Source organism: Gordonibacter sp. 28C (assembly GCF_003339845.1).
In the GTDB taxonomy this organism is placed as follows: domain Bacteria; phylum Actinomycetota; class Coriobacteriia; order Coriobacteriales; family Eggerthellaceae; genus Gordonibacter.
The window spans coordinates 57672-115342 of record NZ_PPTR01000009.1; the positions used below are offsets into that span (position 1 = coordinate 57672).

General features: G+C 65.7%; 51 protein-coding genes (2 of these 51 cut by a window edge). 41 read left to right on the top strand and 10 right to left on the bottom strand.

Annotation, left to right across the window (positions count from 1 at the left end):
* From lysA to C1878_RS11675, 9 genes are all read left to right on the top strand, one after another.
* A protein-coding gene (lysA, locus tag C1878_RS11635; RefSeq protein ID WP_114601791.1) for a diaminopimelate decarboxylase crosses the window boundary here: on the top strand, nucleotides 1-553 show its 3' end. The gene continues 803 nt to the left of window position 1, outside the view; 553 of the gene's 1356 nt are visible here — the last part of the coding sequence; its start codon lies off the left edge, out of view; the stop codon is at nucleotides 551-553.
* 181 nt (nucleotides 554-734) lie between these two features.
* Nucleotides 735-2018, top strand: a complete 1284-nt coding sequence (locus C1878_RS11640; protein WP_114601792.1) for a homoserine dehydrogenase — start codon at nucleotides 735-737, stop codon at nucleotides 2016-2018.
* Between the two features lie 113 nt (nucleotides 2019-2131).
* A complete protein-coding gene (locus C1878_RS11645; RefSeq protein WP_114601793.1) occupies nucleotides 2132-2359 on the top strand; it encodes a hypothetical protein in 228 nt (75 codons plus the stop codon).
* A 495-nt stretch (nucleotides 2360-2854) separates the two neighbouring features.
* Complete coding sequence (locus C1878_RS11650) at nucleotides 2855-3271, top strand: zinc ribbon domain-containing protein (RefSeq protein ID WP_114601794.1); 417 nt, start codon at nucleotides 2855-2857, stop codon at nucleotides 3269-3271.
* 8 nt (nucleotides 3272-3279) lie between these two features.
* On the top strand, nucleotides 3280-3720 hold the full coding sequence (locus C1878_RS11655) for a MarR family winged helix-turn-helix transcriptional regulator (protein ID WP_114601795.1): 441 nt from the start codon (nucleotides 3280-3282) through the stop codon (nucleotides 3718-3720).
* A gap of 1 nt (nucleotide 3721) precedes the next feature.
* Nucleotides 3722-4594, top strand: coding sequence for a DUF5685 family protein (locus tag C1878_RS11660; RefSeq protein ID WP_114601796.1), 873 nt, complete (start codon nucleotides 3722-3724; stop codon nucleotides 4592-4594).
* Nucleotides 4587-5408: a J domain-containing protein gene (locus C1878_RS11665; protein WP_114601797.1), complete on the top strand. Its 822-nt coding sequence runs from the start codon at nucleotides 4587-4589 to the stop codon at nucleotides 5406-5408. Before C1878_RS11660 ends, C1878_RS11665 begins: the two co-directional genes overlap by 8 nt.
* A 36-nt stretch (nucleotides 5409-5444) precedes the next feature.
* A complete protein-coding gene (dnaK, locus tag C1878_RS11670; protein ID WP_114601798.1) occupies nucleotides 5445-7217 on the top strand; it encodes a molecular chaperone DnaK in 1773 nt (590 codons plus the stop codon).
* A gap of 221 nt (nucleotides 7218-7438) precedes the next feature.
* The gene (locus tag C1878_RS11675; protein ID WP_114601799.1) at nucleotides 7439-9541 is read left to right on the top strand and encodes a sensor domain-containing phosphodiesterase; all 2103 of its coding nucleotides are present in this window, start codon (nucleotides 7439-7441) and stop codon (nucleotides 9539-9541) included.
* Nucleotides 9542-9550: 9 nt separating this feature from the next.
* On the opposite strand, the gene C1878_RS11680 is transcribed toward C1878_RS11675, so the two are convergent.
* Nucleotides 9551-10876: an aspartate aminotransferase family protein gene (locus C1878_RS11680; RefSeq protein ID WP_114601800.1), complete on the bottom strand. Its 1326-nt coding sequence runs from the start codon at nucleotides 10874-10876 to the stop codon at nucleotides 9551-9553.
* 254 nt (nucleotides 10877-11130) lie between these two features.
* Here C1878_RS11680 and C1878_RS11685 point away from each other — a divergent pair, with 254 nt between their 5' ends.
* The 3 genes from C1878_RS11685 (at nucleotide 11131) to C1878_RS11695 (ending at nucleotide 14757) form a co-directional block, all read left to right on the top strand.
* Nucleotides 11131-12402 (top strand): phosphotransferase enzyme family protein, encoded by a 1272-nt coding sequence (locus C1878_RS11685; protein ID WP_199519339.1) that lies wholly within the window; start codon nucleotides 11131-11133, stop codon nucleotides 12400-12402.
* Nucleotides 12403-12475: 73 nt separating this feature from the next.
* Nucleotides 12476-13930 (top strand): ethanolamine permease, encoded by a 1455-nt coding sequence (gene eat, locus C1878_RS11690; protein WP_114601801.1) that lies wholly within the window; start codon nucleotides 12476-12478, stop codon nucleotides 13928-13930.
* 146 nt (nucleotides 13931-14076) lie between these two features.
* Nucleotides 14077-14757, top strand: coding sequence for an HAD family phosphatase (locus C1878_RS11695; RefSeq protein WP_114601802.1), 681 nt, complete (start codon nucleotides 14077-14079; stop codon nucleotides 14755-14757).
* Here C1878_RS11695 and C1878_RS11700 read toward each other — a convergent pair.
* The 4 genes from C1878_RS11700 to metA form a co-directional block, all read right to left on the bottom strand.
* Complete coding sequence (locus tag C1878_RS11700) at nucleotides 14754-15146, bottom strand: type II toxin-antitoxin system death-on-curing family toxin (RefSeq protein WP_114601803.1); 393 nt, start codon at nucleotides 15144-15146, stop codon at nucleotides 14754-14756. The genes C1878_RS11695 and C1878_RS11700 overlap by 4 nt on opposite strands.
* Nucleotides 15143-15370 (bottom strand): type II toxin-antitoxin system Phd/YefM family antitoxin, encoded by a 228-nt coding sequence (locus tag C1878_RS11705; protein WP_114601804.1) that lies wholly within the window; start codon nucleotides 15368-15370, stop codon nucleotides 15143-15145. Before C1878_RS11705 ends, C1878_RS11700 begins: the two co-directional genes overlap by 4 nt.
* Nucleotides 15371-15505: 135 nt before the next feature.
* A complete protein-coding gene (locus C1878_RS11710) occupies nucleotides 15506-15715 on the bottom strand; it encodes a hypothetical protein (protein ID WP_114601805.1) in 210 nt (69 codons plus the stop codon).
* Nucleotides 15708-16673: a homoserine O-succinyltransferase gene (metA, locus tag C1878_RS11715; RefSeq protein ID WP_114601806.1), complete on the bottom strand. Its 966-nt coding sequence runs from the start codon at nucleotides 16671-16673 to the stop codon at nucleotides 15708-15710. Before metA ends, C1878_RS11710 begins: the two co-directional genes overlap by 8 nt.
* Before the next feature lie 223 nt (nucleotides 16674-16896).
* Between metA and C1878_RS11720 the strand changes: the two genes are divergently transcribed.
* Together C1878_RS11720 and C1878_RS11725 are read left to right on the top strand one after the other, a co-directional pair.
* Nucleotides 16897-18177 (top strand): O-acetylhomoserine aminocarboxypropyltransferase/cysteine synthase family protein, encoded by a 1281-nt coding sequence (locus C1878_RS11720; protein WP_114601807.1) that lies wholly within the window; start codon nucleotides 16897-16899, stop codon nucleotides 18175-18177.
* A gap of 104 nt (nucleotides 18178-18281) precedes the next feature.
* Nucleotides 18282-18578 carry a hypothetical protein gene (locus tag C1878_RS11725; protein ID WP_114601808.1) on the top strand — a complete coding sequence of 99 codons (297 nt, stop codon included), beginning with the start codon at nucleotides 18282-18284 and terminating at the stop codon, nucleotides 18576-18578.
* A gap of 117 nt (nucleotides 18579-18695) precedes the next feature.
* On the opposite strand, the gene C1878_RS11730 is transcribed toward C1878_RS11725, so the two are convergent.
* Nucleotides 18696-19871: a hypothetical protein gene (locus tag C1878_RS11730; RefSeq protein WP_158539798.1), complete on the bottom strand. Its 1176-nt coding sequence runs from the start codon at nucleotides 19869-19871 to the stop codon at nucleotides 18696-18698.
* Nucleotides 19872-20011: 140 nt separating this feature from the next.
* Here C1878_RS11730 and C1878_RS11740 point away from each other — a divergent pair, with 140 nt between their 5' ends.
* The 11 genes from C1878_RS11740 to C1878_RS11790 all read left to right on the top strand — a co-directional run bounded on the left by C1878_RS11740 (nucleotide 20012) and on the right by C1878_RS11790 (nucleotide 33169).
* A complete protein-coding gene (locus tag C1878_RS11740) occupies nucleotides 20012-20290 on the top strand; it encodes a homocitrate synthase (protein WP_114601810.1) in 279 nt (92 codons plus the stop codon).
* A gap of 145 nt (nucleotides 20291-20435) precedes the next feature.
* Nucleotides 20436-22172, top strand: coding sequence for an ATP-binding protein (locus tag C1878_RS11745; protein ID WP_158539799.1), 1737 nt, complete (start codon nucleotides 20436-20438; stop codon nucleotides 22170-22172).
* Nucleotides 22150-22866 (top strand): response regulator transcription factor, encoded by a 717-nt coding sequence (locus C1878_RS11750; RefSeq protein ID WP_114601812.1) that lies wholly within the window; start codon nucleotides 22150-22152, stop codon nucleotides 22864-22866. Before C1878_RS11745 ends, C1878_RS11750 begins: the two co-directional genes overlap by 23 nt.
* Before the next feature lie 168 nt (nucleotides 22867-23034).
* Nucleotides 23035-25413, top strand: a complete 2379-nt coding sequence (locus tag C1878_RS11755; protein WP_114601813.1) for a DMSO/selenate family reductase complex A subunit — start codon at nucleotides 23035-23037, stop codon at nucleotides 25411-25413.
* A gap of 13 nt (nucleotides 25414-25426) precedes the next feature.
* The gene (locus C1878_RS11760) at nucleotides 25427-26008 is read left to right on the top strand and encodes a DMSO/selenate family reductase complex B subunit (RefSeq protein ID WP_114601814.1); all 582 of its coding nucleotides are present in this window, start codon (nucleotides 25427-25429) and stop codon (nucleotides 26006-26008) included.
* Nucleotides 26009-26441: 433 nt separating this feature from the next.
* A complete protein-coding gene (gene rplM, locus C1878_RS11765) occupies nucleotides 26442-26876 on the top strand; it encodes a 50S ribosomal protein L13 (protein ID WP_114601815.1) in 435 nt (144 codons plus the stop codon).
* A gap of 3 nt (nucleotides 26877-26879) precedes the next feature.
* Nucleotides 26880-27272, top strand: coding sequence for a 30S ribosomal protein S9 (gene rpsI, locus C1878_RS11770; protein ID WP_080144307.1), 393 nt, complete (start codon nucleotides 26880-26882; stop codon nucleotides 27270-27272).
* 306 nt (nucleotides 27273-27578) lie between these two features.
* Complete coding sequence (locus C1878_RS11775) at nucleotides 27579-29390, top strand: sensor histidine kinase (protein WP_147272940.1); 1812 nt, start codon at nucleotides 27579-27581, stop codon at nucleotides 29388-29390.
* A gap of 119 nt (nucleotides 29391-29509) precedes the next feature.
* Nucleotides 29510-30514: a PASTA domain-containing protein gene (locus C1878_RS11780; RefSeq protein WP_114601817.1), complete on the top strand. Its 1005-nt coding sequence runs from the start codon at nucleotides 29510-29512 to the stop codon at nucleotides 30512-30514.
* Nucleotides 30515-30755: 241 nt separating this feature from the next.
* Entirely contained in the window at nucleotides 30756-31751 is a 996-nt protein-coding gene (locus C1878_RS11785; protein ID WP_114601818.1) for a radical SAM protein, read from the top strand.
* Nucleotides 31752-31960: 209 nt separating this feature from the next.
* On the top strand, nucleotides 31961-33169 hold the full coding sequence (locus C1878_RS11790) for an MFS transporter (protein WP_158539800.1): 1209 nt from the start codon (nucleotides 31961-31963) through the stop codon (nucleotides 33167-33169).
* A 23-nt stretch (nucleotides 33170-33192) separates the two neighbouring features.
* Here the strand turns inward: C1878_RS11790 and C1878_RS11795 are convergent, their stop codons facing one another.
* Complete coding sequence (locus C1878_RS11795) at nucleotides 33193-33633, bottom strand: DUF4418 family protein (RefSeq protein WP_114601820.1); 441 nt, start codon at nucleotides 33631-33633, stop codon at nucleotides 33193-33195.
* A gap of 431 nt (nucleotides 33634-34064) precedes the next feature.
* Here C1878_RS11795 and C1878_RS11800 point away from each other — a divergent pair, with 431 nt between their 5' ends.
* The 3 genes from C1878_RS11800 to C1878_RS11810 all read left to right on the top strand — a co-directional run bounded on the left by C1878_RS11800 (nucleotide 34065) and on the right by C1878_RS11810 (nucleotide 38916).
* A complete protein-coding gene (locus C1878_RS11800; protein ID WP_114601821.1) occupies nucleotides 34065-36155 on the top strand; it encodes a glutamine synthetase III in 2091 nt (696 codons plus the stop codon).
* Nucleotides 36156-36467: 312 nt separating this feature from the next.
* Entirely contained in the window at nucleotides 36468-37673 is a 1206-nt protein-coding gene (locus tag C1878_RS11805) for a DNA-binding protein (RefSeq protein ID WP_114601822.1), read from the top strand.
* Nucleotides 37666-38916 carry a hypothetical protein gene (locus tag C1878_RS11810; protein ID WP_114601823.1) on the top strand — a complete coding sequence of 417 codons (1251 nt, stop codon included), beginning with the start codon at nucleotides 37666-37668 and terminating at the stop codon, nucleotides 38914-38916. Before C1878_RS11805 ends, C1878_RS11810 begins: the two co-directional genes overlap by 8 nt.
* A 5-nt stretch (nucleotides 38917-38921) precedes the next feature.
* Here C1878_RS11810 and C1878_RS11815 read toward each other — a convergent pair whose 3' ends face one another.
* The 3 genes from C1878_RS11815 to C1878_RS11825 form a co-directional block, all read right to left on the bottom strand.
* Nucleotides 38922-40265, bottom strand: coding sequence for a cell wall metabolism sensor histidine kinase WalK (locus tag C1878_RS11815; RefSeq protein WP_114601824.1), 1344 nt, complete (start codon nucleotides 40263-40265; stop codon nucleotides 38922-38924).
* Nucleotides 40259-41095, bottom strand: coding sequence for a response regulator transcription factor (locus C1878_RS11820; RefSeq protein ID WP_114601825.1), 837 nt, complete (start codon nucleotides 41093-41095; stop codon nucleotides 40259-40261). Before C1878_RS11820 ends, C1878_RS11815 begins: the two co-directional genes overlap by 7 nt.
* A 208-nt stretch (nucleotides 41096-41303) precedes the next feature.
* Nucleotides 41304-42758: a helix-turn-helix transcriptional regulator gene (locus C1878_RS11825; RefSeq protein ID WP_114601826.1), complete on the bottom strand. Its 1455-nt coding sequence runs from the start codon at nucleotides 42756-42758 to the stop codon at nucleotides 41304-41306.
* Nucleotides 42759-42950: 192 nt separating this feature from the next.
* Between C1878_RS11825 and C1878_RS11830 the strand changes: the two genes are divergently transcribed.
* The 13 genes from C1878_RS11830 to cimA form a co-directional block, all read left to right on the top strand.
* Nucleotides 42951-43619 carry a hypothetical protein gene (locus C1878_RS11830; protein ID WP_114601827.1) on the top strand — a complete coding sequence of 223 codons (669 nt, stop codon included), beginning with the start codon at nucleotides 42951-42953 and terminating at the stop codon, nucleotides 43617-43619.
* Between the two features lie 43 nt (nucleotides 43620-43662).
* Nucleotides 43663-46413, top strand: a complete 2751-nt coding sequence (locus tag C1878_RS11835; RefSeq protein ID WP_114601828.1) for a molybdopterin-dependent oxidoreductase — start codon at nucleotides 43663-43665, stop codon at nucleotides 46411-46413.
* Nucleotides 46406-46993, top strand: a complete 588-nt coding sequence (locus C1878_RS11840) for a 4Fe-4S dicluster domain-containing protein (RefSeq protein WP_114601829.1) — start codon at nucleotides 46406-46408, stop codon at nucleotides 46991-46993. The genes C1878_RS11835 and C1878_RS11840 overlap by 8 nt, the downstream gene beginning before the upstream one ends.
* Nucleotides 46993-47814, top strand: coding sequence for a DmsC/YnfH family molybdoenzyme membrane anchor subunit (locus C1878_RS11845; protein WP_114601830.1), 822 nt, complete (start codon nucleotides 46993-46995; stop codon nucleotides 47812-47814). Before C1878_RS11840 ends, C1878_RS11845 begins: the two co-directional genes overlap by 1 nt.
* Before the next feature lie 129 nt (nucleotides 47815-47943).
* Nucleotides 47944-48519: a 4Fe-4S dicluster domain-containing protein gene (locus C1878_RS11850; protein ID WP_114601831.1), complete on the top strand. Its 576-nt coding sequence runs from the start codon at nucleotides 47944-47946 to the stop codon at nucleotides 48517-48519.
* Nucleotides 48516-49520, top strand: coding sequence for a 4Fe-4S binding protein (locus C1878_RS11855; protein WP_158539801.1), 1005 nt, complete (start codon nucleotides 48516-48518; stop codon nucleotides 49518-49520). Before C1878_RS11850 ends, C1878_RS11855 begins: the two co-directional genes overlap by 4 nt.
* Before the next feature lie 54 nt (nucleotides 49521-49574).
* Complete coding sequence (locus C1878_RS11860; protein WP_158539802.1) at nucleotides 49575-50270, top strand: molecular chaperone; 696 nt, start codon at nucleotides 49575-49577, stop codon at nucleotides 50268-50270.
* A gap of 300 nt (nucleotides 50271-50570) precedes the next feature.
* Nucleotides 50571-51617 carry a polyphosphate polymerase domain-containing protein gene (locus C1878_RS11865; RefSeq protein WP_199519341.1) on the top strand — a complete coding sequence of 349 codons (1047 nt, stop codon included), beginning with the start codon at nucleotides 50571-50573 and terminating at the stop codon, nucleotides 51615-51617.
* The gene (locus C1878_RS11870) at nucleotides 51610-52305 is read left to right on the top strand and encodes a DUF4956 domain-containing protein (protein WP_114601834.1); all 696 of its coding nucleotides are present in this window, start codon (nucleotides 51610-51612) and stop codon (nucleotides 52303-52305) included. The genes C1878_RS11865 and C1878_RS11870 overlap by 8 nt, the downstream gene beginning before the upstream one ends.
* A gap of 334 nt (nucleotides 52306-52639) precedes the next feature.
* Nucleotides 52640-54805, top strand: a complete 2166-nt coding sequence (locus C1878_RS11875; protein WP_241963722.1) for a carbohydrate-binding domain-containing protein — start codon at nucleotides 52640-52642, stop codon at nucleotides 54803-54805.
* A 384-nt stretch (nucleotides 54806-55189) separates the two neighbouring features.
* The gene (locus C1878_RS11880) at nucleotides 55190-56122 is read left to right on the top strand and encodes a magnesium transporter CorA family protein (RefSeq protein WP_114601835.1); all 933 of its coding nucleotides are present in this window, start codon (nucleotides 55190-55192) and stop codon (nucleotides 56120-56122) included.
* A gap of 162 nt (nucleotides 56123-56284) precedes the next feature.
* Nucleotides 56285-57208 carry a branched-chain amino acid transaminase gene (locus tag C1878_RS11885; protein WP_114601836.1) on the top strand — a complete coding sequence of 308 codons (924 nt, stop codon included), beginning with the start codon at nucleotides 56285-56287 and terminating at the stop codon, nucleotides 57206-57208.
* Between the two features lie 136 nt (nucleotides 57209-57344).
* Nucleotides 57345-57671, top strand: partial view of a citramalate synthase gene (gene cimA, locus C1878_RS11890; protein WP_114601837.1) — the beginning only. Its footprint extends 1257 nt past the window's final position; only the first 327 of its 1584 coding nucleotides appear in the window; the start codon lies at nucleotides 57345-57347; its stop codon lies beyond the right edge, outside the window.

The window sequence follows — 57671 nt, forward strand, 5'->3', positions numbered from 1 at the left end:
CGTGGGCATCGCCTATGCGGCCGAAGACGAACCGGCCTCTATCGACCAGTTCGCCGAGATCGTCACCTCATCGGTGCGCGAGGCGTGCGCGAAGCACGGCGTGAAGGAGCCGCGCCTGCTCACCGAGCCCGGTCGCAGCATCGTGGCCACCGCCGGCTTGACGCTCTACACCGTGGGCATTCTGAAAACGCTGCCCGGCATCCGCAAGTACGTGGCCGTGGACGGCGGCATGTCCGACAACATCCGCACGGCGCTCTACCACGCGAACTACGAGCCCGTCGTCGCCAACAAGGCCGGCCAGCCGCGCACGGAGATCGTGACCATCGCCGGCAAGCACTGCGAGAGCGGCGACGCCGTGGTCATCGACATGCCGCTGCAGCATCCCGACCTGGGCGACATCGTGGCCGTGTTCGGCACGGGCGCGTACTGCTACACTATGGCCAGCAACTACAACGGCCAACCGCGCCCCGCCATCGTGTTCGTGAAGGACGGCGAAGCGCGCGTGACCACGCGTCGGGAGACGTACGCGGACCTGATGGCACGAGACGTGTAGTTCCGCCGTTCTGCCGAACGGCGGAACGGCTCGACGCTGCGAAGCGCCGATGCACCCGATCTCGCCCCTTTTTCGCTTGCCCTCACGTGCGAAAGTACGCTCGGCCGCGAAACGGGCGATCTCGGGCACCTCGGCGCTTCTCGCTGACTTTGACTGACCTACGAGATGAGGAGAAACGAACATGGCGGTAAAACTGGGGCTCGTCGGCACGGGGACGGTCGGCGGCGGATGCATCGACATCCTGAAGAACCATCGTGAGGAGTTCAAGCGCCATTACGGCATCGACGTGGAGCTGGTGCGCGTGTGCTCGCGCAACCCCGAGCAAGCCCTCGAGCACGGCGTTGAGGACATCTTCACGCAGGATTACCAGGACATTCTGAACGACCCGGACGTCGACATCGTCATCGAGCTCATAGGCGGCACCACCGTGGCGCGCGACGTGGTGCTGGGTGCCCTGCGCGCCGGCAAGAACGTGGTCACGGCCAACAAGGCGCTCATGGCCACGTACGGCGAAGAGGTCATGGGCGCGGCGGCCGAGGCGGGCAAGGAGATCGCGTTCGAGGCCAGCGTGGGCGGCGGCATCCCCATCATCGACCCGATGAAGCACTCGCTCATCGCGAACCGCATCGATTCGGTCATGGGCATCGTGAACGGCACGACGAACTACATGCTCACCCGCATGGCCGAGGACGACATGCCCTACGCCGACGTGCTGGCCGAGGCGCAGGCGCGCGGGTTCGCCGAGGCCGACCCCACCGCCGACGTGGACGGCTTGGACGCGGCGGCCAAGATCGCCATCCTGGCCTCCATCGCCTTCAACTCGCGTGTGACTTTGGGCGACGTTCATGCCGAGGGCATCCGCAACATCACGCCGCTCGACTTGGAGATTGCGAAGGACATGGGCTACTGCGTGAAGCTGCTGGCCCACGCCCACCGCACCGAAGAGGGCATCGATGTGCGCGTGCATCCCACCATGCTGCCGCTGAACCACCAGCTGGCCACCGTGAACGGCGTGTACAACGCCATCTACGTGGTGGGCGACGCCGTGGGCGAGACCATGTTCTTCGGCGAGGGCGCGGGCTCGGGCCCGGCCGCCAGCGCCGTCATGGGCGACGTACTGGAAGTGGCGCGCCACCTGCAGGCGGGCATAGCGCCGTTCGTGGGCTGCACCTGCACCGACGAGCTGCCGCTCGTGCCCATGGAGGAGCTGAAGACGAAGTACTACATCCGTTTCGCCGTGGCCGACCGTTCCGGCGTGCTGGCGGCCATGGCCGGCGTGTTCGCCGACCACAACGTCAGCGTGCACTCGGTCATCCAGCGCGGCAAGAAGGACGGCAACACGGTCGACATCACGTACGTCACCCACACCGCACGCGAGAAGAGCGTGCGCGCCGTGCTTGCCGACATCGCGAAGCTCGACGACGTGCTGCGCGAGGAGCCCAGCGTCATCCGCGTGGAAGACTAGCACCCTCGGCGCCCTTTCCGCCGCGAGACTCGCTCGCCGAGACGAGCCTCGGCGCGGGAAGGGCGCTGCGTTATACTGGCGCATGGTAAGTTCGCATTGGCAGAGAGGTTTCCATGGTTGAGATCAAAAGCATACCGAAAGCGGCACGCGGCTTGCGCGTCTTGACCGACGAGGTTCTCGACGGCTTCGCCATCGAAGATATCAAGTGTCGTTCATGCAGCGGTTACGGAAATTGCGGCTACAAGAGCATGTACCTGAATCCCGCCGGCGGCGTGGTGTCCATCTGCATGAACCGCCGCGAGCAGCTGCAGAAGAAGCGCGACGGCGTCGCTGCGGAATAACGGCCGTCACCGGGGGGGGGGTCGCGGGTCGCGTTGTGTCGCGGGTTTCCCTTTTCGTGGTCAAAAACGCCGGAATTACGTCGTTCTATCGACCCTTACAACGCTTTTCGATTTCTGATAATCTCGCGACCAGGGAAAACTCTGATCAAGGTGCCGCCGAGTGTCCTTGCGATGCCGTGCGGCGACGAATAACTGTCAAGAACGGCCACAAAAGCCGGATCTCCATGTTAAACCGCCGGGCACATATCCACGGTGGTTTAACATGGAGATCCGGATTCCGCAACACGGTCCGGTGGGAGGCGTCGGCGCATGCGATCGTATCGCGCGCTTCGTGTGCTCGGCGTCGAGAAGCTGTGGCCGTCTTGTGGCGGTAAGGTCTTGATTGGGTGGCGACGTCGGAAAACCATCACGATAGTCTTATTTTATAACTAAATACATTTTTTCGCCTTTCGTCGCCCGAAAACCGGGCGGGGCGGGGAAACGGAAAGGTTCGTCGTGAGAGGTTTTCTTGAGCGTTTGCAGTGGAAGATGGCCGCGTGGATGCAAGGGCGCAACGGCGTCGACGGGTTGTCGAACTTCCTCATGGGCGTGGGCATCATCCTCATCCTCGCTTCCATCATTCCCGGACTCGATTTGCTGTCGTGGCTGGCGCTGGTGTTTTTGCTGGTGGCGGTGATTCGCAGCTTTTCGAAGAACATTTCGGCGCGTTCGAAAGAGAACGAAGCCTTCGAGCATGCCGTCGAGAAGCCCAAGCGCTGGTTCGCGCTGAAACGCAAAGCGTGGACGAACCGCAGCACCACGCGCTACTTCAAGTGCAAGGGCTGCGGCACCGTGCTGTCCGTGCCGCGCGGCAAAGGCACGCTGCGCGTGGTGTGTCCGAAGTGCAAGGCCGAGACCACGAAGAAATCGTAAGGGTGCCTGTGGACATCGACGACTTCAGGCGCGAGTTCTTCGTCGTGACCTGCAACATGCAGAAGCTGATGCACGACACGGTTGCTCCTGTGTGCCAGCAACACGGCGTGACGCTGCAGCAGATGCACGTGCTGCTGGAGCTGGTGGGCATGCCGGGGCAGACGTCGACCCAGCTGAGCGAACGCGCCGGCATCTTGCGCACGAATTTCTCCAGCGTGTTCCGCAAACTTGAGGAACGGGGGCTGGTGGAGCGGCGGCGCAGCCCGCACGACCGCCGCGCCTACGAGCTGCGCGCCACCGACGAGGGCCGCGCCTTGCTCGAACGCATCGACGCGGACGTCAGGCGCCGCTACGGCGATGCGTTCGAGCAGGAGCCGCCGGAAACGTTCGAGACCATCCTTGCCGGAATGCGCGCCCTCAGCGCCTTTTCCTCGAAATTGGGGCGCTAGCATGTTCGGCTACGTGATGCCCCGCATGGAGGATCTGTCGCAGGAGGAGCGCGAGCGCTACCATGCCGCGTACTGCGGGGTGTGCCGTGCGTTGGGCGAGCGCTGCGGGCAGCGCTGCCGGGTGGCGCTCACCTACGACATGACGTTTCTGGCGCTGCTGCTGGGCTCGCTGTACGAGCCGGACGAGCGGCAGGGATGCAAGCGCTGCGCTCCGCATCCGCTGCGTCCCCACGGATACCTTTGCTCGGAGTGCGTCGACTACGCGGCCGACATGACGGTGGCGCTGGTGTACCACAAGTGCCTCGACGATTGGCGCGACGACCGCAGCGGGTGGGCGCGCGCTTACGCCGGGTTGCTGGGGAAGTCGTACCGCGCCGTGCGAGAGCGTCATCCGCACGCTTGCGCGGCAATCGAGGAGGGCTTGGCCGACATCGGTCGGCTCGAGCAGGCGGCCGCTGCGGCGGAAAGCGCGGACGAAGCGCCTCCCCCCGATGCGGCGGCCAACCGGTTCGGCGCGTTGCTGGGCGAGGTGTTCGCCTACCGCGACGACTTCTGGGCCGACGGTTTGCGCAGTTTGGGTGCGAAGCTGGGCAAGCTCGTGTACGTGATGGACGCGGCGCTGGACATGGACGACGACCGCGCGTCGGGCAACTACAACCCGCTCGTCGCCTTGGACGCGCAGCCGCAGGACGTGCGCGAGGATTTGGAGCTGCTGGCGGCCGACGCCGCTGCGGCGTTCGAGAGGTTGCCGCTCGAACGGGATGCGCGCGTGCTGCGCAGCGTGCTGTACGCCGGCGTGTGGCAGAAGTACCGCGCGAAGGAAGAGAAGCTGGCAAAGCAAACGAAGGAAGACAAGGAGGCGCGCCGTGGTTGAGAACCCTTACGACGTGTTGGGCGTGAGCCGCGACGCCTCGCTCGACGAGGTAAAGAAGGCGTACCGCAAGAAGGCGCGCGAGAACCATCCCGATCTGAACCCGAACGATCCGGCTGCGGCCGATCGCATGAACAAGATCAACGAGGCGTACGACCGCATCGTGAATCCGGAGAAGTACGAGGCGCGCGACCGTCGCGCCGCAGCGGCCAACGGCGGCGGGCCCGCTGCGGGTTACGGCGGACCGGGCGGCGCTGCCGGCGGATCCGGTTACGGCGGCGCGGGGCCGAACTACGGCGGCCCCGGCGGAGGCGGTCAGGGCGGCTACGGTTCCGAGGGCCCTTACGGTTGGACGGGCGGCTTCGGCTTCGACTTCGACGACCTGTTCGGCTTCGGCGGGGCGGGACCCGGCACGCGCGAACCCATCCACCCCGAGGCGTCGACGGCCGACGGTCCCATCATTCGCAGCGTGATCGACGCCATCAACGCCGGTTTGTTCCAGCAGGCCATCGACCAGCTGAACACCGTGACGAGCGACGGCCGCAACGCGCGCTGGTACTACCTGAGCGCGCTTGCCAACGACGGCGCGGGCAACGCGCTCATGGCGCTGGAGCAGATACGCCGCGCCGTGCGCCTCGACCCGAACAACCCCGACTACCAACGCGCGCAGCGGCAGTTCCAGCAGGCGGGGCAAACCTACCAGCAGGAAGGCCAGGCGCGCGGCTTCAGCATGGGCATCGACCCCATGACCATCTGCTGCGGCATCTGGTGCTGCGGCCCGGCGATCTGCCGCATGTGCGTCCCCTTTGGGTTTTAACAACGAGCGGAAACACGCATCACGAAAGGACGAACCATGACAGCGACGATAGGCATCGATCTTGGCACCACGAACAGCTGCGCGGCCACGGTGGAGGGCGGCCGGCCCGTCATCATCCCGAACGCGGAGGGCGAGCGCACCACGCCGAGCGTGGTGGCGTTCTCGAAGGACGGCGAGCGCCTGGTAGGCACCGTCGCGTGCCGCCAGGCGGCGGTCAACCCCGACCGCACCATCGCATCGGTCAAGCGCCGCATGGGCAGCGACTGGCGCGTCGACATCGACGGCAAGGCGTTCACGGCGCAGGAGATATCGGCCATGATCCTGCGCAAACTGCGCCGCGACGCCGAGGCGTTCCTCGGGCAGGACGTCACCCAGGCCGTCATCACGGTGCCCGCGTACTTCGACGACGCCCAGCGCCAGGCCACGAAGGACGCCGGCAAGATCGCGGGCCTCGACGTGCTGCGCATCATCAACGAGCCCACGAGCGCCGCGCTGGCCTACGGCCTGGACAACGGCACGCCGCAGAAGGTGATGGTGTACGACCTGGGTGGCGGCACCTTCGACGTGTCCATCATCGAGATAGGCGACGGCGTGATCGAGGTGCTGGCCACGTCGGGCGACAACCACCTGGGCGGCGACGACTTCGACGAGCGCGTGGCGAACTACCTGCTCGATCAGTTCAAGCGCGAGCATGGCGAGGACCTGCGCGGCAACAAGGCGGCCCTGCAGCGCGTGCGCGAGGCGGCGGAGCAGGCGAAGAAGGAGCTCTCCTCGCTCGATTCCGCGCACGTGAACCTGCCGTTCCTCGCTCAGAACGCAGGCGGCCCTTTGCACCTGGACGCCACCATCACGCGCGCCGCGTTCGATGACATGACGCGCGACCTGGTCGAGCGCACGACCGCTCCCGTGCAGACGGCGCTCAACGACGCCGGCATCGCCGCCTCCGAGCTGGGCTGCGTGCTGCTGGTGGGCGGCTCCACGCGCACGCCCGCCGTGCAGGCGCACGTGCGCAAGCTCACCGGGCAGGAGCCGTCGGCCTCCATCAACCCCGACGAATGCGTGGCCACCGGAGCGGCCATCCAGGCCGCCACGCTCTCCGGCGCGTCGACCGGCCTCGTGCGGGCGAACAGCCTGCTTCTGCTGGACGTGACCCCCTTGAGCCTGTCCATCGAGACGGTGGGCGGCGTGGCCACGCGCCTCGTGGAGCGCAACACCACGCTGCCCGTGCACTACTCGCAGGTGTTCTCCACGGCGGCGGCGTTCCAGACGAGCGTGGAGGTGAAGGTGCTGCAGGGCGAGCGCCCCATGGCCGCCGACAACAAGGCCATCGGCACGTTCCGCCTCAAGGGCATCAAGCGCGCCCCGGCCGGCGTGCCGCAGATCGAGGTGACGTTCGACATCGACGCGAACGGCATTCTCACCGTGTCGGCGAAGGACCTGGACACCGGCAAGCAGCAGTCCATCACCATCGACGATTCCGACCGCATGTCCGACGACGAGGTGAACCAGGCGATCCGCGACGCGGAGCTCTACGCGTCTCAGGACGAGGCGCGCCGCGACGCCATGGTGGCCCGCGAGGAGGCGCAGCGGCTGGCGAACGAGGCCGACCAGGCGCTCGCCCAGGTGGGAAAGCAGTTGGAGAAGGACGAGAAGAAGCAGATCAAGGCCGATGTGGCCGCCGTCCGCAAGCTGCTGGGCAAGAAGGTGGACAAGGTGGACGACGCCGACGTCACGGCCCTGCGCACGGCGGCCGAGCAGCTTGAGCGCTCGAGCGCCCGCGCCCGCGACCTGGTGGCGCAGAAGGGCTAACGACGACGGGCGGCTGGAACGGTTAATAAGAAGCGATCCGCTAGCTTTTTTAGCACACCCCACTTGAAAGGTATGCGAAAGCATTGGATAATCTTCTCATCTGGTCGTATAAGTTGATTCGATGAGGCGATCCCGCTCCTTCGATTCCCCTCTCCTTCCTTCGGGGGGGGGGGGTCTTTCAACGAGGTCGCACGCAACGTGCGGGAGCGAGGGAAGCTTTAATGGAAGACGCTGCCAATTCGATACTTTCGGGTTTGTCCGAATTGGTTTACATGTGCGACGTCGAAACGTACGAACTCGTGTTTCTCAACGAGTCAGGCAAAAAGGCCTTCCAGGTAAGCGAGACGAAGGGCGAGCCTTGCTACCGCATCCTGCAAGGCAGGGACGCGCCGTGCCCGTTCTGCACGAACGACAAGCTGGGCTTCGATACGTTCTACGAATGGGACACGACCAACGAGGTGACGGGGCGCCGATACCTTTTGCGCGACAAGCTGTTGAACTTGGAGGGTCGCACGTTGCGTCTTGAGATCGCCTTCGACGTGACCGATCGGCAGAACGAAAAAGACCAGTTCAAATTTCTCGCCGATGCCGGCGAGGCGGCTATAGACTGCATCAAGCTCCTCGAATCCCAGTCCGACCTGCCAAAGGCTCTGGAAGAGACGCTGCGACGGCTGGGAACGTTCCTCGAGGCCGACCGCGCCTACATCTTCGAAGTGGAAGGCGATTCCATGTCGAACACGTACGAATGGTGCGGGCTCGGCGTGGAACCCCAGCTTCCCCTCCTGCAGGGCCTGCCCCTTTCGCTCATCGATCATTGGCAGGCGCGCTTCGAGGTGGGCGAGGCCGTGCTCATCGACGACGTGGCCGAGCTGCCGGAAGATCGGCGCGACGAGCGCGACGTGCTCGCAGCCCAGGGCATAGGCTCGCTCGTTGCCGTGCCTATCGAGATAGACGGGCAGCTGGCAGGATATCTCGGCGTCGACAATCCCCAGCACGGGAATCTCGGGACCATCGAGATGCCGCTCGTCGCGTTGGCGTACTTCACGTCTTCCAGCATGAAGCGCGCGAAGGTGCAGAACCAACTTGAGACGCTCACGTGGAACGACCCGCTGACCGGTACCCGTTCCCGCGCCGCGTTCCACCGCGATTTCGACCAGGGCTCGTTCGACCGCATCGGGTTCGCCTTGGTGGACGCCGACCGGTTGTCGACGATCAACCGGGAGAAGGGGCGTTCCGCGGGCGACGAGATGCTCCACCGCATAGGGTCCTGCCTGCGCGAGGTGTTCGGCGACGCCGTGTACCGCATCGGCGACGACGAGTTCTGCGCCGTGGCCATGCATATCGACTACGCGCGCTTCGCCGACCTCGCGGTTCGCGCCGCGCAGCTGTTCCTCGACGAAGGCATCCCGGCATCGCTCGGTCCGGCATGGCACGAGCGATGCGAGAACACCACGGGTTTGCTCGATTTGGCAGGCGACCGCATGCGCAGCGCGAAGCGCGGCCGCCACCGCGCGGTGGACCTGGGCGTCGATCTGGAATCCGATGCCGCCGTGAGCAGCCTGTTGCGTCCGGGCGGCGCTCGGGAGGCGGCGGAAGCGAACCTGCTGGACATACACCTCATGCCGCAGACTTCGAGCAAAACAGGCGAGATCGTCGGCGCCGAGGCGCTCATACGCTACAACGACAGCACGCGCGGCATGCAGGCGCTTCCCGCATCGTTCATCCCCGCGCTGGAGGACATGGGCGAGATAGCCGCCATCGATTTCTTCGCGCTGTCGAAGGCGTGCGAGACGGTGGCGCGCTGGCAGCGGGAAGGCCGCAGGGTCGTGCCCCTCGCCGTGAACTTCTCGCGGCGCACCATCGGCGACAAGGGTTTCGTGGAGCGCGTGGCCCGCACGGTGGCGGCGCATGGCGTCGATCGGTCGCTCATCGAGATCGAGATCACCGAATCGGCGCGCGAGGAGAACGAATCGCTGCTGTACGCGGTGGCGGAAGGGTTGAGAGGGCTGGGGTTCCGCGTGGTCATCGACGACTTCGGGGTGGACAACGCCAATTTCCAGCTGTTCATCCAGCTGGAGTTCGACGTGCTGAAGATAGACAAGTCGCTGGTGTGGGGGCTGGGCACCGAGGACCGCACCATGCAGGTGATCCGTTCGCTGACGAGCCTGTGCCGGGACTTGGGCATCGAGACGGTGGCCGAAGGGATCGAGAGCGACGAGCAGCAGAGGGCCCTGCGCGAGGCCGGATGCACGCGCGCGCAGGGCTATCTCATCGGCCGCCCCCAACCCATAGGGGAATTCGAGCGGCGGTTCCTGGACGCCTGAGGGGGAGGGCTACCCGTTTTTCAGCGTGTCGCGCAGGGCGCTCATGAACCAATCGACGTCGCTCTCGTCGAACACGAGCGGCGGACGGATCTTCAACACGTTGCCGAAGGGGCCGCACAGCGACGTGAGCACGTGCCGCTCGCGCATGCCCTCGATAAGACGCACGGCGGCAGGATAATCGGGGTCGGTGGTGCCGGGTGCCACCACGTCGGCACCGATGAACAGTCCGGCACCGCGCACGTCTCCGATCTGCGGAAACTCCTGCGCCAGCGCACGCAGCTCGTCTGCGAGGATGCCGCCTACGCGTCGCGCGTTGCCCATGGTGTCCTCCGCGCGCAGCGCGTCGAGCGTGGCTTGGGCGGCCGCCATGGCCACAGGGCTGCCGGCGAACGTGTTGAAGTAGGGCGAGCTCTGCGCGAAGGCTTCGAGCACCTTCTCGCGCGCGGCCACGGCCGAGCAGGCTATGCCGTTGGCCATGGGTTTCCCCATGGTCACGATGTCGGGCACCACGTCGTGGCGCTCGAACCCCCAGAACGTGCCCGTGCGCGTGAACCCGGGCTGCACTTCGTCGGCGATGTACACGCCGCCCAATTCGTGCACCGCCTCCACCACCGGCTTTAAGAATCCCGGTTTGCCGGGAAACACGCCGTCCGACGAGAAGATATCGTCGATGAGCAGGCCGGCGAACGCGATGCCGTGGCGGCGCATGTCCGCTGCCTGCTTGCGCACGTGCTCGGCCATCCAGGTGCCCAGGTCCTCGGTGCGCAGGCGGTAGGTGTCGGGGGTGGGTATCATGCGCATGTCGATGGCCATGGGCTGCTCGTGGCCGATGGAGGGGGACAGCTTGGTGATGAGCTCGGTGTTGCCGTGATAGGCCTCGCTCGTGACGATGATGCCCGTGCCCCCTGTGTACGCCTTCGCAATACGCACGGCCAGATCGTTCGCTTCCGATCCGGACAGCAGGAACATGACGCGGTCCAGCTCGCCCGGCATGGTCGATAGCAGGTCCTCGGCGTAGTCGAGGATGGTTTCATGCAGGTATCGGGTGTGCGTGTTGATGAGGCCCAGCTGGCGCGACACCGCCTCCTGCACCGCAGGGTGGCTGTGCCCGAGCGACGGGATGTTGTTGTACGCGTCGAGGTATTCCGTTCCGTCGGCATCGAACAGCCTGGTCCCCTTGCCGCGCACGAGGTTGAGCGGATGGTGGTAGAACAGCCGGTAGCTGGGGCCGAGGACGGCGCGGCGCTCGGCCAGGCGGCGCGTGCGCTCGTCCAGATCGGCCATATCCTCCGGCTTGAAACTGTTGGAGTCCATGATGGTCGACGATGTGGTCATAAAGAGAGCCTCCTTGGGTTCGTGGCTTGCACGGGTTGCAGGCGAAGTGTGCCATCCCCGTGTTTCGCCTGCGTTAATCCTTTCGTTTCGGCGCATAGGTTAAACCGAGGTTTCGCGAACATTTCTCGCCCGTAAAAAAGCTCGATCGGGTTTGTTTCGCCTTGTCGCGAGGCGGAGCTTCGGCGCGGCGTTTGCTAGGGTGCGGGCATCACGGCAAAGCGATTTCCCAGCAACAGGCGATCGAGGAGGACCTTATGGCAACCATGACGACGAAGGTGCAAGCATGCGAGAAACCCGTGCGGCGGGACGGGGAACTGGCGGGCGGGAACGATTCCTCGAGCGCCGATCGGGCATGCGCCGAGGCGGCGGAGCAAACCGTCGAGGCGGCTGAGCGCACGCTGGCGATGGCGGCCGACGTGCAGGAGGCCGAGGCGCGGCAGGCCGCGAGCGGGCGGACCCCCGGTCTGCGCATGCCGCCGCAACTGCAGGCGAGCGGCGGCGCCACGGGCTTGGCGGCGTTCGCAGCCTACAGCAAAGGGTCGCTTGCCCCGTGGTGGCTGTTCCAAGGTGTGTGCGACGCATGGGGGTTCGACGTGTTCAGCACGGAACTGCGCCTCATCACCGTATCGGAGAACGCCACGTACCTGGTGATGTGCCACGACAAGCCGTTCGGGGTGATCCGCGTGTCGCAGCCGGGTTACGTGGGCGGTCCCGTGGCGGTGGCTTCCGAAATCGCTTGGGTCGAGGCGTTGCACGAGGTGGAGGGGGTGAACGTGGTGGACGACATCCCCACGGCGGCCGGTTTCAAGGTGGCCACCATATCCGACGGGTCGGGAACGGAATGGGCGTGCGTGTGCACCGGCTTCGTGGAGGGCGTGGTTCTGGAGAACCTGCCCGACCCCTCGTCGTACTACCGCACCATCGGCCGCTGGGCGGCTCTGTTCCATGCTCATTCCCGCACGTGGCGCAGGCCGGACGGGTTCGAACGCTTCAACTGGGATCTCGCCGACATGGTGGGCGAGCATCCGCGTTGGGGGCGCTGGGAGGACAAGCGGCTTGCGCCGGGAGAGTTCGACCTGTTCAAACGGGCGGAAACGATGGCTCTGCGCGTTATGGCGAACGTGCCGCGCAATCGTAAGACGTGGGGGCTCATCCATGCGGATCTGCGCCCCTCGAACGTCATCGCGAGCGTCGACGGCTCGCTCACCGTCATCGACTTCGACGACTGTGGCTTCTCGTACTATCTCTACGACTACGCCGCGGCCCTCTCGTTCGTGGAGCACGAGCCGTACGCGCCCGCCATGGCGAAGGAGTGGGTGGCCGGGTATCGGGAGGTCGCGCCGCTGTCCGACGAGGACCTTGCCTGCGCGAGCGCGCTTTCGATGATCCGCCGTTTGCAGATGGTGGGCTGGACCACCAACCACTACGCCGACGCGCTGCCCGACGGTCTGTACGACGCGCAGGTGCCGGGCACCGTCTACTGCGCCGAGCGCTACCTGCAAAGCCCCACCTGGCTGCTGGAGTGACAACCTGCAAGCAACAACGGATTTATCCGAGCACATACAGACGGCGTTGATCATCTACCGAAGGAGGCATCATATGGCTGCTGCACGCGAGGCCGTCACCGTGCCCGCAAGCGCGGGTGCGGTGACGGCGGAAACGAACGACTACTTTGCAAAGCGCGCGTTGAAGAAGGGATCGGCCGGCTGGCTGCTGTTGGCGGGCTTGGGCGTGTCCTACGTGATATCGGGGGACTTCTCCGGCTGGAACCTCGGCATGGCGCATGGCGGGTTCGGCGGCCTGCTCATCGCGTTCGCGGCTATGGGCATCATGTACGCGTGCATGGTGTTCGGCTTGGCCGAGATGTCCTCGGCGCTGCCCACCGCCGGGGCGGGCTACGGCTTCGCGCGCCGCGCGCTCGGCAAGCTGGGCGGCTACGCCACCGGCGTCGCCATCCTCATAGAGTACTCCATCGCTCCCGCCGCCATCTCGGTGTTCATCGGCGGGTACGTGGAGTCGCTCGGCTTGTTCCCGGGCTTGTCGCCCGTCGTCGTCTACGGCGCCTGCTTCGTGCTGTTCATCGCCATCCATCTGATCGGCGTGGGCGAGGCGCTCAAGGTCATGTTCGCCATCACGGCCGTGGCCATCGTGGCGCTCATCGCGTTCGCGGCGGGCATGATCCCGCACTTCGACGCGGCCAACCTGTTCAACATCGCCGCCGACGGCTCGGCGGGCTCCAGTTCGTTCCTGCCGTTCGGCGTGAGCGGCGTGCTGGCGGCGCTGCCGTTCGGCATCTGGTTCTTCCTGGCCGTCGAGGGCGTGCCGCTGGCCGCCGAGGAAGCCAACGACCCGAAGAAGGACATGCCGAAGGGCATCATCGTGGCCGTGTCCGTGCTGGTGGTGACGGGGCTCACCGTATTGCTGCTGTGCCCCGGCGGCGCGGGCGCGGCGCTCATAGGCGAGTCCGGCGCGCCGTTGCCCGACGCGCTGAACGCCGTAGGGGAAACGGGTTTGGCCACGTTCGTGAACTACGCCGGCTTGGCGGGCCTTGTGGCGTCGTTCTTCTCCATCGTGTTCGCCTACTCCCGCCAGCTGTTCGCGCTGTCCCGCGCCGGCTACCTGCCGCGCTTCCTGTCCGTGACGAACGGGCGCAAGACGCCCACGTGGGCGCTGCTCGTGCCCGGCGGCATCGGGTTCGTGCTGGCCTCCGCTCTGCAGAACGGCGACATCCTCATCAACATCGCGGTGTTCGCCGCCGCCATCAGCTACGCGCTCATGAACCTGTCGCACATCGTGCTGCGCGTGAAGGAGCCCGACCTGGAGCGTCCGTACAAAACGCCGGGCGGCGTGGTGACCACCGGCATCGCCTTCGTCCTGTCCTGCGTGGCCGTGGTGGCGACGTTCTTCGTAGACGTGACGGCCGCCCTGTGCGCCGCCGGCGCGATGGCGTGTTTCGTGGCGTACTTCCTGCTGTACAGCCGCAAGCACCTGGTGGCGAACGCTCCGGAAGAAGAGTTCGCCTGCCTGGCCGCCGCGGAAAGCGAACTGAGGTAGGGTCGGCGTCGTCGAAGGTTTGGTAAGCGTTCTGCAAAATCGCATCGAGCGATTCTTCCAACGCTTGATCATCTGATAAGCTGGTGTTCGAAAGAAAACCCGTTGGGGGCCGATACGGCCCCCAACGTGCGCGAAAGGACTTTTGCATGGATGCGTCCCGTATCGGCGTTATATTCGACTGCGACGGCACGCTGCTCGACTCGATGGGCGTTTGGCGCGAAGTGGAGGGCGAGCTCGCGCGGCGCGCCGGCGTGACGCTGACTGCGGCCGACGTCGACGAGCTCACCACGCTCACCATTCCCGAATGCGGCGCGTTCTTCCACGAGCGGTACGGCTTGGGCGAATCGAACGAAGCGGTGGTGCGCGCGATAGACGAGCTGATGCTCGACTTCTACCGCACGCGTGCAGAGGCGCGCCCCGGAGCGTTGGCGTTTGTGCGCGGACTCGCCGAACGAGGTGTGCGCATGAGCGTGGCGTCGTCCAGCCCGCTGCCCTACTTGCAGGCGGGACTGGCACGTTGCGGCTTCGCGCCCTATTTGGATGCCGTCGTCTCGGTGGACGACGTGGGGAAGTCGAAGCGCGAGCCGGCCGTGTTCGATCGGGCGCGCGAGGTCATGGGCACGCCGCTGGCAACCACCTGGGGCGTCGAAGACTCGGTGTACGCCGTGCATACGTTGCGCGATGCCGGCTACCGCACGCTCGGCATCTACGACTGTGACATCTCCGGCACCCCCGAGCAGCTGGAAGCGGCGGCCGACCGGTTCGTCCGCAGCTTCGAAGAGCTGGACGCCGAAGAGTTCATCGGGTGGAACGAGCGACCGCTTTAACGCAAGGCATTAGCACGCACGAACGACACCAGGTCATCGTAGCTTTTGCTACCGTCGGCAATACCGTACACCATGTCGTAAAACTCTTCCGTTCGCGGCTTGAAACGATACCCGTGTGCTCGCAAAAGCACGCCAATGACCGCTGCCCCTGTTCGTTTGTTTCCGTCGGCGAAAGGATGCTGGGAGATTACTTCGTAGCCCAACCTCGCAGCTTTTTCCTCGATTGACGGGTACAGCTCCGTGCCGCCAAAGCCCTGCCAGGGCTGAGCAAGGGCCGCCTCGAGCAATCCTTCGTCGCGCACGCCGTCAAGACCGCCGAAGTGCGCGATTTTGCGTCGATGGATTTCCAGAATGGTTTCTTTGTCAAGAGGTTCAATGGGGCGGATCATCTTGCCAACGCCTCGAACAGGTCATGGTACTCCTGCTCGAACTCTTCATCGGCGGCAAGATAGGCGGCTTGCGCATCGATGGCCTCGTGCTTTTCTATCGGCACGATTTTCACGTAGGGTTTGCTTCCTTTGACCACGGTGACCTCCATGTTGTTTTCATGCACGGCTTTCGCAATAGCGGGGAACTGTGCACGGGCCTCGGACGCTGTGACGGTCATGGGCATGACGGCCTCCTTTTTTCGATTGCTGAAATTATAGCATAAAAATCAGCTGAAAATTATGCAGTTTTGAAAAAAGAAAAAGGAGCCAACGTTCATTGCAAGAAGCCTCACCCGCTTCGCTTGCCCTATGGGACGGCTTCACTTCCAAGGATCGCTTTCGAACAGGGGATCGGGGTCGGCCGGGCGGTCGGAGTAGGGGTCGTAGCCGTCGTCGTCTTCCGCTTCGGGGCGGATGAAGGGGTCGCTGGCCCCTTCATCCGCTTTGAGATCGCTCGGTCGCGCGCTCTTGTCGGCGGTCGGAACGGGCGTGGCCACGGGGCGCACGGTGTAGCGGGGCTTGCTACTCATGAGCCGGATCCTCGGCACGGCGCGCGTCGCCTTCCGCTTCCTCGCCCATGCTGTCGAGATCGTACGGCGTGGTCTGGTACACGTAGTAGTTCAGCCAGTTCGTGTAGAGCAGCTGGGCGTGGGCGCGCCAGGTGGCGCGCGGCTCCTGCGCGGGATCGTCGTTCGGGAAGTAATGGCGCGGCAAGGGCATGTCCAAGCCCTTCGCGATGTCGCGCTCGTATTCCACCATGAGCGTTCCCGCGTCGTACTCGGGGTGCCCGAACACGAAGAAATGGCGGCTGTCAGTGCTCTTGGCCAGGTAGACGCCGGCTTCGTCGGACACGGCTACGAGCTCCAAGTCGGGGTGTGCCTCGATGTCCTCGGCGTGCACTTCGGTGTAGCGCGAGTGGGGTGCCATGAAGAAGTCGTTGAAGCCGCGCACGAGCGGCGACGAGGGCTTCACCACCTCGTGCTCGAACACGCCGAACAGTTTGGCCGGCAGCTCGTACTTGGGTATGCCGTAATGATAGTAGATACCGGCCTGCGCGCCCCAGCAGATGTGCAGCGTGGAATGCACGTTCGAGGCCGACCAGTCCATGATGCGCGCCAGCTCGTCCCAGTAGTCCACGTCCTCGAAATCCAGCAGCTCCACGGGCGCGCCGGTGATGATCATGCCGTCGAAGCGTTCGTCCTTGATCTCGTCGAACGTGGTGTAGAACGTCTCCAAATGCTGTTCCGACACGTTCTTGGCCTCGTGGCTCGCCGTTTGCATGAGGTCTATCTCTATCTGCAACGGCGTGTTCGAGAGTTTGCGCATGATCTGCGTCTCGGTGACGATCTTCGTGGGCATGAGGTTCAGCAGCACGAGCTTCAGCGGGCGGATGTCCTGGTGCATGGCCCGGTACTCGGTCATGACGAAGATGTTCTCGCCTTCCAGGATATCGGTGGCGGGCAGGGAGTCGGGGATTCTGATAGGCATGGCGGCTCCTTCTGTTCTCGTGCGGCGCAAACGTTTGTTCTCGCGCCTCGCGGGTTCCATTGTACGGCAAAAGATGATCGGATGCCGCCCGAAGCGTTTGCCCCATTATAGTAAAAACCGATCACGTGTTATCAGAAAGACGACGCTACCGAATGGAAAGACGCGGCGGCTATAATGGTCCGGACAACCAGATTCCCCCAATCCCCGCGAACAAGGAGCCCCCATGAGCGAGAGCATCGGCACCACCTGCGTCCAGGGCGGTTACCGCCCCGGCGACGGCGAGCCCCGGCAGATTCCCATCTACCAGTCCACCACCTGGAAGTTCGACTCAAGCGAGCACATGGGCCGTCTGTTCGATTTGGAAGAGGCGGGCTATTTCTACACGCGCCTGTCCAATCCCACGAACGACTTCGTGGCCGCGAAGATCGCCGAGCTGGAAGGCGGCAGCGCCGCCATGCTCACGTCGTCGGGCCAGGCGGCCAACTTCTTCGCCGTGTTCAACATCGCGGGTTGCGGCGACCATGTGGTGGCGTCGTCGGCCATCTACGGCGGCACGTACAACCTGTTCGCCGTGACCATGAAGCGCATGGGCGTGGAGTTCACGTTCGTCGCGCCCGACTGCACCGACGAGCAGTTGGAAGCCGCGTTCCGCTCGAACACGAAGGCCGTGTTCGGCGAGACCATCGCCAACCCCGCGCTCACCGTGCTCGATATCGAGCGCTTCGCCGCGGCGGCGCATGCGTACGGCGTGCCGCTCATCGTGGACAACACGTTCCCCACGCCGGTGAATTGCCGCCCCATCGAGTGGGGCGCCGACATCGTCACGCACTCCACCACGAAGTACATGGACGGGCACGGCGCCAGCGTGGGCGGGGCCATCGTGGATTCCGGCCGCTTCGACTGGTTCGCGCATGCCGACAGGTTCCCGGGCCTCACCACGCCCGACGACAGCTACCACGGCGTGGTGTACGCCGAGCGCTTCGGCTTGGAGGGTGCGTTCATCACGAAGGCGACGGCGCAGCTCATGCGCGATTTCGGCTGCACGCAGTCGCCGCAGAGCGCGTTCCTCGTCAACATGGGGCTGGAGAGCCTGCATTTGCGCATGGCCCAGCACAACAAGAACGGCCTGGCGCTCGCGCAGCACCTGGCCGCCCATCCGAAGGTGGCGTGGGTTCGTTATCCGGGTTTGCCGGGCGACGCTCAGTACGAGTTGGCGCAGAAGTACCTGCCAAGCGGCGCGAGCGGCGTGGTGAGCTTCGGCGTGGCCGGCGGGCGCGCTGCGGCCGAGACGTTCATGGCGAGCCTCGAGCTCGCGCAGATCGCCACCCACGTGGCCGACGCGCGCACGTGCGTGCTGCATCCGGCCAACGCCACGCATCGCCAGATGAACGACGAGGAGCTGGCCGCCGCCGGCATCACGCCCGACCTCGTGCGCCTGTCGTGCGGCATCGAGGCCACCGAGGACCTCGTGGCCGACGTGGACCAAGCGCTTGCGGCCGTGTGACCGCGCGATCATCAACGATTTTTTGACCGAAGCTCATTCGGGCATTGACTCTTCCTGTGTGGTTATACTGCTTGTCGTCGGGTAATTGAGAAGGAGGGTCAACGGTGGACATTCAGGCGATCATCGATCAGGTCGTGGAGACGTTGCGCGAGGCTCCGGAAAAGGCGCAGGAGATCATCGCGGATCCGGCGGCTGCCGTCGAGCAGATTACCGGGCACCGACTCGAAGAGGGCGATCTGGCTTCGGTCGCACAGGGCGTGCTCGCGAAGATCGGCGAAGAAGGCGGGGATCTGCAAGAGAAGCTGGCCGGCTTGGGCGGTAGCATCGGCGAGGCCGTTTCCTCGCTCATCGGAAACAACGAGACGTTCGGCAACCTGTTGGACAACATCTTCAAGAAGTAGCCGTTTTTCATTCGGATTCGCACACGCCCCCGGCTCGGTGCCGCGCGGACGAAGGGGATAGAACGTGAAGAAGGGCCCGGTGCGGGCCCTTCTTCACGTTCGCAGATGCAAGAGATGCTATGCCGCCTTGGGCAGCTGTTCCCCGGTGTTTTCGCTCGCGTCCTTCTCGTCCGGCGTGCCTTGGTTCGTGCTGTCGGCTTCGTCGCCTCCCACTTTGATGACGTTTGCGAGCGCCGCCGCAACCGCCTCGGGGTCGGCTTTCGAGAGCACGTCGGTGCCGTTCTCGACGGTGCAGCCGGAGCAGCCGCGCGTGCGCTTCGCGTCGATGGCGTCTTGCACGGTGCCGGAGTAGATGGTGCCGGAATTCTTGATGTACTGGCAGTCGGGGTTGAAGTGGTACACCTCGCCGAAGGGCGTCCAGTAGGCCAACCCGTCGTCGGACAGCACGGCCGCGCCGGCTTCGGCTTGGTCAAGGTCTTCCTGCGTGGCCGGATGGTAGTCGATGCCGCTTGCCACGGCGGCGATCAACGCCACGGCGGCCACGATGGTGCCCACGCGTTTCGTGCCCTTGTCCAGGTCCTTGTTCGTCAGCATGAGCAGGATGACGGGCGCGAACGCGATGGCCGCTACGATGACGCCCAAGTCGGTCTGCACCCAGTACGCCACCTTGTTCTCCTTGGAGGCGGGCGCCACGTGGTTCGCGTGCTTCCACAGCTGGGAGCCGGCCACCACCAGCACCAAGTCGACCACCAGGAAGATGATGAGCCACGTTGAAGCCGCCGGGCCCGGCAGGAACAGCGTGCCGTTCATCACCAGAACCGCCATGACCTCGCACACCAGACCAAGCACCCACAGCACGGCCGCGCCGATGCGGAAGGGCAGCGCCGAGCCGTTGCGCGCCGCGTGCATCTCGTCGCGCACGGCCTTGTTGGCCTCGGCGCCTGAGCCGCCCTGGTGGGGGTGCGCGATGGCCTTGCCGGTCTTGGCGTCGACGAACGTGCGCTCCTTCGGCTCCTTCTTCGCAGGTGCCGGAGCGGCCTCGGGCTCGTTCGCGGCTTCGGCCTTCGGTTCCGCTGCCGGAGCGGCTTCGGGCTCCGCCTCCGCAGCGGGCTGCGGCTCGGCTGCCGCTTTCGCTTTCGGCGCGGCTTTCGGCTCTGCCTCTGCTTTCGCCTTCGCTTTCGGCTCCGTCTTCTCGTCTTTCGTCGAAGGCTCCGCTTCGCTTTTTGCCTTCGGCGCGGCCTTCGCGGCCTTCTTCGCCCCTGCGGCTTCTTCGCCGCTCTTCTTCGTTGCCATGTAACCCCGTCTCCTTGCGGTTCAATATCTAGTTGAGCTGGGTCTTTGCCCATTCTCAACCGCGCTCCCCATTATAATTCCCGGAAGAAGAGGGCAGGTTTCCCCTGCTGGGGTACAAAAAATAATTGAAAGAGGGAGCCATGGACGTGCAGGAGATCGTAGGTCAGTTGATGAAGCAGGCCGCGGAGAACCCCGAGAGCCTCAAGCAGTTCGGCGTCGACCCGGCCGCCGCCATCAAGGGCGCCACGGGTCTCGACCTGAGCGAGGAGGAAGTGACCGACGTGGTGAAGGCCGTCGAGCCGCTGCTGGAGGGCAAGGAGTTGAACCTAGATGCCGTCATGAAGGCGGCGGGCGACTTCTTGGGCAACGACCCTGGCGCGCTCCTCGGCAAGCTGGGCGGTCTTTTCGGCGGCAAGTAGCGCGCTGGAAGGCAACCCGGCAAACCGGGAAGGCTGCAAAGCCCCGCATCCCTGTTTAACGCTTTACCGTCGGCGACCCCCTTGCACCCCTTCGTAATCGCCCCGATATGTTATGGTGGCGAACGCAAGGGGGAGGGGGCGCGTTTTGCTGCACGGAAAGCTCAAGTACAAGTTGGCGATACCCACCGTCATCATCATCGTGCTGCTCATGGCATTGAACCTCACGTGGTCGTACACCTCGCAACGCGAGCAGGCCCAGGTGGCTATGCGCGAGCAGGCCAGCATGCTCACGCGGCAGCTGAACGCCATGTGGGACTTCATGGCCATCAACCAGGACCGCATCAACTACGATGCCGACGGCAAGTACGACTTCAAGGGCCTGCACTGCTCCATCGTGGGCCTGAGCGTGAGCGGACGTTTCTCGCAGGATACCGACTACAAGATCCGCTACGTCAGCGACAGCCCGCGCAATTCCGCGCACGCCACCGACCCGTTCGAAACGCAGGTCATGGAGCGCTTCCGCGAAGATCCGGGGCTCGCCGAGTACGACGAGATGACCGACTTCGACGGGCAGAGCTCGCTGCGCTACCTCACGCCGCTGCGCATAGACGCAAGCTGCATCTCGTGCCACGGCAACCCGGCCGGCGAGAAGGACGTGACCGGCTACACGAAGGAGGGCCTCGAGCGGGGGGACCTGTACGGGGTCATCAGCGTGGTCGTGCCGTCGGAGATATACGACGAGAGCATCGCGCAGAACGTCATGCGGGAGGGGCTGCTGTTCTTCGCGCTCATCGTGGCGTGCGTGGTGTCCGTGTACTTCTTCGTCAACCGGTTCGTCACGGCGCCGCTCGAGCGGTTGAAGAACGCCGTGCGCGTGACCGACGAGGGCCGCTTCGCCGTGGACGTGAAGGACGTGCGTGGCGACGGCGAGGTGCACGACCTCGCCGCGTACTTCGACACGATGGGCTCCGAGCTGAACACGCTGTACGACGACCTCGAAAGTCAGGTGGAGTTGCGCGCCGGGCAGCTGGTGCTGGCGAACGAGGAGCTGATCCGCCAGCGCGAGCAGCTGGAATCCATGAACGAGCGCCTGTTCGAGGAGAGCCGCTACAAGTCCGACTTCCTGGCCATGATGAGCCACGAATTGCGCACGCCGCTCACCTCGGTCATCGCGTTCACGGAGATACTGCAGGCGGAGGAGGCCGATGCGCAGGGCAACCGCGCGCGCATCCTCGGCGAGATTCGGCAGAACGCCGCCATCCTGCTCAGCCGCATCAACAACATACTCGACGTCGCCCGCCTCGAGGCGGGCAAAAGCGAGCTCGACCTGCAACTGCTGGATGTGGCCGACGTGGTGAACAGCGTGGAGGCCGCGCTCGAGCCGCTGGCGAGCGCCAAGCGCATCGCGCTTTCGGTGGAGGTCGCGCGCGACGTGCCGCTCATCACGGCGGATCCCGACAAGGCCCGCCGCATCGTGGAGAACCTGGCGGGCAACGCCGTGAAGTTCACGCCGGAGGGCGGCCGCATCTCCATCAGCGCGCTGTTCGACCGGGAAGCCGACCGGGTGCTCGTGAGGGTGGAGGACGACGGTATCGGCATCGCCCCCGAGGACGTGCCGGTCATCTTCGACAAGTTCACGCAGGGCGACGCCTCGGCGTCGCGGCGCTACAACGGCAGCGGCCTGGGGCTCTCGCTCGCGCGCGAGCTGGCCGAGCTGCACGGCGGCACTATCGAAGTGCAGAGCGTTGCGGGAAAGGGCAGCACGTTCACGGCGGCGTTTCCGGTGCGGGCGAACAAGGCGGAGGCGGCGGACGACGGGAAGGGCGCCGACGAGGGCGCGGGGGGAGAGGAGAGGGCGGATGGCTCGCATACTGCTGGCTGACGACGAGAAGAGCATGAGAAACGTGGTGGAGCACATCGTGGTGCAGGGCGGCCACGAGTTCCTGTACGCGAAGAACGGCGCGGACGCGCTCGCGCTGTTCGCCGATCGCGCGCCCGACCTCGTCATCCTCGACGTCATGATGCCCGACATGAACGGCTTCGACGCGTGCGACGCCATCCGCCGCCGCGACCAGGACGTGCCCGTGATGTTCCTGTCGGCCAAGGGCGACATCGTGGACAAGAGCATGGGCTTCAAGATGGGCTGCGACGACTACCTGGTCAAGCCGTTCAGCCCTGCCGAGCTGGCGCTGCGCATAGAGGCGCTGCTCCGCCGCCGCGACCATGCGCGGCCGGACGCCGCGGCGAAGCGCTCGACCATCGAGGCGGGCGACCTGGTGCTCGATCTGGGCAGCTACGAGGCGGTGAAGGCCGGTCGGCCGCTGGATCTGACGGCCAAGGAGTTCGAGATACTCTCCTTCATGGCCCAGCACCCTGGTCAGGTGTTCACGCGCGACCAGCTCTTCGAGAACGTGTGGGGCGAGGACGCCGTCAGCGACGCGAACACCATCACCGTGTTCATCCGCAAGATACGCGAGAAGGTGGAAGACGATCCCTCGAAGCCCCGCTACGTGCTCACCGTATGGGGCGTGGGTTACAAATTCGCCGCCTTTTCCACCGTTCATCAGGCGCGTTAATACTTCAGTAATACCTTGGTAAGGGAAAAATAAGCTGCCGTCACAAAGCGCGTAACATTTCGCGCGTACCATCGACGGCAAGGACGAGGGGGCGCGGCCGCAGGGGGACTGCTCGACGTGCGCGCTCCCCGTGCGAGGGAACCAATCTACGATGGGGGAGGATGACGTATGCAGAAAACCGGATTGTCACGACGGTCGTTCCTGGCGCTTTCGGGCGCCGTGGGCGCGAGCGCGCTCATGTTCGGCGGCTGCGCGCCCAAAAGCGAGCAAGGGGCGAAGAAGGGCGATTCCGCATCGTCCGCCGACGACGGCACGCAGGTGGTCAACACGTGCTCGACGTTCGACTGCGGCGGCAAGTGCCTGATCAAGGCGCACATGAAGGACGGCGCCATCGCGCGCATCGACACGCGCGGCGTGTACGAAAACGACGAGGCGAACCCCTGCCTGAAGGCGTGCGTGCGCGGCCGCTCGTACCGCAAGTGGCAGTACCATCCCGACCGCCTGCAGCATCCCATGAAGCGCGTGGGCAAGCGCGGCGAGAACAAGTTCGAGCAGATCAGCTGGGACGAGGCCATCGACTACATCGTGAGCGAGAACGAGCGTTTGCTGAAAGAGCACGGCCCGCTCACCCGCTACATCAACATCGGCACGGGCGACACCGGCGGCACCATCGTGCGGGCGAACCTCGCCGCGCGGTTCTGCGACGCCACCGGCGGCCACGTGGGCAACTACAACTCGGTGTCCATGGGCAACACGGGCACGGCCACCCCGTATATGTTCGGCGTCGCGTCGTCCGGCAGCAGCCTGCCCAGCCTGAAGGACACGAAGCTGGTCATTCTGTGGGGGCACAACCCCGCCGAGACGATCTTCGGCCTGTCGAACTACTACTTCCGCCAGATGAAGGAGAACGGCTGCAAGTTCATCGTCATCGACCCGCGCAACTCGAACACCGCGGTCGAGCTGGCCGACGAGTGGATTCCCATCCTCCCCACCACCGACAACGCGCTCATGGACGCCATGGCGTACGTCATCGTGACGGAAGGGCTGCACGACCAGGAGTTCCTGGATACGTTCGTGGTCGGTTTCGACGAGGCGCACCTGCCCGAGGGCGTGGAGGCGAACCAGTCCTACCAGGCGTACCTGACCGGCGCGGCCGACGGCGTTGAGAAGACGCCCGAATGGGCCGAGCCCATATGCAAGGTCCCGGCCGACACCATCCGCCGCATCGCGCGGGAATACGCCACCACGAAGCCTGCGGCGCTCATCGAGGGCTGGGGTCCGCAGCGCCACGTGTGCGGCGAGCGCACGGCGCTGGGCGGCGGCATGCTGGCGTGCCTGACGGGCAACGTGGGCGTCGAAGGCGGTTGGGCCGGCGCGTACAACGGCTTCACGCGCAAGAGCCCCGTGGGCATGGCTCCCTTGCCCGACAGCGTCGATTTCAAGACGGTGAACGTTCCCATGTCGTCAGGCTGGATCGACGCCATCGACGACTACACCACCATGACCAAGGAGACCGGCCTCACGGGCGCCGACAAGCTGGAGTACCCGGTGAAGATGCTCTGGAACATCGCCAGCGACTTCATGATGGCGTCGAACCCCGACATCAACCGCGTGCGCGCCATCTTGGAAGACGAGAGCAAGGTGGAGTGCATCATCACGTCCGACGTGCTCATGACGCCCACGGCGCAGTGGTCCGACATCGTGTTGCCGGCCTGCACGTGCTTCGAGCGCTGGAACGTGGGCGCCACGTGGAACAACGGCGACTACTTCATCCTGTCCCAGAAACTGTGCGAGCCCCTGGGCGAAGCGCGCTCCGAGTACGACTGGCTCGCCGAGTGCGCCGACCGCATGGGCGTGAAAGACGTGTTCACCGGCGGCAAGACCGAAGAGGAGTGGGTGCGCTACATCGTCGAGGAAACGGCGAAGAAGTACCCCGAGGACGACCTGCCCGACTTCGACACCATGGTGAAAGAGGGCGTCGCCTACTTCAAGAAGGAAGAGCCCCGCGTGGCTTTCCAGAAGCAGATCGAAGACCCGAAGAACAATCCGTTCGAAACGGACTCGGGCAAGATCGAGCTGTTCTCGAAGAAGCTTTACGACATGAAGAACCCCGACATCCCCGCCACGCCGCACTACGTTCCCGTGGCCGAGGGGCCGGGCGGCGAGCTCGCGGGCGCCTATCCGCTCCAGCTCATCGGATGGAAGACGAAGGCGCGCGACAACTCCAGCTACTTCACGCATCCGTGGCTCCAGCAGACGCAGGACACCGAGCTGTGGATCAACCCCATCGACGCCGAGGCGCGCGGCATTGCCGACGGCGACGAGGTGAAGGTGTTGAACGACCGCGGTGCCATGAAGATTCCAGCGAAGGTGACCACCCGCATCGTGCCCGGCTGCGTGGCCGCGCCCACCGGCTCCTGGTACAGCCCCGATGCCGAGGGCGTCGACCAGAACGGCTGCGTGAACGTGCTCACCTCGTCGGCGCGCACGTCGATGACGCACGGCAACACGCAGCACACCAACCTTGTCGAAGTCGCGAAGCTCTAGGAGGGGACGAGCCATGACCCAATACGGATTCCACATGCGCCAAGATCTGTGCACGGGCTGCCATGCCTGCCAGATGGCCTGCAAAGACGAGAAGAACCTCGACGACGCCCGGCTGTTCCGCCACGTGTTCGAGACGGAGGGCGGCGCGTTCTCGGCCGCCGGGAGCGGTTACGTGCACGACGCGTTCGCGTTCTACACGTCCATGTCGTGCAACCACTGCGAGCGCCCCGCCTGCCTGGGCGTGTGTCCGGCGGGCGCCATCGCCAAGGACGAGAAAACCGGCATCGTCACGTACGACAGCGAGCTGTGCATCGGCTGCAAGTACTGCGAGCAGGCGTGCCCGTACGGCGCGCCCCAGTACGACGAAACGGCCGGCAAGATGACGAAGTGCGACCTCTGCGCCGATCGCGTGGCGGCGGGCGAATTGCCGGTGTGCGTGGCCGCCTGCCCGTTCAACGCGCTCGAGTTCGGCGAGCTGGACGACCTGCGCGCGAAGTACGGCGACACGGTGACCACCCTCGGCCTTCCCGAGGACACCACCGGCCCCAGCATCGTCATCACCTCGCACGCCACGAACGCGACCTCGGCAGCGTAGCGCCGCCGGCGTTCCCCTTCCAACAACCCTTCCCTCCCATCGGCCCCGCACGCACCACGCGGGGCCGACCCGGTTTGCGACCGCGCACCGTATTCGCAAAACTTCTGCAGATCGCGCGCATCGTGGGGGAAATTCGTTGACTTTGTGAACTTTCCCGGCATACAATGCAAAGGTTCGCTTTCAAAAGCCCCGTGCATGCAGCGAAAACGGAGACGCAGACAAAGGAGTCCAGGCCGGAGTCGCGTGTCAGCGTAGGAACCTGACGTCCGTCTCACCTGCACTTTTGAAAACCGACGCGCCGCTTCCGCACCATGGACGACAACCGGCGAGGCTCGACCTCGAAGGGAATCGCCCGGACGCGTGGAGAGCGGTAATCCCGGCGGGCGCGTTCGCGCGCGCACGGCGGAATGTAAGATTATTGGAGGAAGCAGAAGTGAAGACGTATTACGCGAAGCCCAACGAAGTTGAGCGCGAATGGGTCTTGATCGACGCCACGGACCAGGTTCTGGGCCGCGTCGCCGTGAAGGCCGCGCACATCCTGAAGGGCAAGCACAAGCCGCAGTACACCCCGCATGTCGACACCGGCGATTTCGTTGTCATCATCAACGCGGACAAGATTCGCGTGACGGGCAACAAGGCCGAGGACAAGCGTTACTACCGCCACAGCGGTTTCCCCGGCGGCTTGAAGTCCGAGACCTTCAACGAGGCCATGGCCAAGCACCCCGAGCGCGTGATCGAGCATGCCGTGAAGGGCATGCTGCCGAAGAACACGCTGGGCCGCGCCATGGGCAAGAAGCTCAAGGTCTACGTTGGTGCGGAGCATCCGCACATGGCTCAGCAGCCCCGCGAGATTAAGATGGAGGGTTAAACAATGGCAGGTGAAGCTTTGTACTACGGCACCGGCCGTCGTAAGAACGCCGTCGCTCGCGTGCGTCTCGTTCCCGGCACCGGCAAGGTTACGGTCAACGGCCGCGAGGCTCTGCAGTACTTCGGCCGCCAGGCTCTGGTGGACTACGCCAAGACGCCGTTCAAGGTGACCGACACGATGGACCACTTCGACGTCATCGCCCGCATCGACGGCGGCGGCATCTCGGGCCAGTCCGGCGCCCTGCGCCACGGCATCGCCCGCGCGCTGCTCGCGGCCGGCGACTACCGCGGCGAGCTGAAGAAGGCCGGCTACCTCACGCGTGACGCTCGTATGGTGGAGCGCAAGAAGTACGGCCTGAAGAAGGCCCGCAAGCGCCCGCAGTTCAGCAAGCGCTAAGCCGAACAACGCAATCGCTCGGCTCTTTGGCCCGCTTCCGAAAGGAGGCGGGCTTTTCCTTTTCTCGCCTCTTTGCCGAACATGGTTGGTGCGGGTTTGCTGTGTTCCGCTCCGTAGAATGCACTTGCTGTCGGGCGCTTTGCGCCTGCATGATGGATAAGCCCGTCAAACGGCGCGTCGTGCCGGTCGGGCCGGGTGGCGAGGGGCGCGGATCTGGAAAAGCGAGGGGAAAGAACGCAGGGCGAGCAGCATCGCTCATCGGCCGTCGCGACGAAACGCGACGATGCGCTCGCGCGGGCGATAGCAGTGCTGGTGCTGCTCGTGGTCGTGGAGTCGTTTGCGGTTCTCGTTGGCTCGTGGCGCGGCGATGCCGGCAATCCGGCGTTTGACGGCGCCGTGGGCGAGGTGACCATGCTCTCGATAGAGGGGACGTACCGCATCGACGACGGGGAGTGGCGCTCTGCCGACGGCTCCTCGTTCGATGCCGCGCTCGTGGGCGTGCGGTCGGTGACGGTGCGGGGGCGGCTGTCCTGTGCCGTGCCGGAAGGCGAGCGCGTGAACCTGCGCCTGAGCAGCACGTCGTGCGTCGTCCGGGTGAACGGGACGGAGGCGTTCTCGTTCGACGGCCGCAGCGGCGCGGGCCCGGCCAGCGAGCCCATGCTGGGTTGGGTGGGCTTCGCGTCTTCCGGTATAACCGAAAGCGACCTGGTGGAGGTGGAGCTGCGTAGCGCCTCGCGGTGGAGCTCGCTCGGCGACTACGAGCTCACGTTCCGCACGCTGAACGCCGGCGATGCGGACTCTTTGCGCCGGGCCATGACGCAGCTGTTCTTCCCGATGTTCGCGTGCGGCGCGGCCGTGCTGTGCGCCGGCGTCGTGCTGCTTTTGGTGGCGAGCCTGGGGCATCTCATCGGCGTGCCGAAGGAGCGCGGAGGCATGCTGTTCGCCTGCTACGTGCTGTTGGGCGGCGTATGGATAATCTTCTGCTTCGACTACGTCACGTTGTTCATCCCCCATCCGCAGTTCACGGCCACCGTCAGCCTGCTGGCGCAAGACGCGATGCCGCTCGCTCTCGTCGGATACGTGATACAGCGATCAGTCGGAACGCTGCGGCGGTTCGCTCGGATCGCTCTTGCGGCGATGGCGGTTGTCGAAGCGACGGCGATCGCGTTGAAGACAGCCGGGGTTTGCTCGCTGTTCGACGCGAACATACTCATCGTGGCGCTGTTCGTGGCGGTCGAGATCGCCGTGGTGGGCGCGTTCGCGGTGCATGCCGTCCGGTCGCGCAACCGGGAGATGCTGGAAGCGGTCGTCGTCGTGCTGCCGTGCACCGTAGGCTCGCTTCTCGAGGCGCTTTCGTTTCTTATCTGGGGTGTTTCCACGGGGTTCGCGCTGACGGCGGGCATCGCGGTGTCGGCGGCCTTCCGCTTCGTGGCCCTGTACGCGTACGCGCGCAAGCAGGCCGAGCTCGCCGAACGGGCCCGTCGCGCCGAGCAGGAGCTCGTCCAGTCGCGCGTGGCGATAACGCTTTCGCAGATACAGCCCCATTTCCTGTACAACGCGCTCACCACCATCCAGTACCTCTGCACCGAGGATCCGCCGCTCGCGGCGCGCACGGTGGACGACTTCGCGCGCTACCTGCGCGGCAACATGGACTCGCTCACGAACGACCGGCCCATCCCGTTCGCCCGCGAGCTGGACCACCTTCGCCATTACACAGCCATTGAGCAGCTGCGGTTCCCGCAGATCGCCGTCGAGCTCGACGTGGGGGAAGAACGGTTCTTGTTGCCGGCGCTCACCGTGCAGCCGCTCGTGGAGAACGCCATACGGCACGGGCTGCGCAACCGCGCGAAAGGCGGGACGGTGACGGTGTCGACGCGATCCGGCGAGGGGTGCTGTCTCGTGTGCGTGTGCGATAACGGAAAAGGGTTCGAGCGCGCGTTGGACGTGCCCGACATCGCCGATGCGCCCCCGGATTTCGCGGCGTGCCTGGATCCGACTCGCAGTCATATCGGGCTGTCGAACGTGGCTTTTCGCGTGCGGTCGATGTGCGGCGGATCCGTGTCGCTGCGCAGCCGGCCCGGCGAAGGGTGCCGCGTGACCGTGACGATCCCGCGATAGCCTTATTGCGGGCGCGGCGGCTCGGCGTGCATCCGATCCGTGCGCGTCGAGGTATTTTGGTGTGCATGGAGGCGTATAGTCCGCGTTCAAGGAGTTCTCGAAAAGACGGGAGGGCGAACATGCTGACGGATAACAAGGCGATGCGCTCGCCGAGGCGCGGTTGGCTCGTTGCGGCGTGCGCGGCGCTGCTCGCGTGCGGGCTGTTGGCCGGTCTGGCGGGTTGCAGCTGCGGCAGCGATCAGAACCAAGGCGGCAAGCAGGAGACCGAGAAGAAGGCCGAGGATGCGAAGACGCCTCCCAACGTCGTGGGCATGACGAAGGACGACGCCGCCCGCGTCATCGCCGACGCCGGCTTCAAGGTGGGCACCGTCACCGAAGAGGAGAGCGACAAGGTGGCCATCGGCATGGTGGTGAGCCAGAAGCCAGGCTCGGGCACCGAGGCGAAGCTCAGCTCGACCGTCGACTACGTCGTGTCGAAGGGCGTGAAGAAGACGCCCGCCCAGGTGGCCGTGCCGAACCTCGCGGGCATGACGCAAACGCAGGCGGAAGACGCCCTCGCGAAGGTCAAGCTCGTGTCGAAGGCCGAAGACCCCGTGTACGCCGACGGTGTGGAGCCGGGAAAGATATTCAAGCAGTCCGTCGCCGCCGACACGAAAGTGGAGGAAGGAACGTCGGTGAGCTTCGTGGTGGCGCTGGGCAAAGAGGTCGTAGCCGTGCCGAACGTGGTGAACATGGCGAAGGACGCGGCCATCAAAACGCTGACGGGCGCTTCGTTCAACGTCGACATCGTGGAGATGTACAGCTCGTCGGTGGCCGCCGGCAACGTGATCGGGCAGAACCCCAACCCGAGGATCCAGTGCGTGAAGGGCACCACGGTGACGCTGTCCATCTCGAAGGGCGCCGCGCCCGCTCCGAAGGAGCAGGTGGCCATGCCCGACTTCATGACCCTGTCCGTCGAGCAGGCGGAGGCCGTATGCTCGAACGCCGGGCTGAAGTGCGTGTTCACAGGCGCCGACAGCGGCACGGTGGTGGCCCAAAGCATCGTGGCCGGCACGAAGGTCGACCGCGGCACCACGGTAACGCTCACGATAGAGGAGCTGCCGACCCTGGCGACAGAGGGCTAGGCGCAGACATAGCATGTTTTCGGAAGGGGCCCGCGCTCACGATGCGCGGGTTCTTTTTGCGTGGAACGCGACAGCGCCGTGTTTGGATAAGGCGATGAGAAGGACGACTTTTGGCAGGAGCGTTTCGATCCCCTGGGTTTCTGCTGTCTAGCCTGATAAAAGACCAACACAAATAGTTGTTATAGTCATATAATAGATCATACCAACTATAGAGCGTTCGATGCGGAAGAGGAGCGTCATCATGGATTCGACGGTGTCAAAGATCATCAACAAGGCCCTCGACGGAGGGCTGCTCACGGCTCGCGAGGGAATCGAGCTGCTGTCGTGGGACGACCTGAGCGATGAAGCCGCGGCCGTGCGGTTGGCGGGTCGCCGTTTCAGCGAGCAGCTGCTGCCGCAGGCCGAGATTCACGGACAGATCGGGCTCAACACGGGTTTGTGCCCGCAAGACTGCAAGTTCTGCTCGTTTGCGGCAAGCAACCGGGTGTTCACCGAGCCGAGCGAGGAATCGCTGGAAACGGTGGTCGACTACGTGAGGCTTCTGGAGGAGAAGGGCGCGAACGCCATCTACCTCATGACCACGGCGAACTACGATCAAGAGCAGTTCCTCGCGTACGGAAGGGCCGCCTTCGCGGCCATCGAGAACGGCACGCCGCTCATCGCCAACATAGGCGATTTCGACCTCGACTATGCGCGCGAGCTGAAGAGGGCGGGTTTCACAGGTGTCTACCACGTCATTCGCATGGGAGAGGGCGAGTTCACACGGTGCCCGGTGGAGCGCCGCTGGGACACCATCCGCGCGGCGCAGGAGGCCGGTTTGCAGCTGGGCTCGTGCGTGGAGCCGATGGGCCCCGAGCACGCGCTCGAAGAGATCGTGGAGAAAACGCTCATCACCCGCGACATGAACGCGCGCTTCTCGGGCGCCATGCGCCGCACGCCCCTGCCCTCCTCGGTGCTTGCCAAGCACGGTGCGGTCGGTTACGCCCGTATGGCCACTATCGTGGCTGCCGTGGCGCTCATCACCGGCCAGGGCATCGCAGGCAACTGCACGCACGAACCGAACCAGCTGGCGGTGTTCAACGGCGCCAATTTGCTGTGGGCCGAGGTGGGTTCGAACCCGCGCGACACCAAGGGCAAGACGGAAGAGAATCGCGGCTGGACCGTTCCGCGCTGCAGGGAGCTGCTGGAAGAGTGCGGTTGGGACGTGCTCGAGGGACCCTCCGCTCTGTTCGCGTAGAGGGGCGGCCGGCGATCGCTCGACGAGCTCTGCCAACGTTGCCGACGCGCTGTTCGAGCGGGCGGACAACGGTGGTATTCTGTTGTTCGCCACGCATGACCGAGGGTTGGCGTCTCGCGCCGCGCGCGTCATGCATCTGGAGGGAAAGACGTTCGTCGAGGGGTAGAAAGGCTGGAAGCGGAGGGTTGGCAAAAGGTTTCGATCGGGGAGTGTACCGCGCGGTTCTGCGGGTGAGGGAGGCCTACGCGTTCGACGTGGGCGGGTTCCTCATGCGCATCTACGCTTACATGGCCACCATCGGGTCCATATCCATGCTCACGCTGGCCGGCTACTCGTTCTTCGTGGCGGGCACCATCTCCTCCACCATCGCGCTGGCGACGTTCTTCATCTCTCCGCGTGTTTCGAAGCGCGTCGACGAGAAGGGGCAGCACGCCGTGGTTCCCTGGGCGGCGGCCATCGCGCTTGCGGGCCTGGCGCTCATGCTCACGACGGTGAGCTTCGGCGGGCCGACGGCGCTCTGCTACGTCGCGGCCGTGCTCATGGGCTTCATCCCGAACGCGCAGGCCCTCACGCGCGCGCGGTGGACCTACCTCGTGCGCACGGGCCGGTTGGGGAGCGACGCGCCCACGCTGAAAACGGTGTTCTCCTACGAGGGCGTTATCGACGACGTCGCGTTCATGATCGGCCCCGCCGCTTCCATCGCCCTGGCAGCGGCGTTTTTCCCGGCGGCGGGCATGCTGGGAGGCGGGGTTTGCTTCGTCGTGGGCACGTGCGTGCTCTCGCTTTCGCGCTCGACCGAGCCCCAGGCCGGATGGGTGGCCGAAGCGAGCGAAGGCCCTCGTCGCAAGAGCATCATCGTCACGTCGTCCACCGTGCGCGTCCTGTTCGCGCTCATGTTCTTCCTCGGGGCGTTCTACGGGGTGTTCGACACGGCCACGGTCGCGCTCGCCGAGGACGTGGGCAATCCTTCGGCCGCCAGCTTCATCCTCATCGTGTCGGCGTGCGTGTCCATTGCCTCCGGGCTCGTGTTCGGCATGGTTCGCCTGGCTCTGCCGCAGTACGCGCAGCTGGTGCTGACGGCCGTGCTCATCGGGTGCGCCTACGGGGCCATGGTGTTCATCGGCTCCATCGAATCGCTGTTCGTGGTTTCCACGGTGGCGGCGCTGTTCTACGCGCCCTTCCTCATCACGGCGAACGCGACGTGCGAGCAGATGGTGCCGGGGGAGCGTCTGACGGAGGCCATCACGTGGCTGAACTCGGGCAGCATCTGCGGCCTGGCGTTCGGGCCCACGCTGGGCGGCGTCATCATAGACGAGCTGGGCGCCACGGTCAGCTTCGACTTCGGCGCGGTGCTGGCCGTCATGATCCCCGTCATTGCGTTCGCGTGCCTTCCCATCCTGAAGCGCCGCAGGAAGTGAGGGCGAGGGCGCTCTACCGTTTGCTACAGCTTCATCTTCGGCAGTTCGGCCGCCTTCGGGTCGGCTTTCGCCAGCTGCACGATGCCCACAACGATGGAGACGCCGGCGGCCACCCACAGGCAGAGGGCCGTTTGGTGGCAGTGCATGTCGGCGCTGCCGCACAGGCCGATGCCGACGGGGGTGGTCAGCAGCACGGCCACGACGGCCGTGGCGATGGAGGCTGCGGCGGCGAAGCGGCGCCCTTCCTTCGTGGAGCCGGCCAGCGCAAGCAGCGACGTCACCGCGCCGATGATGCCTGTGAACGTGGTTGCCACGAACGTCCAGTGGCATTTCATGGGCACGGTTCCGCCCGCAGCTGTCTCCACCGGCTTCGAGCAGCCGCCCATGAACGCCGATACGGCCACTATCGCCAGCATGGCCACGAGTCCCACCGCCGCCAAGATCGTCCACGCCCGCTTGCTCATGTCGAAATCCCCTCTCCAAGATTATTCTTATAAATATCTATTATCATACAGCAATAATATGGCTATGCCACGAGAAGAGCCGGCGCCGACGTATGATTTTTCAGGTCGCGTCGAATATCGACCAAGGGGTCTTGCGCCCTGCCAGGGTAAACTTGCGCCGTCTGCCTGTCTGCGCAGGCGTTCTAAAGCGCGTCTCGGGGGTCGATCCGTGGGATTTCGCCGTCGGGCTATCGCCCTTGCCGCAACAAACAGTTCTCTTGGCCGAAAACTCTCCGAAACAATTCGCCGTTAGTTTGATGAGAGGAAGTTGACCATGTGTTTCAAGCGGCGTCATGCTATCGTATCGCATGTTATGAACGAATCACGGGCGAGCGGCAGGCCATGAGGTCGGGGAGCACCGCATGCAGGCGATGAGTGAGGAGCAATGCCCTATGGCGAAAGTATCGGAGATCTACGGTTCGATGGTGTTCAACGAGCACACGATGCAGGAGCGCCTGCCCTCTGCAACGTACAAGAGCCTGCTCAAGACCATTAAAGAAAGCAAGCCGCTCGACATCGAGGTGGCCAACGTCGTGGCGCACGCCATGAAGGAATGGGCCATCGAGAAGGGCGCCACCCACTACACGCACTGGTTCCAGCCGCTCACCGGCATCACGTCGGAGAAGCACGACAGCTTCCTCGACCCCTGCGGCGACGGCCGCGCCATCATGAGCTTCTCCGGCAAGGAGCTCATCCAAGGCGAGCCCGACGCCTCCAGCTTCCCGTCCGGCGGCTTGCGCGCCACGTTCGAGGCCCGCGGCTACACCGCGTGGGACCCCACCTCCTACGCGTTCATCAAAGACGAGGTGCTGTGCATCCCCACCGCCTTCTGCTCCTACACCGGCGAGGCGCTGGACAAGAAGACGCCGCTGCTGCGCTCCATGAGCGCCATCGACGAGCAGGCAAAGCGCGTGCTGGCGCTGTTCGGCGAGAAGCCCCTCCGCGTGACGACCACCGTGGGCGCCGAGCAGGAGTACTTCCTCATCTCCGAGAAGGACTACGCGCAGCGCCAGGACCTCATCATGACGGGCCGCACGCTGTTCGGCTACGCGCCGTGCAAGGGCCAAGAGCTCGAGGAGCACTACTTCGGCGCCATCCGCCCCACGGTGAACGAGTTCATGAAGGAGCTCGACGACGAGCTGTGGAAGCTGGGCGTGTCCGCCAAGACGAAGCACAACGAGGTGGCCCCCGCGCAGCACGAGCTGGCGCCCATCTTCGCCAACAGCAACCGCGGCATCGACGAGAACCTGCTCACCATGGAGAAGATGCGCTTGCTGGCCAGCCATTACGGTTTGGTGTGCCTGCAGCACGAGAAGCCGTTCGAGGGCATCAACGGCTCCGGCAAGCACAACAACTGGTCAATCTCCACCGGCAAGACGAACCTGCTGGAGCCGGGCGAGAGCCCCATGGACAACCTGCGCTTCCTCGTGTTCCTCACGGGTGTGATCCAGGCGGTCGACGACTACCAGGAGCTGCTGCGCATGTCCGTGGCCACTGCTGGCAACGACCACCGCTTGGGCGCCAACGAGGCGCCGCCGGCCATCATATCCATGTTCCTGGGCGACGAGCTGGGCGCCATCGTGGACGCGCTCATCGACGACCACGAGTACACGTCCGCCGAGAAGGTGGCCATGGACCTGGGCGTGTCCGTGCTACCGAACTTCCTGCGCGACAACACCGACCGCAACCGCACCTCGCCGTTCGCGTTCACGGGCAACAAGTTCGAGTTCCGCATGCCGGGCTCGGCCGTGAACCTGTCGGACTGCAACATGATTCTGAACACGGCCATGGCGAAGAGCCTGAAAGAGTTCGCCGACGCCATGGACGGCAAGACGGGCGAGGAGTTCGAGGCGGCCGCCATCGCCTACATCAAGGACATGCTCACCAAGCACCAGCGCATCATCTTCAACGGCAACGGCTATTCCGACGAGTGGCCGGTGGAGGCGGAGCGCCGCGGGCTGGCGAACCACCGCACCACGGCCGACGCGCTGCCGTGCTTCGTCGACCCGAAGAGCATCGCGCTGTTCGAGGAGTTCGGTGTGCTGTCCGAGCCCGAGGTGCGCAGCCGCTACGAGGTTAAGCTGGAGAAGTACAACAAGCTCGTCAACATCGAGGCCCGCACGATGAAGCGCATGGTGCGCCGCGCCTACCTGCCCGCCATCAACGACTACGCCGCCGAAGTGGCCAGCAACATCACCACCGTCAAGGCCGCTTCCGCCGGTGCCGACATGGGCCAGCAGGAAGACTTGCTGAAGAAGCTGCTGGCCGGCATCAAGGAGATCAACGAGCAGCTGATCGCCCTCGACGAGAACCACCACGCCTGCGTCGCCCTCGAAGACGAGCAGGAGCAGGCCGACATGAACGCCCACACCATCCTGCCCATCATGGACAAGCTGCGCGCCGCCGTCGACCAGATGGAGATCGTCACCGACCGCGACCACTGGCCCGTGCCGACGTACAACGACATGTTGTTCTACGTCTAGGTTCCGGCGGCCTACGGCCGCCGGAACGACTCGACGCTGCGAGGGGCTTCCCATGGGCGAGAATCCCGCCGGTTGCCCCGTAGGGGCGCTCTCCAGAGCGCCCGCTCGCGCGTAGCGCGAGAACGCGAGCATCGGTTGCTTTTTCCGGCTGCGCCGGAACGGGCGATCAGGAGATCGCCCCTACGGGGCATCCGGGGCGCCTCTTCTCGCCCGAGCGCTGTTTTCCGCATCGTGCGGTTTCTCCTTCCTCTCGTTCCGCTACAATGCTTCCCGAAGAGATTTCCGGCGGAAAGAGGGGCGGACGCGGCACCGGTGGCACTCGAATCGACAGCACGCAAAGAGGCGGACCGCCCCTCCAAGGCCCTCGTCCGCGACGAGGGCATGCACGCCTTCACGCTCATGAACCGCACCCACGAGGTTTTCCAGTTCTGCTACAACGACGCCACCGGGCTGTTCTACGACCAGAACCGCATCATCGACCCCGGCCGGGCTCCGCTCGGCATGGTGTCTTCGAACGGGAAGAAGGTCTCGACGAAGCTCCTCGCCTTCTGGTGGAACTACCGGGCCATTCCCACCATCCGCGACGGCATCGACGTCAAGCTGGAGCAGCTCGACCTCAGGGCACCTTCCCAGATACCGTTTCGAAGCTGGGGCCTGTCGCTTACGGACCAGTACTGGGTCAAACCCTTCAGGTCCACGGTGCAATGGGAGGACATCAACTTCTTCTTCCATGGATTCCCGTCCTCGGACGCGTCGTCCTGGTTGGACGAGGTTGGGGGACGCTCGCCCGACAACACGACCGACGGGGAGCTTCCCAAGCGCTGGGTGTGCGAACGGGGAAGGGGCGTGCTCCTCAAGGCCGGCGGGCGACTGAACCAGGAGCCCTACAACGAGGCGGTGGCCACGGCCCTGTACCGCCGCCTGCTTCCCAAGGACGAGTACGTGCCCTACACCTTGCGCGGCGCGGGGGAGCAGGCCGTGTGCGCCTGCGAGAACTTCGTGTCGTCGACGGAGGAGTACGTTCCCGCCTATTACGTGCGCCGCCTCGTGCGCCATCCGTCCCCGCGCAGCGACTACCGTCGCTACCTCGATTGCTGCGCGAACCTGGGCGCGACGAACGCGGAGGAGGCCCTGGCCAAGATGATCGTGTGCGACGACATCCTGGGCAACCGCGATAGGCACTGGCGCAACTTCGGCCTCGTGCGCGACGTCGAGACGGGCGCCTTCCGCATCGCCCCGCTGTTCGACGCGGGCAACAGCCTGTGGTCGAAGGTGACTCCGGAGCACCTGGCCACCGACGACTACTCCTTCACGGCGAAGCCCTTCCACACGGACGCCGCACGGCAGCTGCGTTTGGTGCGCGACTGGTCGTGGTTCGACCCTGCGGCCCTCAAGGGGTTCGAGGACGAGGCGGCGGACATCCTCTCCGCCAACCCCGCCCTCGCGGGGCGCGTCGACTTCGTCCGTCGGGCCGTGCGCTGGCATATCGAGCAGGTGGTGAGGGCGTCCCGTGGCTGAGGCGACCTACATCCTCATGCATCGGGACGTCGAGACGGTCCGGTTCGCCTACGACCTCGACGCGCACGAGGTGTCGAAGGTGCTTTCCGTTCCCTGCGCGGCGCACGCCCCCATCGCCATCGTCGACGTGCTGGGCCGGGTGAGCGCGTTCAAGCTGAACCGCTGGTGGCACGAGCGGGGCATCCTGGCGTCCCGCCATCACCTCCGCTCGCTGGCGGGCGATCCGGGCGTCCATAGCACCATGACGCTGTCGGAGAAGTCGTTCTGCCTCTGCCTCTCCGACTGCTACTGGGTCAACGACGAGGCGAACCCGCAGAACTGGCACGAGATCAACTTCTTCGACAACGATTTCAGCGAGGACCTTCAGCTCGTTCCCATGCACGTCGACGCGCGCGGTTCCAGCTGCCTGGCGCGCAGCCTGTCGGCTCACGACGTCGAGCAGCGCAAGAAGTGGGTCATCTCCCATGGCCGGCGGCTGTTCATGAAGGCGGGCGGGCAGCGCTTCAACCAGGTGCCGTACAACGAGGTGGTGGCAACCAGGCTCCATCAGCGCCTTCTGCAGGAAGACGACTACGTGGCCTACTCGCTCTATCGCGACGAGATGGGCACGTACTGCGCGTCGCTTTGCCTGCTCGGCAAAGACGAGGAGCTCATTCCGCTCTACGACCTCATCCGCAGCAAGCGGAAACCGGACGGCATGAACCCCCTCGCCTTCGCCTTCGCGCGCCTGCGCATGCTGGGCGCCATGAGCACCCTGAGCACGCCGAGCCGGGAACTTCACCTGGTGGTGCAGCGCTTGCGCGAGCTGGGCATCAAGGATCCCCAGACGTTCCTGTCGAAGATGTTCACCTGCGACTACCTGCTGGCGAACAACGACCGCCATTTCTGCAACTTCGGCATCATCCGCGATGCGAAGACGCTGGAGTACAAGCGCATGGCGCCCATCTACGACACGGGAACGTGCCTGTGGTGCAGCGCGAAGACCCTCGACAAGCCGGAGGACTTCGCCTATCGCACGAAGCCGTTTCGGCCGAACGGGATGGAGCCGGGCAAGCAGCTCGTCCTCGTCGACCGCTACGAGTGGTTCGACGAACGGGCCTTGGACGGGTTCGCGGAAGAGGCGAAGGCCATACTCGACCAGAACCCCCTCATGCCGCCCGGCCGCACGGAGGCCATCCGCCAGGGCATCGAGCGCAACATCGAGCAGGTCGTCGCCCACGTGGAAAGGGTCCGCCGCCCGTAAGGGGGTTAGTCCGCCAGCGGCAGCGTGACGGCGAACGTGGTGCCGTGCTCGGCGTCGCTCGTCACGGCGATGGCGCCGCCGTGCTCCTCGGCCACCGCCCGCGCGATGGCCAGCCCCAGGCCGTAGCCGCCGTCGTCGCGGGTGCGGGCCTTGTCGGCGCGGTAGAAGCGGTCGAACACGTGGGGCAGGTCGTCGCCCGCGATGGCGGGCCCGGTGTTGTGCACGGTCAACTCCGCGCGCTGGGCCGATTTCCGCAGCGTCACGTCCACGCGGCCTCCGTCGTCGGCGTACTTGTAGGCGTTGTCGATGAGCGTGGTGGCCAGCCGGTGGAGGCGCGACGCGTCGCCCCGCACCTCCACGCCGGGCTCGACGGACGACTCCAGCTCCACGCCGCGCTCGAAAGCCACGGACTCGAACTGCAGCAGGTCGCCTTCCACGAGGTCGGTCAGGTCGATGCGCTCGCGCGCTGGCGAAGGGCCCGCGCTTGCGCCGGCGCCTTCGTCCAGCTTGGCCAGCAGCAGCAAGTCGCCCACCAGCTGCTGCATGCGCTCGGCCTCGGTCTGCGTGCTCTCCACCCACTGGCTTTGGCTGGCCACGGAGCGCTCGGGGTGCTCCAGCACGATGGAACTGTTCGCCAAGATCACGGTGAGCGGCGTTTTCAGCTCGTGCGACGCGTCGGCCACGAAGCGCTTCTGCTGCGTCCAAGCCGCCTCCACCGGGCGCAGCGCCCACCGCGAGAAGAACAGGCTTATCACCAGGAACACCAGCAGCGCCGCCACGCCCACGCCGGCCAGCGTCCAGGCGAGCGTCTGCCAGCCGTCGGCCGAGCTTTTGTCGGCGAAGGCGATGAAGGTGCCGGAGGCGTTCGTGCGCTTCACGTAGTAGAGTCCCGCGTCGTCGAGCAGCCCCGAGCCGTCGTCGCGATCGGCCAGGGCCGCTCCGGCCTGCTCCAGCACGTCGGACGCCAGCGACGCGGTGCCGGCGTCCGACACGGCCTTGAGCGCGCCGTCGTCCGCCACCTGGTACACGGCGACGGGGATGAACCGGCCGTCCTGCTTCTTGCCGCCTATCTCGAACGGCATGTTTCCGTCGCCGTCGGGGGCCGGCTCGGCGGCCGAGCCGTCCGTCGGCGCCCCCTTCCAAGCGGTGCCGTCGGGCGGTGCGATCTCGGCTAGGGGCTCCTTCTTGGCTTGGGAATCGTGCTCGATGGCTGTGTTCAGGGCGGCGTGCACGTCGCCTGTCGACTGCTGGTAGTTGATGACGCAGATGGCCGTGAACACCACGACCAGCACGGCCGCGACCATGGCCATGTTGAGGGCGATGAATTTCAGGCGCAGCTTCTTCAGCATGGGGCGCTCCCGCGCGCGTCTTCGGCGAGCCCCGTCCCCGCTGCGATGTCCGGCACGCCTGCCGTATCGCCTGCCGTATCGCCTGTCGCGGCGTTCCCCCGCGCATTTTCCGATGTGCTCGTCGCGTTCGGCCCGCCGAACGCGACGCCGGCGACGCTGGCGTTCACGGCGAAGCGGTACCCCGCCTTCCGCAGCGTCTCGATGCGGCACGCCGACCCCAGAAACGCCAGCTTCTTGCGCAGGAACGACACGTACGCCTCCACGTTGTTGTCCTCCGCGCTGGACTCGATGCCCCACACCTTCTCGATGAGCAGGTCCTTCGACACCACCTGGCCGGGGTTCGCCATGAGCACGCGTGCGAGCGAGAACTCCTTGAAGCTCAGATGGATGGACTTCGCGCCGCAGGTCAAGTCGAAGCTTTCCAGGTTGAGCGAGAGGTCGCCGGCCGACAGCGCTTCGAACACCACCTCGCCCTGACGGCGCGTGAGCGCGCGCAGGTGCGCCAGCAGCTCGGCGGGGGAGAAGGGCTTGGTCATGTAGTCGTCCGCGCCGCTGTCCAGGCCCGTGATCTTGTCGGGCACGGCGTCGCGCGCCGTGAGCAGCAGCACGGGCGTGCTCACGCCGGCGCGCCGCAGCTCGGCCACCACGGAAAAGCCGTCCATCTTCGGCAGCATGACGTCGAGGACGATCACGTCGTAGAGCCCCGAGGCCGCCCAGTCACGTCCCGTGGCCCCGTCGTGCACCACGTCGACGCCGTAGCCGTTCTCTTCGAGGATATGTCCGAGCGCCTGGGCCAGGCGCACGTCGTCCTCGACCACGAGGATCTGCATGGCTGCTGCCTTTCGTCGCGCGTTCCTATTGCCCATTGTACCGGTTTGCCTGAAATTAGCCTGAAGGAGGCTGGTTCAAAAAGCGCTGAAACACGTGCCCTTCACGGTCATTCCGCTCGCAAATGCCTCCCCGCGCTCGCTTCGCGTGCTCGAGGCCTCGACGGTCTTCGGAGTTGTCGAATGCTCAGGATGACAGTGTGCGGCGCTCTTAGGGCAAATCCTTGTCGGAGGCGATGAGCTGCACGAACTCGGCGTGCGTATGCACGCCGAGCTTCGCGTAGATGTTGCGCACGTGCGTGCGCACGGTGTTGTAGGAAATGAAAAGCCGCTCCCCGATGGTCCTCGCGTCGATGCCCTTCGCCATCAGCATGAAAACCTCCCGCTCGCGCCGGGACAGGTTGTACTGCTCGGCCACCTGGGCGCAGTGGTCGCGAAAGCCCGGCTTCTGGTAGGCGTCGAGGGATTCGCAGGTGTTCTCGGGAAGGGCGAAGTCGGCCTTTTCCACGGGAACGTCGAGCATCTTCTCGAGCTTCTTCTCGTTCATGAGGAAGAACTCGGCGAACAGCACGAGGGCGATCATGCCGATGCCGATGGCGCCGATGGGAAGGATGCCGTAGACTATCTCGCCCCCCGCCCATCCGACGAGCGAGCCGCCGTAAACCGCGCCGCTGCCGTAGCCGACCACTTTTATGGAGGACGCCGACGTCTTGAACGCGATGGCCGAGAGCAGTATCCAGCTCGAGGACGAGATGGCCGCGCTGCAGCAGTCGAACGCGGACAGCACGACGATGGAGTCGTCTCCCGTGAGCCAGAGCGCGAATAGAACGATGCTGATGGCCAGGAACACATGGTAGATGAACCGGGTGAACGAGAACTTCTCGGAAGCCACGAGCGCCAGGGCCACGAACACGATGCCGAGGAACGTGACCCAGAGCGAGACGAGTATCCGCTCGTCGGCGAACAGGTCGGCCGAAAGCCGGCCGATGGAGTGCCCGCGCATGAACGACGCGGCGAACCCCAGCACGAACAGCCCGCCGATGAGCGACTTGAACCCTGGCGGCAGCGTTTGCGACCCGTTGTCGGCCTCGAACCCGCCTTCGCTGGCCGCCGTGAGCGAGAACGCGCTCGCGCAAAGGGGCAGAAGCGAGAGCAGCGCCTTCTCGATAAGCCCGGGCAGCTGCAGGAAGAAGTTGTAGCACAGAAACGCCGTGATGAGCGAGAGCGAGGCGTAGATGACCATGGTGCGGATGCCCAGCTCGGCGAACTTCGAGAAGAGCTTGAGCGCGACGACCGCGGTCCCCATCCCGGTGAGGGCGGCGAAGGCCAGGAACACCGGCAACGGCAACTGCAGGTAGGTGGCCGCGATGCAGCCGACGGTCGCCAGCGAGGCGATGAGGCCGGCAAGAAGGACGAACCGCCCTTTGCGCAGAAGGTCGTAAGCGGCCGAATCGTGCGTCGCCGCGACGACGATGGTCAGGACCAAGGCGGCGGTCGACACCGCGTACTGCTGCATGACCACGGTTTGCAGCGCATGGTAAGACGGGTTCAGGCACTCCCCGGTGTATATCAGCAATATCCACGCCACCCAGAACACCGTGCCCAGAACCCAGGCGAACGGCATGAGGCGCGCGGCGTTGTTCTGGTATTCCTCGAGCTTCCCCATAGCCCCCTCGCTTATCGGAAACGAGCGATTCCCCCGACGCTTCGCCAACTATAGCAGAGCGCTTACGTAGGGTTTTACTGCAATTTGCAGTAATGCGCGCAACGCACCCCTGCAAATCGTACGTAGTTCAACGCTGCGGCTTACCGGTATGTTCCCATACGCAAGCAAACGGCGCGAGGGGAAGGAGCCGGGATGGGGCAAACCGTTACCGCGATGAAAGAAGGGGCCGAATGCGCGGCGCTGCGGCGTTTCGTTGAGGGCAACCCCGCGTATCGGGACATCGCGCTCGCGCTGGTGCGGGCCTGCCGCGAAGAGCGTCCGGTTGCGGAGGCCGCGCGGCTGGCCGCGCAGGCGGCTCCCGCGAAGGCGCAGCGCCTGCAGCGCCCCGAGACGGTCGCGCGCACGCTCGCGGAGCAAGGCGTTTTGGAGAGCCGGGCCTACGTTGACGGCGAGCCGTGCGATCCGGCCGAGCTCGCGCAGCGCGACGACCTTCCCGAGAGCGCGACGGTCGCGTACACGCTGCAAGCCACCCCCGAGGCCCTTCGCATCGCGGCGGCGCTGCAGCCGGAGCATCGGCTCGCCGCGCTGCTGGACGAGCCTGAGCATCAGAGGGGGGCCCTCGTCGCCATCCTCGAGGCGGCCCGTGCGCGCGGCGGGCTCGCCCGCACGGACATCGACGAGCTGTTGGAGGACAGCCCGGCGCTCGAGAGGGACGAGCGCACCGGCATCCCCCGTTTCTACCCCAGCTATTTCACGGGCCTGCTCGAGCACGCGGGCGGGCTTGTGTGGAATGGCGCATGGCGCGCCACGGAACCCGGTCTGGATTTTCTGGACTCGCTTTCGCGGCGGTCGTGCGAATAGAGGAGCAAGAGAGCGTGAAGAGGAGGAGGTACAGGTGAGCACAATGACAATGAGCCGCCGCGGATTCGTGAAAACCGCTGCCGCGGCCGCCGTTCTGTCCGGTGTCGCCGCCGAAGGGGTTTCCCACCTGATCCCGGTTGCCGAAGCGCATGCCGACGAAGGCGGGGGCGAGACGATCGTCCAGTCGATGTGCCGTGCGTGCATCCACAACTGCGGCGTGAAGGTGCACATGCGCAACGGACGCGCGGTGAAGATCGAAGGCGACGAGGCCGACCCGATGTCCCACGGGGCCATATGCCCCAAGGGCCTTGCGGGCATCCAGGCGCTCTACAACCCCATGCGCATGAAGTACCCCATGAGGCGCGTGGGCGAGCGGGGCAAGAACGAATGGGAGAGGATCTCCTGGGAGGAGGCCATCAACGAGATAGCCGACGCCCTGTGGGAGGCGTACCAGAGCGACGGTCCCCAGGCGCTGGTCTGCTCGACGGGCGGCGGCGGCAACCCGCAGTTCTTCTCGCCGCACCGGTTCCTGGGCGTGTGGGGCGGCGGCAACTTCTTCGAGCCGGGGTGTGCGCAGTGCTACCTGCCGCGCAACTGCGTGCAGCCGAAGATGAACGGCACGTCGGACACGTCCATCGCCGACGGCAACTGCAGCGAGCTGTACTTCGACGACACGCCCACGGAATGCCTGGTGTGCTGGGGCGTCTGCCCCAGCTACGACTCACCGGGAACGGGCGGCGTCATGATGGCGCGCCTGCGCGCCCAAGGGGTGCGCACGGTCGTGATCGACCCGCGCCTGACGCCCGACGCGGCGAAGGCCGACGTGTGGCTGCAGATCCGCCCGGGCACGGACGTGGCGCTCATGCTCTCGTGGATGAAGTACATCGTGGACAACGAGGCGTACGACGAAGAGTTCTGCCTCAAGTGGACGAACCTGCCGTTCCTGGTGAACGAGGAGACCATGTGCACGTACCGTGCGAGCGAGCTCGGCCTGGGCTCCGACACGGACGGCGTGGTGTGGGACAAGAAGACGCAATCGGTCAAGGCGCTCCCGTACCCGTGGGACGACGCGATCGAGCCGGCTCTCGACGGCGAGTTCGAGGTCGACGGAAAGAAGAGCCGCACGGCGTTCCGCGCGCTGAAGGACAACTGCGCCGCGTGGACGTTCGAAAAGGCCGCTGAGGTGTGCTGGGTCGACGCGGACGACATAGAAGCGGCCGTGAAGCTGTTCATCGAGGGCTCGCCCCAGGCAGGCATCGCGCTGGGCGTGGCCACCGACCAGTACATCCAGTCGGCGCAGGCGCCCGAGGGCGTCACCATTCTGGACTGCCTCATGGGCAACGTGCAGTGCCCGGGAGCCATGATCCAGCTGCGCGCGTCGAAGATCCCCTGCAACTACATCGTGCTCCCGTTCGACGTGTTCGGCGAGCATCCCCTGCAAACGCCTTACGAGGAGAAGGTCAAGCGCCTGGGGTATATCGAGCACAAGGCGCTGGGCCACTGGCTGGCGTCGCAGATCCCCGCCGTGTTCGACGCCATCGACACCGGCAAGCCGTACCAGCCCAAGATATGGATCGACCGTTCCGGCAACAAGCTCGCCATGCTGGCCGACGCCTCCCACAAGGCGGCCGTCGGCAAGAAGATGGAGCTGATCGTGCACATGTACATGTACCCCACCTCCATGTCGGTGGAGCTTGCCGACATCATCCTGCCCACGGCGGAATGGCTCGAGACGGCGTATGCGCAGGACCGCATGAACATGTACTTCGCGCGCCGACCCGTCACGCAGCTGTACGAGGCGGTGGACGAGTGCATGATCTGGTCGTGGATCGCGAAGGCCCTGGCCGACCGCGGGCACAAGCGCTTCCAGCAGTCGTTCGACGAAGAGGTGGCCACCAAGTTCCTGAGCCCCTACTGGACGAGCTACGACCAGTACAAGGACTACATCGCCTACCGCGTGGGCAGCGATTACTTCGGAGACGAGACGTGGACGTGGGACAAGCTGGACAAGACGCTCCCCGCCGCGTACAAGTCGATGGAGGACTACCAAAACGACGTGTACTACAGCTACCAGGCCCCAGACCCCGAAACGGGCAAGCCGGCCGGGTTCGCCACCACGTCGGGCAAGTGCGAGCCGTACTTCGACGGCATGACCATCATGGGGCGCACGGGCGGCGTGAACGGCGCCGACGCGCAGGGGTTCACCTACCCGCCGGCGTCCGTGGACTACCTGCCGCTTCCGCATTACGTGGAGCCGACGGAGTCTCCCCTCACCGACACGGAGTACCCTCTCGTGCTCACCCAGGGCCGCATCCCCTTCTACCACCACGGCACGTTGCGCAACGTGCCCTACCTGCGCGAGCTGTACCCGGTCGCGGAGATCTGGGTCAACCCCCGCAACGCGAAGGACGCGGGCGTGGAGACCGGCGACTGGGTTTCCGTCGAGTCGCGTCGCGGCGCCATCAGCGCCCGGGTGCTCGTCACCGAGGGCATCGCGCCGGGCGTCACGTACATGGAGCGGTTCTGGAACCCGGAGCTGCTCGACTCCGACGACCCCTCGCGTTCGTGGAAGGTCATGAACGTGAACGTCCTGACGAAGGGGGACGGTCCGTTCAATCCCGAATTCGGCACGTACACGCTGCGCGGCATCACCGTGAAGATCACGAAGGTCGACGGTCCGCCCGAGGGGGTGTGGATCGAGCCTGCCGACTTCGAGCCGTGGATGCCCCAGCCGAGCGATCCCACCGGCGGCGCCGAAGCCGTTTACGACTGTGGGGAGGCGAACTATGCGTAACACCTTGGTTATCGATCTCGACCGGTGCATCGGCTGCTACAGCTGCGCCGTTGCCTGCAAGACGGAAAACGACATACCGTTGGGCACGTACTGGAGCAAGGTCGTCGAAATGGGCCCGACCGTCAACGATCGGGGCAAGAAGGAGACGTACTGGCTGCCCGTGCAGTGCCAGCAGTGCGAGAACGCGCCGTGCGTCCACGTATGCCCCACCGGCGCCTCCTATCGCGACAAGGAAAGCGGCATCGTGCTCATAGACAAGGAGAAGTGCATCGGCTGCAAGTACTGCATGATGGCGTGCCCCTACGGCGTGCGCACCTGGAGCGAGACCGAGCAATGCGTGGAGAAGTGCACGCTGTGCGGCCAGCGCACCGCGGCCGGGGACGAGCCGGCCTGCGTGGCGGCGTGCTGCGCCGAGGCTCGCTTCTACGGCGATCTCGACGACCCCTCGAGCGATGTCGCGCGGGCCGTGGCGGCGACCGATCCCGAGAGCGTGCACGAGCTCATGAACGTGGGGAACAACCCGACGACCGCCTATCTGCTTTCGAAGTCGGTCGCTGTTTGGAAAGGCGGTGATAACTGATGGCTGTTCAATGGTCGCTCGTTATCTTCACGCTGCTCACCGGCGCTGCTGGCTGGTGCTTCGCGGCTCTGGCGTTCGACGCGGTGCGCGGCAAGAACCAGGACAAGGCGTTCGCGGTCACGATCGTCGCGCTCGTGCTGATGGTGGTGGGCGGCGCGGCCTCCGTCACGCACCTGGCGCACCCCGGCAACATGCTCGCCGCGTTGAACAACCCCACGTCGGGCATCTTCGTCGAGGCGATGCTCGTCGGGTTGTCGTCGGTGTGCATGATCGTGTTCGCCATTCTGGTGAAGCGCGACGCGGCGCCCCTGGCGGCCAAGGTCTTCGCGGTTGTCGGCGGCGTCCTGGGCGTTGCCCTTTCGTATCTGGCGGGATCCTCCTACCTCATGGAGGCCATCTCCTCGTGGAACACCGTCGTGCTGCCCTTGGGCTATCTGGCCACGGCGGTTCCGGCCGGCATTGCGCTGTACCTGGCGGTGGTGGGCGGCGATGCGGAAGATCCGAAGGTTCTTCTCGTGGCCATGGTGGCCGGCGCGGCGCTGGGCGCGGTTCTCGGGTTGGTCTACGCGCTCGGTAGCGGATCGCAGGCCGATGTGACGCTGCTGCTGTACGGCGGCGTGGTCGCGTGCGGCGGCCTCGTGCCGGTCGTGTGCGGCTTGCTGGCGTTCAAGCGGCGCGCGCAGATGCGCACGCTCATGGCGGTTGCCTGCGCCTGCGCGCTCGTGGGGGCCCTGTGCTTCCGCGTGATCATGTGGGAGACGTTCGTGTTGGCCGCCGCGCAGGTGGGCGCGCCGTTCATCACGGATTTCATGGTTCTGTAACGGGGCGCTTGCCACCGAGGGTCCGTGCGGCTTCCCTTCGAAGGGGAGCCGCACGGCGGCAGACCGCTCGAAGGCGGCTTGCCGCCGTGCGAGGCGCGGAACGGGAAACGACGGGACGACGGGGGCGGTATGGATCGCAGGGCGTTCGTAATCGGAGGGGTCGCAACGGCGGGGTTCGCCCTGTTGGGAGGGGCGGCTACGGCGTTCGCCGGACCGGGGGATCTGCTCAGGCCGACGGGCGGGCAGGACGAGGCGGCGTTCGTCGCCCGCTGCGTCAAGTGCGACCGGTGCCGGTCGGCGTGCCCGCAGCAGTGCATCCAGACCGCGTCTTTGGAAGACGGGCTGCTCGCGGCGCGCACGCCCAAGATGAACTTCCATCGCGGTGCCTGCGACTTCTGCGGCAAATGCGTGGAGGTGTGCCCCACGCAGGCGCTCGTCCCCTTCGACCCCGAGGTTGACAAGATAGGCGTCGCGGTGGTGGACGAGAACCGCTGCCTCGCCGTGGACGGGTCGTGCCGGGTGTGCTCAGACGTGTGCCCGTACGAGGCGATCTCCTTCGCGGCAGGCGGCATGCCCGCGGTGGACCCGGCCCTGTGCAACGGCTGCGGGCTCTGCGAGTACCGGTGCCCCTCGTCGGTCCTGCGCGCGTACAGCGCCACGGGCAAACGGGGCATCAACATCGAGAAATGCGAGGCGAGGCGATGAGGCGCAAGATTGCGAAGACGCGCGGCGCAGTGGCGTTCGCGCTGGTGATAGGGGTTGCGGTCTTGGCCTGCGCGTTCGACGCGGGAACGGGGACCCTGTCGGCCCTGGGCGTAGGGGGCATTGCGAGCCTTTGCCCCGTCGGGGCGCTCGAGGTCGCGGCGGGCGCGAAGTCGGCAGGCGTCCAGATGCTCTTGTGCGCGGGCGTCGCCGTGGTGCTGGTGCTCGTCCTGGGCAAGGCGTTCTGCGCATGGGCGTGTCCCACGACGTACCTGCAGAAGTTCTTTCGCGGTCGAAAGGCGCGCACGGGGGAAAGCCGGAGCGAGGGCGATAACGCCGACGGGTTCGCGCGCGTGCAGGGCGATGCGGATTCGGCCGGCCTGGCGGGCGGCGAGGCGGCGGTGGCGGGCTCCCGTCGCGCGGGTTGCGCAGCGTGCGGCGCGTGCGCGGCGCTCGAACCGGTGGGCGGCAAGCGCGACGGCGTGCAGGTCGATTCCCGCCACGTCGTGCTGGCGGGCGCGGTGGCCTCGTCGTTTCTGTTCGGGTTTCCCGTGTTCTGCCTCGTCTGCCCCGTGGGGCTCGCCTTCGCCACGCTGATAGGGCTGTGGCACCTGTTCCAGTACAACGAGACCACGTGGGGGCTGCTCGTGTTCCCCGCCGTGCTGTTGGCGGAGGTGCTGGTGCTGCGTCGGTGGTGCTTCAAGATATGCCCGATCTCGGCGCTGCTCGGCCTGGTGTCGGGCTTGAACAGGACGTTCAAGCCGCAGGTGGACGAGGAGCGCTGTCTGCGCCCGCAGGGCGTGGACTGCCGGGCATGCGTGTCGGTGTGCCCGGAGCAGCTCGATCCGCATTCGGGGCGCATTCCCGAGTGCTCGAAATGCGGGCTGTGCGTGGACGAGTGCCCGGCCGGGGCGATCGCCATTCGGGCGCTTCCGAGAAGGAAGGGCTCCGGCGAGGAGGTCCTGCCGGTCGAAGAGCCGGCATCCCTCGGCAAGGCGCGCTGACGCGGCACGCGCAGAGGGATGCGGTTGACGAAACGAAAGGGAAAGGGGAGTGCGATGAGCGAGAACGAGGGAACGGCCCGAAGCGTCGATGCGAGCGAGGCCGCCGAGCTGCGCGACGAGATGCGGGCGCGCGCGAACATGTACGCGTTCTTCTCGAAGGTGTTTCTGCGGGAATTCGACGACGAGGAGCTCGCGCGGCTCGGGTCGAGCGACGCTGTTCCGCCGCTGAACGAGCGCATGGCGGACGGGTCCCGGCGCCTTGCGCGCGCGGTGCAGGTGGGCGGCATCGACTACCGCACACGGCTCGCGGTCGAGTACGCGCGCATCTTCCTGTCCGCCGGCATCTCCGAGGGGACGGCCGCCGTTCCGTTCGAGTCGGTGTACACGAGCGAAGACCATCTGGTCATGCAGGACGCGCGCGACGACGTGGTCGCGCTCTACCGGCGGCACGGGCTCGACGTCGAGCCGCGGCTGCATACGCCGGAGGATCACCTGGGCTTCGAGATGGAGTTCCTGTCGACGCTCGCGGCCCGCAGCGCCGAGGCGCTTTCGGCGGGCGACGACGCCGCCTTCGCCGAGTTGGCGCGCGTGCAGCTCGGCTTCCTGGAAGGCCACGTGCTCAACTGGATCGGCGACTTGGCCGAAGACGTCGAGGAATGCGCGAAAGACGACTTCTATCCCGCCTTGATGCAGATCGTGATCGGGTACGCGGAACTCGATGTCCAGAACCTGCGCTGCCTGCTCGAGTAGGGGGCTTGCGCCCGTTCCGTTCCTCCATTCGCTTTCTGCCTATATCGTGTAAAGACCGGTCGCCCGCGGGGGCGGCCGGTTTCCTTTCAGGGAACTTTCAGGGTGCAGGGCTAGGATGCGAAGCCGTGGGTTGGAAGCGAGGTCGCCCGGCGCGCCCGCTTCCGCCCGAAGATCGTTCGCGGGGCCGTGCCCGTGCGGCGCGAAAGGACGGCCTAGACCTCTCCCACCCCCTTCGACGCCCGCCCGCGCCACACGAGGTGCGGGTCCCGCGAACGGCCGCGAGAGAAAGGAACCGCGCCCATGGCCACCTTCACTGACGTATTCGAACGAAAAGAGATCAAATACCGCCTGTCCGCACGTCAGCACGCCGCGATGCTCGCCTCCCTCGCCGGGATCATGGTCCCCGACGAGTTCGGCTGCACGGACGTCGTCAGCCTGTACTTCGACACGCCCGAGCGCACGCTCATCGACCGCTCGCTGGAAAAGCCGCTGTACAAGGAGAAACTGCGGCTGCGCAGCTACGGCATGCCCCGCGAGAGCGACCGCGTGTTCGTGGAGATCAAGAAGAAGTACGACGGCATCGTGTACAAGCGGCGCGTGGGCATGTCGTACGCGGCGGCGCGCGCCTACCTGGGCGGCATGCCCTACGGCATGGCGTGTGCGCAGCACCCGCTGCCCGATCCGGTCATGGCCGCGGAGTCGCTTTCGGACCGCAGCGTGCAGATCGCCCGCGAGATCGACCGGTTCATGCTGCAGCATCGCCCGCTGCGCGCGTCCATGCTCGTGGCGTGCAAACGCACGGCCTACGTCTCCATCGACGCCCCCGAACTGGGCTGCGAGGCGAACGGGTTGCGCGTCACGTTCGATGCGGACATCGCGTACCGCGACCAGTTCGCGTCGGGCCCGTCGGCCGCGCCCCGGCTGCTGCTGCGCGAGGGCGAGGTCGTCATGGAGGCGAAATCCTCCGGCCCGTTCCCCCGGTGGTTCGCGCAGGCGCTTGCCGCATGCCACGCGTACCCGTCGTCCTTCTCCAAGTACGGCGAGGCGTACCGCGCCTGCGCAGCCGGGGAGCATGATAGCGCTTTGACCAGCGCCGAAGCACGGGTTGACGGAGGGAGGGCCGCGGTCGGCGAAGCTTCGCGGGCTCATCCCCCGGCTCAGCGGCGCCCGGTGCGCCCAACCCCGTCCCCGGCGCACGCGGCGAGCCCGGCGCGCCCGGCCCCCCGCGCGGCCCAAAGCGCGCTCGAAGAGGCGGGCGAGTGCCTGTCTGCGGGCGCCCGCGATACCCGCCATCGGCGGTTTCGCGCTCCCAACCATGCAATGAAGAAGGGAAATCGTTGTGCTTGATGCTGCGTTGACGTCTATTTTCGGATCGGCCGAGTCGCTCGTGGCGGGCGTGTCGACCGTGGACTTCCTGCTGTGCTGCCTCGCCTCCATCGTGCTGGGCGCGGCCGTGGCGGCCATCTACATGTTCCGCCACACCTACTCCAAGAACTTCGTGGTGACGCTGGCGCTGCTGCCGCTCATCGTGCAGATGGTCATCACGCTGGTGAACGGCAACCTGGGCGCGGGCATCGCGGTCATGGGCGTGTTCAACCTCGTGCGCTTCCGCTCCATCCCCGGCAGCGCCAAGGACATCGGCAGCGTGTTCCTGGCCATGGCCATCGGCCTGGCCACGGGTATGGGCTTCATCGCGCTGGCGGCGCTGTTCACCGTCATCGTGGCCGTGGTGAACGTGGGCTACGTGCTGTCGCCCTTCGGCAAGCAGAAGGAGCCGGAGAAGACGCTGAAGATCACCATTCCCGAAGATCTGGAGTACGGCGGCGTGTTCGACGACGTGCTGGGGCGCTACACCGACGAGCACGAGCTGGTGGAGGTGCAGACCACGAACATGGGCAGCCTGTTCCAGCTGGAGTACGCGGTGCGCATGAAGGAGCCGGGACTGGAGAAACGCATGATCGACGAGCTGCGGTGCCGAAACGGGAACCTGAAGATCGTGTGCGGCCGTGCGGCGGCCAGCAAGGACGTGCTGTGAGCGTGCTCGCTGCGGCCGGCGAGCACGTGGTCCCGCGAGTGGACGGACACCGGCTAGCGAGGACGTAGTCCCGTAGGCGGCCCGTTTGGCACAAAAATCACCGATTCTCTGCGGCACGGGGCTTTCTCGGTGAGGTTTTGTCTTCTTCGGAATTTCGCGACCTGCGAAAACATGTTCGACAAACGAGCGCCTGCACGCTGAAGGGCCCTGAAAGCGGTCGCGAGCGCAGAGAATCGGTGATTTTTGTGCCAAACGGGCCGCGCCGACGGCTTGCACCTTCGGATCTGGCGCAACATCGGCCGTGATCATGCATTGAAAGAAAGGGAAAGCTTGCATGGATATGGATACTAGCTCCCGACACGGGGTCGGGAAGTCGAATGACGAAAGCGGCGAAAGTCCGACCGCGTTCATTAAGGGCGTGCTCGTCCTGCTCGCCGTCAGCCTTGCCTGCACGGTGCTTTTGCAGGGTTGCGCGGCCGGCGGTGTTGGAAACGGTGCCGGGGACGCGTCGGGCTCCGTGTCGACGCAGGATTCGGAGGGCGCCACGGCCGACGGTTTCGCGGCCGTGGCGGCGTCGTTCGACGCCTCGGCGCTCGATTTGGAGTACAGCAAGCGCGACCTCGACGCTTCCTACGACGATGCCTCCGCCACGCATATCTCGCTTGAGGGGGCGACGGCGAGCGTCGAAGGGGACGGGGCCTCGGCGAACGGATCCACCGTGACCATCTCCGAGGCGGGCACCTACGTGGTGTCGGGCACGCTCGACGACGGGCAGCTGGCGGTTGAGGCGGCCGACGACGCGAAGGTGCAGGTGGTGCTGGCGGGCGCGACCATTCACAACGAGGACGGGCCGGCCGTGTACGTGAAGCGGGCGGACAAATGCTTCGTCACGCTGGCGGACGGCACGGCGAACACGCTCACCGACGGTGCGGATTACACGCTGGAAGAGGGTAGCGACGAACCCTACGCCACGTTGTTCAGCAAAGACGACCTTACGCTGAACGGCTCGGGCACGCTGAACGTGACGAGCTCCTACCGCCATGCCGTGTGCTCGAAGGACGACCTGGTCATTAGCGGCGGCACGTATGCCATCGACGCGGTGGAGGACGGGTTGCGCGGGCGCGACTGCGTGAAGATCTGCGGCGGCACGTTCGACGTGCGCGCGGGCGGCGACGCCGTCAAGTCGAACAACGACACGGACGCCACGCGCGGGTTCGTGAGCATCGACGGCGGCACGTTCAAGCTGGATGCCGGCGACGACGGCATCCAGGGAACCACCTACGTTCGCGTGATGGGCGGCGATGTCGCCATCACCTCGGCCGACGATGCTGTGCACTCCGATTTGGAGGCGCTCATTGGCGGCGGCAGCCTGACCATCGACGCGGGCGACGACGCCGTGCATGCCGAAACCAAGCTCGTCGTAGACGACGGCACGGTGAACATCACGAGCTGCTACGAGGGCTACGAGGCCGAGAAGGTGTACATCAACGGAGCCGAGACGCATATCGCGGCCAGCGACGACGCGTTGAACGCGTCGGCGGCCGATTTGGGCGACGACTCCGATACGGCATCGGGCGATGCGGTGGGTGCCGGTGTCGCCGACGGTGCTCCGGCCGTGGACGGTGACGCACCCGCGCTGCCCGATGGCGAGAGCGCTCCCGAGTTGCCCGACGGCGCTGCGAACGGCGGCACCCCGCCGACAGATGACGGAACCTCCGCCGACGGCGCGCCGCAGATGGGCACGCCTCCCGGCGGCTCCGAGGACGGGTTCGACCCGTCGTCGGGCGGCGGCGCCCAAGGCGGTCGCGGCGGCTCGGGCGAGGGCTTGAACGAGAACGAGCAGAACGGCGGCATGCCCGACAACGCGTTCGCCGAGGGCATGGGCGGCGGCGGAGGCGGGGGCATGACCATGGGCGACGAGAACTGCCTGATCCAGATCAACGGCGGCTACACGGTCGTCGAAGCCGGCGGCGACGGCGTCGACTCGAACGGCAGCGTGGAGATGACGGGCGGCGTGCTGCTGGTCTGCGGCCCCACCGGCAACAACGATGGCGCGTTCGACTACGACCTCACGGCTGCCATCACGGGCGGCACGGTGCTCATGGTGGGCTCGACGGGTATGGCGCAGAACTTCACGAGCGGCGAGCAACCGTTCTCGTTCACCACGGCAAGCGGCTCGGCCGGCCAGAGCGTCGCCGTGGCGGACGACGCGGGTAACGTGCTTGTCTCGTTCACCCCTGCCAAGCAGTTCGGCATGGTGCTGGCCAGCAGCCCCGCCTTCACCGAGGGAGGCGCGTACTCGCTCGTCATCGGCGGTGCCGTGAACGGCGCGAACGCGGACGGCTACACCGAAAGCGGCACCGTGACCGGCGGCTCCGCCACCGAGATCACGGCCTCCGCCACGGCCTCCGGCGGCTTCGGCGGCCTGGGTTCCGTCGGCGGCCCCCTGGCCGCCGGCCAAGGCGGCGACGTCCAGCGCGGCATGCGCGGAATGTCCTAAAAGGGGACAGTCCCCAATTAGGACATTGAAGCGTCGAAGAGGCGTCCCTTTTGTCATCCTGAGCGGAGCGCCGAAGGCGCAGAGTCGAAGGATCTTCGGAAACGAGGGGCTTTCTACGTCGAAGATCCTTCGACTCCGGCCTACGGCCTACGCTCGGGATGACAACGCGGGATGCGCGCCGCGCGCCAGCGCCCCCTTCCCGCACTCGCAGCCGTTACCCGGAGAACGGGCGGGGATGCACTATAATCGGAACCTGCGGGGCGCACCGTGCCCCGCAGGTTCCGCGGCTCGCCCGGTCGTCCGGCGCCGAACCGCCTCACGCAAAGGAGCGCGACCCATGGCGATTGTCGATGCCCCCTTCCGCACGTTGCCCGGAGGAGACGCATGATCGAGTACTTCCGCACGGACGAGCAGCGGTCGCTCCGGAAGATCGACAAGGAGGAGCCCGGCTGCTGGATAGCCGTGTTCGAGCCGACCCCCGACGAGCTTTCCCAGCTGAGCGCCGAGTTCGGCTTCGAAGAGGACGACGCCCGCGCGGCGCTGGACCCGGAGGAGGTCTCGCGCATCGAGACCGATCGCGGCTACGCCATGTTCATCTTGGACACGCCCGTGCGCGACCGATCCTCCAACGAGCGCAGCTACAAAACCATCCCCATCGCGCTGTTCGAAACGCCGCGCAACGTGGTCACCGTCTGCTCGGTGTACAAGATCCCCCTCATCGATCAACTCAAGGCGTCGAAGGACCTCTCGCCCACCGAGGATGTGCACGAGTTCGCCGCCGACATCCTCATGGCTTCCTCCACGGCCTACTTCATGGCGCTGCGCGCCATCAACCGGCGGCGCACCGACCTCATGGCCACGGTGAAGCGCCCCTCGCGCAAAGAGCTCGAAGACCTCTACAACCTCGACTCCTCGCTGGTCTACTTCAAAACCTCGCTCGTCACCAACGACGCCATCTTCGAGAAGCACCTGCGCCGCTCCGCCTTCCCCACCGAGGAGGACCGCTACCGCTTCGACGACGTGGTGATAGAGAACCGCCAGGCGCTCGAGACCACGCAGATACACTCGGAGATACTCGACTCCACCATCGAGCACTTCAGCCTGCTCATGGAGCACGACCTGAACCGCACGATGCAGGTGGTGGCCACGGTGTCGCTCGTGCTGTGCGTTCCCACGGCGGTGGCGGGGTTCTTCGGCATGAACCTGCTGGGCATACCCCTCGACGCCTTCCCGTGGGGCTTCGGGGTCGTGACCGGCTGCACGGTGCTCGCCTCGCTGGGGCTTTTGTTCGTGCTGAAGAAGTTCCGCTGGTTCTAGCGCAGGCGGCGTCCCTCTCTGTCGCTTTCGTCGAAATTCGCCCCCTTCGCCGGAACACGCGTTTCGCTTTAGCCCATTAGAGTACAATGGGCCGACAAGCGAGAAGAGCACCCGCGCGTCAGGGCTCATGCGGCGGCGCTCGAGACAGAGAAGGGATGCGACATGGCCGATATCACCGAAGTGGACTTCATCTGGAAGAACGGGGAGACGATCCCCTGGGCCGAGGCCACCACGCACATCCTGTCCCACTCCCTGCATTACGGCTCGGGCGTGTTCGAGGGCATCCGCTGCTATCAGAACCCCGAGAACGGCAAGAGCTACGTGTTCCGCCTGCGCGACCACATGGAGCGCCTGCACCGCAGCTGCAAGATCGCCCTCATCGACCTGCCGTACACGGTGGACGAGCTGTGCGACGCCACGGTGGAGCTCATCCGCAAGAACAACCTGCCGTCCTGCTACATCCGCCCCATCGTGTACCGCGGTTACGGCGTGATGGGCGTCGACCCCACCGGCGCGCCCACCGACGTGGCCATCGCGGTGTGGCCGTGGGATTCCTATCTGGGCGCCGACGCGTTGGAGCACGGCGTGGCCGTGGGCGTGTCGTCGTGGCGCCAGCGCTCGAACAACGCCATCCCGCCGGCGGTGAAGAGCACGGCCTCCTACATGAACTCCATCCTGGCGAAGCTGGAGGCCAAGGAGCACGGTTACGCCGAGGCCATCATGCTGAACGAGGCCGGCCTCGTGTGCGAGGGAACGGGCGAGAACCTGTTCATCGTGCGCGACGGCGTGCTGTCCACGCCGCCGCTGTCCGACGGCCTGCTGGAGGGCATCACGCGCGACACCATCCTCTGCCTGGCCGACGATCTGGAGATCCCGGCCATCGAGGAGAGCCTCACGCGCAGCGACCTCTACATCGCCGACGAGGTGTTCATGACCGGCTCCGCCGCCGAGCTCACCCCCATCGGCAGCGTGGACGGCCGCGAGGTGGGCAAGCCGGGCGAGATCACCCGCGCGCTGCAGGACCGCTTCTTCGCCGTGGCCTACGGCCAGATCGACGAGTACGCGGACTGGCTGACCGAGATTTAGCATTGCGGTTTATGGAGGGCGAAGCACCCGATCGGATTGCGCAGGCGGTCGCGATCGGGACTTCGCCTCTTTTTTCGTCGCGTCGGCTTCCTCCGCGCGCATCGTTGTTCTGCCGACCTGAAGCAAAGGAGCATTCGTGGATCGCATACTCACCTACGACAGCACGCTGCGCGACGGGGAGCAGAGCGAGGGCATCACGCTCTCGCTCGAGGACAAGCTGCGCATCGTGGAGCGGCTCGACGCGTTCGGCATCGACTTCATCGAGGGCGGCTTTCCCGCGTCGAACCCCAAGGACATCGCGTTCTTCCAGCAGGTGCGCGAGATGCCGCTATCGCACGCGCGCATCGCGGCGTTCGGCTCCACGTGCAAGAAGGGCGTGGCCGCCGAGGAGGACCAGGGTCTTGCCGACCTCGTGGCCAGCGGCGCGTCCATCGCCACCATCGTGGGGAAGACCTGGGACGCT

Coding starts and splice junctions, on each gene's coding strand:
- C1878_RS11640 (WP_114601792.1), top strand. CDS start 735: ATGGCGGTAAAACTGGGGCTCGTCGGCACGGGGACGGTCGGCGGCGGA.
- C1878_RS11645 (WP_114601793.1), top strand. CDS start 2,132: ATGGTTGAGATCAAAAGCATACCGAAAGCGGCACGCGGCTTGCGCGTC.
- C1878_RS11660 (WP_114601796.1), top strand. CDS start 3,722: ATGTTCGGCTACGTGATGCCCCGCATGGAGGATCTGTCGCAGGAGGAG.
- dnaK (WP_114601798.1), top strand. CDS start 5,445: ATGACAGCGACGATAGGCATCGATCTTGGCACCACGAACAGCTGCGCG.
- C1878_RS11675 (WP_114601799.1), top strand. CDS start 7,439: ATGGAAGACGCTGCCAATTCGATACTTTCGGGTTTGTCCGAATTGGTT.
- C1878_RS11680 (WP_114601800.1), bottom strand. CDS start 10,876: ATGACCACATCGTCGACCATCATGGACTCCAACAGTTTCAAGCCGGAG.
- C1878_RS11685 (WP_199519339.1), top strand. CDS start 11,131: ATGGCAACCATGACGACGAAGGTGCAAGCATGCGAGAAACCCGTGCGG.
- eat (WP_114601801.1), top strand. CDS start 12,476: ATGGCTGCTGCACGCGAGGCCGTCACCGTGCCCGCAAGCGCGGGTGCG.
- C1878_RS11695 (WP_114601802.1), top strand. CDS start 14,077: ATGGATGCGTCCCGTATCGGCGTTATATTCGACTGCGACGGCACGCTG.
- C1878_RS11700 (WP_114601803.1), bottom strand. CDS start 15,146: ATGATCCGCCCCATTGAACCTCTTGACAAAGAAACCATTCTGGAAATC.
- C1878_RS11705 (WP_114601804.1), bottom strand. CDS start 15,370: ATGCCCATGACCGTCACAGCGTCCGAGGCCCGTGCACAGTTCCCCGCT.
- C1878_RS11710 (WP_114601805.1), bottom strand. CDS start 15,715: ATGAGTAGCAAGCCCCGCTACACCGTGCGCCCCGTGGCCACGCCCGTT.
- metA (WP_114601806.1), bottom strand. CDS start 16,673: ATGCCTATCAGAATCCCCGACTCCCTGCCCGCCACCGATATCCTGGAA.
- C1878_RS11720 (WP_114601807.1), top strand. CDS start 16,897: ATGAGCGAGAGCATCGGCACCACCTGCGTCCAGGGCGGTTACCGCCCC.
- C1878_RS11730 (WP_158539798.1), bottom strand. CDS start 19,871: ATGGCAACGAAGAAGAGCGGCGAAGAAGCCGCAGGGGCGAAGAAGGCC.
- C1878_RS11740 (WP_114601810.1), top strand. CDS start 20,012: ATGGACGTGCAGGAGATCGTAGGTCAGTTGATGAAGCAGGCCGCGGAG.
- C1878_RS11750 (WP_114601812.1), top strand. CDS start 22,150: ATGGCTCGCATACTGCTGGCTGACGACGAGAAGAGCATGAGAAACGTG.
- C1878_RS11755 (WP_114601813.1), top strand. CDS start 23,035: ATGCAGAAAACCGGATTGTCACGACGGTCGTTCCTGGCGCTTTCGGGC.
- C1878_RS11760 (WP_114601814.1), top strand. CDS start 25,427: ATGACCCAATACGGATTCCACATGCGCCAAGATCTGTGCACGGGCTGC.
- rpsI (WP_080144307.1), top strand. CDS start 26,880: ATGGCAGGTGAAGCTTTGTACTACGGCACCGGCCGTCGTAAGAACGCC.
- C1878_RS11780 (WP_114601817.1), top strand. CDS start 29,510: ATGCTGACGGATAACAAGGCGATGCGCTCGCCGAGGCGCGGTTGGCTC.
- C1878_RS11785 (WP_114601818.1), top strand. CDS start 30,756: ATGGATTCGACGGTGTCAAAGATCATCAACAAGGCCCTCGACGGAGGG.
- C1878_RS11795 (WP_114601820.1), bottom strand. CDS start 33,633: ATGAGCAAGCGGGCGTGGACGATCTTGGCGGCGGTGGGACTCGTGGCC.
- C1878_RS11800 (WP_114601821.1), top strand. CDS start 34,065: ATGGCGAAAGTATCGGAGATCTACGGTTCGATGGTGTTCAACGAGCAC.
- C1878_RS11815 (WP_114601824.1), bottom strand. CDS start 40,265: ATGCTGAAGAAGCTGCGCCTGAAATTCATCGCCCTCAACATGGCCATG.
- C1878_RS11820 (WP_114601825.1), bottom strand. CDS start 41,095: ATGCAGATCCTCGTGGTCGAGGACGACGTGCGCCTGGCCCAGGCGCTC.
- C1878_RS11825 (WP_114601826.1), bottom strand. CDS start 42,758: ATGGGGAAGCTCGAGGAATACCAGAACAACGCCGCGCGCCTCATGCCG.
- C1878_RS11830 (WP_114601827.1), top strand. CDS start 42,951: ATGGGGCAAACCGTTACCGCGATGAAAGAAGGGGCCGAATGCGCGGCG.
- C1878_RS11835 (WP_114601828.1), top strand. CDS start 43,663: ATGACAATGAGCCGCCGCGGATTCGTGAAAACCGCTGCCGCGGCCGCC.
- C1878_RS11840 (WP_114601829.1), top strand. CDS start 46,406: ATGCGTAACACCTTGGTTATCGATCTCGACCGGTGCATCGGCTGCTAC.
- C1878_RS11845 (WP_114601830.1), top strand. CDS start 46,993: ATGGCTGTTCAATGGTCGCTCGTTATCTTCACGCTGCTCACCGGCGCT.
- C1878_RS11850 (WP_114601831.1), top strand. CDS start 47,944: ATGGATCGCAGGGCGTTCGTAATCGGAGGGGTCGCAACGGCGGGGTTC.
- C1878_RS11855 (WP_158539801.1), top strand. CDS start 48,516: ATGAGGCGCAAGATTGCGAAGACGCGCGGCGCAGTGGCGTTCGCGCTG.
- C1878_RS11860 (WP_158539802.1), top strand. CDS start 49,575: ATGAGCGAGAACGAGGGAACGGCCCGAAGCGTCGATGCGAGCGAGGCC.
- C1878_RS11865 (WP_199519341.1), top strand. CDS start 50,571: ATGGCCACCTTCACTGACGTATTCGAACGAAAAGAGATCAAATACCGC.
- C1878_RS11875 (WP_241963722.1), top strand. CDS start 52,640: ATGGATATGGATACTAGCTCCCGACACGGGGTCGGGAAGTCGAATGAC.
- C1878_RS11880 (WP_114601835.1), top strand. CDS start 55,190: ATGATCGAGTACTTCCGCACGGACGAGCAGCGGTCGCTCCGGAAGATC.
- C1878_RS11885 (WP_114601836.1), top strand. CDS start 56,285: ATGGCCGATATCACCGAAGTGGACTTCATCTGGAAGAACGGGGAGACG.